This is a genomic window from Mycobacterium sp. ST-F2 (assembly GCF_001905655.1).
GTDB lineage: Bacteria > Actinomycetota > Actinomycetes > Mycobacteriales > Mycobacteriaceae > Mycobacterium.
Window position 1 is genome coordinate 1 of the sequence record NZ_JMHT01000038.1, and the last position, 55,477, is coordinate 55,477.

Sequence of the window (55,477 nt, forward strand, 5' to 3'; positions counted from 1 at the left end):
CGTCGGCCCGACCAAAAAGCCGCCCCCCCCGCCGGTCTCGCCGCGACGCTGTCGGCCAAGCTCACCAAGCTGACGACAGGCCAGACGCCCCGCAGCTCCCGTACCCGTGCCACCTCGTCGCGTCGTTCGGCGGCGGAGTCGCCGCGCCGCAGCGCTGCCGACCCGCAGCGCGCACCGCGTCCGTCCCGCGCCCGGGCACAGGCCGGCGACACCGAGCTGATCGAACCGGTGCCCGGCCAGATGCGCCGGCCGCGGCCCGCACGTCCCCGCCCGGCCGCCACCGACTCGTACGCGGTGCCCGACGAGCCGCGGCGCCGTCCCCGTCCGGCCGGCGAGCCGCGCCGCGCCCCGCAGGAGCGCTACGACTACCGGGAGCCACGCGAGCGGGACCGCTATGAACGACCGCAGCGCCCGTCCGCGGCCGAGCCGCGGCGGCGTCGCTACGCCGACGATCCGTACGAGCCCGGCGACCGCTACCAGTCGCCGGCCCGCCCGTCGCGCAACGCACCACCCAGCGGCGCCCACCACCCCGTCTCCCGGGTGCGGTACCGCGGTGCCGACGACGATGCGGCAGCCGAGCCGCGCGAACGCCGGCCGCGCCAGCCCCACAACTGGGACTGACCGACCGCGTCTGCGTTCGAAGAACTAGTGCCGGGCGGGACGAATCTCGCGCGGCAGCGCGAACACCAGCGTCTCGTTGGCAGTGGTGACCGGCTGGACGGTGTCGTAGCCGAATTCCGCGAGGCGCTCGAGCACGCCGCGCACCAGGATTTCCGGTACCGACGCGCCTGAGGTGACGCCGACGGTCGTGACACCCTCGAGCCAGCCCGGGTCGATGTCCTCGGCGTAGTCGACGAGCTTCGCGGCGTTGGAGCCGGCGTTCAGGGCCACCTCGACCAGACGAACCGAGTTGGACGAGTTCCGTGAGCCGACGACGATCACGAGTTCGCACTCGGGAGCCATCGCCTTGACCGCGACCTGGCGGTTCTGGGTGGCGTAGCAGATGTCGTCGCTGGGCGGGTCCTGCAGCGTCGGGAACTTCTCCCGCAGCCGTCGGACGGTCTCCATGGTCTCGTCGACGCTCAGCGTGGTCTGGGACAGCCAGATGACCTTGTTCGGGTCGCGGACGGTCACCTTGTCGACGGCGTCCGGGTTGTCGACGACCTGCACGTGCTCGGGCGCCTCGCCGGCGGTGCCGACGACCTCTTCGTGGCCCTCATGGCCGACCAGGAGGATGTCGTAGTCGTCGCGGGCGAAGCGCTTGGCCTCGTTGTGCACCTTGGTGACCAGCGGGCAGGTGGCGTCGATGGTCCGCAGATTGCGGGCGGCGGCCTCCTCGTGCACCGTCGGCGCGACGCCGTGGGCGGAGAACACCACGATGGCACCCTCGGGCACCTCTTCGGTCTGTTCGACGAACACCGCACCGGCCTTGGCCAGCGTGTCCACCACGTAGCGGTTGTGCACGATCTCGTGGCGCACGTACACGGGAGCGCCGTGCTTCTCCAGCGCGCGCTCCACGGTCTCGACGGCGCGGTCCACGCCGGCGCAGTAGCCACGCGGCTCGGCGAGCAGCACGCGCTTGCCGGTTTTGCTCATAGCTTCTCCGGCGACCGAAACGGTGGCGCCGGGAATGCCCATATTGATGGTCGGTGGCATAGCACAAGGGTACTGATCACCGCAGGGCCACAGCCAGCCGTACTCTGGCAGGCATGTCTACTGCGCCCTACGGAGTCCGGCTGCTGGTCGGCGCGGCGGCGACCGCGCTCGAGGAGACCATTCGGCTCCCCCACACCATCCTGACCTACCCGATGACGCTGGCCAGTCAGCTCGCCCAGCTGGTCATGAAAATGCAGCAGGACCTGGCCGAACTGGTCAACAAGGGCGACGAGACCCTGGAGCAGTGGTTCCCGCCCAAGGACGAGCAGCCGGAATGGGCCACATTCGACGAAGATCTGCTGGAGCCCGCGACACCCGACGCAGCGACAGCCCCCACAGAGAAGCTCGACGGCGCCCGCCTGACCGAGGGCCGGTTCGCGCTGTACAGCACCGGTGCCGCCGAGGCCCCGAAGCCGACGACCAACGGCGCGGCCGCCAACGGAGCGAGCGTCGTGACCCCCGCGATCGTCGAGGACCTGGACTACGCCGAGCTGACCCTGGCCCAGCTGCGGGCCCGGCTCCCCCAGCTCAAGGTGGACGACCTCGAGGCGCTGCTGACCTACGAGAACAACACCAAGTCCCGCGCGCCGTTCCAGACGCTGCTGGCCAACAGGATCACCCGCGCGACCGCGAAGTGATGCGGTGACAGCTGCCGAGATCCCGAACTCGGCCGAGAATCCGTGGCCGGTCCGGGCGGTGTCCACCCGCGTGGCCAAGTACATCGACCGGCTCGGCACCATCTGGATCGAGGGCCAGCTCACCGAGCTGAAGCTGCGTCAGTCGACGGCCTGGATGGTGCTGCGCGACCCGGCTGCCGACATGTCATTGTCTGTCAGCTGCCCGCGCGCCCTGGTCGACGACGCCCCCGTGCCGTTGTCCGAGGGCACCCAGGTGATCATGCTGGGCAAGCCGCAGTTCTACACCCGCAACGGCTCATTCTCGTTGCGGATCAGCCAGATTCGCGCCGTCGGCATCGGTGAGCTGCTGGCCCGCATCGACCGCCTGCGCCGGCTGCTCGATGCCGAGGGCCTGTTCGACCCACGACTCAAGCGCCCGATCCCCTTCCTGCCCAACACGATTGGGCTCATCACCGGCCGCGCGTCGGCCGCTGAGCACGACGTCGTCACCGTGGCCCAAAGCCGTTGGCCCGCAGTCCACTTCGATATCCGCAACGCTGCGGTGCAGGGCACCAACGCAGTGCCGCAGATCGTCGAGGCCCTACGTGCGCTGGACGCCGCGCCGCACGTCGACGTCATCGTGATCGCGCGCGGTGGCGGCAGTGTCGAGGACCTGCTGCCGTTCTCCGACGAGACGCTGTGCCGCGAGATCGCGGCCTGCACCACGCCGGTGGTGAGCGCCGTCGGGCACGAACCGGACAACCCGCTGTGCGACCTGGTCGCCGACCTGCGGGCGGCCACGCCGACCGATGCGGCCAAACGCGTCGTCCCCGATGCCGCCGCCGAGCAGGCGCTGGTGACCGACCTGCGGCGGCGCAGCGCGCAGGCCCTGCGCAACTGGGTGCACCGCGAGGAGCGCTTCATCGGTCAGCTGCGCGGCCGCCCGGTGCTGGCGCAGCCGCTGCAGGCGCTGGACGCCCACGCCGCGGAGATCACCCGGGCGGTGGCGGCCGCGCGCCGCGACATCCGGCGGCTCATCGCCACCGAAACCGACCATGTCGGGCATCTGTCGGCCCGGCTGGCCACGCTCGGGCCGGCCGCGACACTGGCCCGCGGGTATGCCGTGGTGCAGAACCTGTCAGCCGGCGGTGCGGTCCTGCGGTCGGCGCAGGATGCCCCGGCGGGAACCAGACTCCGAATCCGGGTGGCCGACGGCGCCGTCACGACCGTGAGCGAAGGAATATATGACGAACATTAGTCAGCTTGGCTACGAGGCTGCCCGCGACGAACTGATCGAGGTCGTCCGCAAACTGGAAGCAGGCGGACTCGACCTCGACACCTCGCTCCAGCTCTGGGAAAGGGGCGAACAACTGGCAAAACGGTGCGAAGAGCACCTGGCCGGCGCCCGCAAGAAAGTCGAAGACGCGCTCGCCTCGGGCGCCGACGACGAAAATTGATCAGTGCGGTAATTTCTCCCGCGCTCTGTTAACTGGAACACGTTTCAGTTATGCTCCTGCACCATGCGTGATGCTTCCCTGACCACAGACCTCGGCCGCGTGTTGGTAACCGGCGGGTCTGGCTTCGTCGGCGCCAACCTGGTGACCGAACTGCTCGGCCGTGGCCACCACGTCCGGTCGTTCGACCGGGCGCCGTCGCCGCTGCCGGCCAACCCGAACCTGGAGACGCTGGTCGGCGACATCACCAACGTTGACGACGTCGACGCCGCAGTCCAGGGCATCGACACGATCATCCACACCGCGGCGATCATCGACCTGATGGGCGGCGCATCCGTCACCGACGAATACCGCAACCGCAGCTTCGGCGTGAATGTCGGCGGCACCGAGAACCTAGTGAAGCTGGGCCGGGCCGCGGGCGTCAAGCGCTTCGTCTACACCGCGTCGAACAGCGTGGTCATGGGTGGGCAGGACATCCAGAACGGCGACGAGACCATGCCGTACACCGCCCGCTTCAACGACCTGTACACCGAGACCAAGGTCGCCGCCGAGAAGTTCGTGCTGTCACAGAACGGCGTCGACGGCATGCTCACCTGTTCCATCCGGCCCAGCGGTATCTGGGGCCGCGGCGACCAGACCATGTTCCGCAAGGTGTTCGAGAACATCCTCGCCGGCCACGTCAAGGTGCTGGTGGGCAACAAGAACATCAAGCTGGACAATTCCTACGTGCACAACCTGATCCACGGTTTCATCCTGGCGGGCGAGCACCTGGTGCCCGGCGGTACCGCACCCGGGCAGGCCTACTTCATCAACGACGGCGAACCGCTCAACATGTTCGAGTTCGCCCGGCCCGTCATCGTCGCGTGCGGCCGCAAGCTGCCCACCTTCTACGTCTCCGGCAAGCTCGTGCACCGCGTGATGATGGCCTGGCAGTGGCTGCATTTCCGGTTCGCCCTGCCCGAGCCGCTGATCGAGCCGCTGGCGGTCGAGCGCCTCTACCTGAACAACTACTTCTCGATCGCCAAGGCCAAGCGCGACCTCGGCTACGAGCCGCTGTTCAACACCGAGCAGGCCATGAAGGAATGCATGCCGTACTACGTCGACCTCTTCCGCCAGATGGAAGCGGCCGAAGCCACGAAGTAGTTGTACGCCCGTGTGCCTCTACCGATTTCAGCGGTAGAGGTGCACCGGGTGCTGCGTTGATTTCTCGATGTTCGCCGACGCGGCCATGAGCAGATCGGTGCCGAGCGCGATGAGCGCGCGGGCGGCCGCGATCTCCTCGCCGACGAGCGGCGCACTCGGGTCTTTGGGATTGCGGTAGGCATCCCCCGTCGTGGTGAGGGTGTCGTCCCGCAGCCGGGCGTGTGCGGAGGCGTGGGTGTGGACATCGTCCTCGAAGAACTCGATCTCGACGTGCCACTTGTTGGTCAGATCCTTGTCGTACATGTCGATCACCTTCCCTAAGTAAGCGTGCGCCTCCCGCCGCCCGTTGACCAGTACCGATTTCCCTTGCTGGCCGAACGGGCGCCGGAATCGCAGACCCACCCGTAAAGTCGAACGGGCACAGGAAATTCCGTTTCGAACGAGGAGCTCTGTCATGCCCGACGGCAAACCCAACATCCTGGTGATCTGGGGCGACGACATCGGCATCAGCAACCTGAGTTGTTACAGCGACGGCCTCATGGGCTACCGCACCCCGAACATCGACCGCATCGCCGCCGAGGGCATGCGCTTCACCGACTCCTACGGCGAGCAAAGCTGCACCGCGGGCCGGGCGGCGTTCATCAGCGGGCAGAGCGTGTATCGCACCGGGATGAGCAAAGTCGGCGTGCCGGGCGTCGACATCGGTTGGGCCGCAGAGGATCCGACAATCGCCGAGCTGCTCAAGCCGATGGGCTACGCCACCGGGCAGTTCGGCAAAAACCACTTCGGCGACTTGAACAAGTACCTGCCGACCGTGCACGGGTTCGACGAGTTCTACGGCAACCTGTACCACCTCAACGCCGAGGAGGAGCCCGAGCAGTTCGACTATCCGCACAAGGATCAGTTCCCGCTGCTGTACGAGAAGGCGCTGCCACGCGGCGTGATGAACTGCAAGGCCACCACCGAGGTCTCGACCGAGCCCGACGACCCGAAGTTCGGACCCGTCGGCAAGCAGACCATCGAGGACACCGGCCCGCTCACCGCCAAGCGGATGGAAACCATCGACGACGACATCGCCGACCGCACCGTCGACTACATCAAGCGCCAGCACGAGGCGGGCAACCCGTTCTTCGTGTGGTGCAACTTCACGCACATGCATCTGTACACACACGTGAAGCCCGAGAGCCGCGGGCAAGCCGGCATCTGGCAGTCCGAGTACCACGACGCGATGATCGACCACGACAAGAACGTCGGCACGGTGCTGGACGTCCTGGACGAGCTGGGCATCGCCGACGACACCATCGTCATCTACTCCACCGACAACGGCCCGCACCGCAACACGTGGCCCGACGCCGGCACCACGCCGTTCCGCAGCGAGAAGAACACCAACTGGGAGGGCGCCTTCCGGGTGCCGGAGATGATCCGCTGGCCCGGAAAGATCAAGGCGGGCACCGTCTCCAACGACATCATCCAGCACCACGACTGGCTGCCGACGCTGCTGGCCGCCGCGGGCGACCCCGATATCGCCGAGAAGCTCAAGAAGGGCCACAAGGCCGGTGCCGACGGCGAGACCGAGTACAAGGTCCACATCGATGGGTTCAATCTGCTGCCGTATCTGATGGGCGAGGTCGAGCACAGCCCGCGCCGGGGCTTCTTCTACTTCAACGACGACGCGGAGCTGGTCGCGATGCGTTTCGAGAACTGGAAGATCGTCTTCGCCGAGCAGCGCTGCCAAGGCACCCTGCGGATTTGGGCCGAGCCGTTCACGCCGCTGCGGGTGCCCAAGCTGTTCAACCTGCGCACCGACCCCTACGAGTACGCCGACATCACGTCGAACACGTACTACGAGTGGTTCCTGCGGCGCGACTTCTTCGCCTTCTACGCGACGGCGATGGCCGCGGCATTCCTCGACACCTTCAAGGAGTTCCCGCCGCGGCACCCACCGGCCAGCTTCAGCATCGACCAGATCGTCGAGAAGCTGCACCAGTTCCTGGCGGCCGACTAGGTGTTGGAGTCCTGGAACAACGGCCCGACCAAGTCGGCGATCGTCGACTTCGTCGGGCGGGTCATCACCGAAGGTCCGGATTTCGTTGTGCCGCAAGACCGGATCGCGGTCTTCGACAACGACGGCACACTGTGGTGCGAGAAGCCGGCGTACGCCCAGCTGGATTTCCTGGTGCGCCGGCTGGCGGTTCAGGCCGCTGCCGATCCGTCGCTGGCCGCACGTCAGCCGTACACCGCGGCCGTGTCCGGCGACCTGGCCTGGTTCGGCGACGCCGTCACCAAGCACTACCAGGGTGATGACAGTGATCTGACGGTGCTTGCTACGGGCGTCCTTTCGGCGCACTCCGGGATCACCGTCGAGGAACACGCTGCGCGGGTGTCAGCGTTCTTCGCCGAGGCCCACCATCCGACCCTGGACCGCCCGTACACGCAGTGCGGCTACGTGCCGATGATCGAGCTGCTGCGGTACCTGGAGTCGAACGCGTTCACCTGCTACATCGTCTCCGGCGGCGGGCGCGACTTCATGCGACCCGTCACCGACGGCATGTACGGGATCCCGCCCGAGCGCGTCGTGGGCAGCTCAGTGGGCGTCACGTTCGCCGACGGCGATCTGGTAACGACGGCGCAGCCCGAGTTCCTCAACGACGGTCCGGTCAAGCCGGTGCGAATCTGGAGCCGTACCGGACGACGGCCGATCTTCGCAGCCGGGAATTCCAACGGTGACATCGAAATGCTGCAGTACACCAAGGGCTTTCGGCTGCTGGTGCGGCACGACGACACCGAACGCGAGTTCGCCTACGACGCTGGCGCCGAGAAGGCACTGAAGTTGGCGGAGTCCGAAAGCTGGACCGTCGCCAGCATGCAGTCCGACTGGGCCGAGGTGTTCCCCCGTTGACCCTGGTCTGGGTACCGGGGCAGACGACGGTGCTGGGCTCCGACGCGCACTACGCCGAAGAAGCCCCGGCCCGCGAGGTGACGGTCGACGGCTTCTGGATCCAGCCCCATCAGGTGACCAACGCGGACTTCGCGGCATTCGTCGAAGCCACCGGCTACGTCACCGTCGCCGAACGGCCGCTCAACGCCGCCGACTATCCGGGCGCTCCGGCGGAGAACCTGCAACCCGGCTCCATGGTGTTCCGCCGCACCCCGGGCCCCGTCGACCTGCGTCACCTCAGCCAGTGGTGGACATGGACGCCGGGCGCCTGCTGGAACCATCCGCGCGGCCCGAAGTCGTCACTGCGGAACCGCGAGCAGCACCCCGTCGTGCACGTGGCATTCGAGGACGCCGCCGCGTACACCGACTGGGCCGGGCTGGCCCTGCCCACCGAGGCGCAGTGGGAGGTCGCGGCCCGCGGAGGCCTGGACCGCGCCACCTACACGTGGGGCGACGAACCCGAGCAGCCCGGGCAACAGCTGGCCAACTTCTGGCACGGCGAATTCCCGTATCTGCCCGACACCGGCTACGGCCAGACCACACCGGTGGGCAGCTTCCCGCCGAACGCCTACGGCCTGTTCGACATGGCCGGCAACGTCTGGGAATGGACCACCGACTTCTACGGGGACACCCGAGACGCCCGGCCCTGTTGCGCCGCAGACAGTTACGACCCTGACCAACCGGGGACGCCGGTAGCCCGCCGGGTGATCAAGGGCGGCTCATTCCTGTGCGCCGACAGTTACTGCCTGCGCTACCGGCCGGCAGCCCGTCGTCCACAAGCCGTCGATACGGGGATGAGTCATGTCGGCTTCCGGTGCGTGCGGAACGGGTGAGGTAGCCGAATCAAAGTGGATTGCGGCCGGCGAAGGCGATGACCCGCTGCGTCGGACTGGCGTCGCCACCCAATTCAACCCCCGGACCGAACAAGCCCTGGGGTTGTAGAGCGGGCACAAGTGCTGCACCTACGCCCTCTGCCAGCGCAGCCTCAGCGTCATCGAATTCGACCGTTCGTCCCACGGCGACCGCAAGATCCCAGCTGTGGATGAGCGTCGAGTAGGTGATGATGCTGATCGCCTCGGCCGCCGGCATCGATCCGAGCACCGTGGTGACCGGATGCTGCCAGTCACCGATGGTGGCCCACGCACGTTGGGAACGGCCGATCGACTGCTCAGCAACCGCCAACGGGTCCGACCCCAAAATATCAGCGCCACTGAACAATTCCGCTTCCGTCGGCCCGCTGCCGCCATCGACGGCGGCCGCAAAAGCATCGATCGAGGAGATGGTGTGGCTCAGCAGCGACCGCACCGTCCATCCCGCGCACGGACTCGACAGGTCGAGGTCCGACGCCGTCAACGTCGACACGAGACCGACCAGTCGGGCATCGGCCCCCGAGAGCAATTCAACAGGTCCCATCACAACGCCACCTAACGTTAGTAGTTGCTATTTACCGTTATGGTTCTACGCGACAGCGGCTAACGTTGTCAACGGAGTGCTACCGTTAATTCGGTGGCAGCCACATCGAGACTGGAGCGCGCGCAGCGCGCCGGTTTTCCCGTGGCAGGAGAGCCATTGGCCGTGGATTTGGCCGACACGATCATCACGGTGACCACTCCGGCCACCGACCTGCTCGCCGACGAAGCGGCCTGCCGACTCTGGTGGGACCTCCAGCGCGACCGCCTGCCAGACACCGCGTCGGCTCCGCCGCTGCGACAGACCATCGAGCTACGCGAGGCCATTCGCGAGATCCTCGACGCCCAGATTGCCGGCACACCGCCGAGCCGTGCCGCAGTAAGTCACGTGAACCAATCCGCCGCCGGCGTCCTCCGCACGAGGAGGCTGGTGCGCGTCCCCGCTGGATGGGCATCGGAAACCGAATACCACCCGACCACCGACCAGTCGCACCAGCTTGCTGTGGCGCTCGTAGCAGACAGCCTCATCGACTTTCTGGTCGGACCGACGTCACAGCGACTTCGCCGTTGCCAAAACCCTGCTTGCAGTATGCTTTTCGTGGCGCAGGACGCGCGCCGAAAATTCTGCACGCAAAACATCTGCGCCAATCGGATGCGTGCGGCGCGGCACTACCAGCGCCACCACTGACGGCTACCATGCCACCCTGCGGAGACTGCGGCCACATTTGAATGCTGCAAGCACCAAGGGTTTTCGGCTGCTGATGTTGCACGACGATGCCGACCGCGAGAGAGAAGGTCAGTCCCGCAGTGGCGCAAAGGCGAAGTCGCGCAGCCCGTCTCGTGGGTGAATCGCGGCGGTGAAACCGAGTTCCTGGGTGGCGCATACGGGATCGGCAACGATATGGCGGACGTCGCCGCTGCGGTACTGACCAGTGACCTTGGGCTGCGGGGCATTGCGGGCAGCGCATAACTGCTCAGCCACTTCACGAATCGTGATCGGGTGTCCGGAACACACGTTGAAGGCCGTGAAGCCGCCGTGGTCGTATGTCGTCGCGGCGACGTTGGCCGCGGCCACGTCGTCAACATGGACGAAGTCGCGCATCTGCCCGCCGTCTTCGTAAACGTCTGGGACGGAACCATTTTCCAAGGCTGAGCGGAAGATGGCCGCCACCCCGGAGTACGGCGTATCCCGGGGCATACCCGGGCCGTAAACATTGTGGTAGCGCAGTGCGACGACCGACCCACCCACCGCGTCGGCCCAGGCCAGCGCGTAGTGCTCCTGCGCCGCCTTACTTGCCGCGTAGAGGCTGCGCGGCCGCAGCGGGGCATCCTCCCCCACCGTGCGCCAATGCAACTCTTCGCCACCTAACGGACAGCGGTGCTCGAATACGCCCGCGTCCAGGTCCGACTGGCGGCGCGGCAACGGCTCAACCAGCCCGTGTCGCGCACATTCGTAGCTCCCCTGGCCGTAGACCACCATCGACGACGCCAGCACCAGACGCCGGCACCCCGCGGCGTACATCTGGGCCAGGAGCACCGTCGTGCCGAAGTCGTTGTGACTGCCGTAGGACGGTGCGTCGGCGGCATTGACGCCCGCGCCGACCACGGCAGCCTGGTGGCAGACCATGTCGATGCCCTTGAGCAGCCCGGCCAACGCCTCGGCATCACGTACGTCCTGTATCCGGCAGCCATCGGGCGGCAGGGCACCGTCGCCATGCGCAGCGCTGAGCATGGCGTCAATGGCGACAACCTCGTGCCCGGCGGCGGTCAACGCCGCCCAGATGCGCGAACCGATGAAACCGGCGGCGCCGGTCAGGAGTATCCGCACGGTGCTGTCAGCAGCCGTCCGGGCAGACGACATCAACGAGGGCAGACGCGGCTCCGCCGTCCAGCTTTCGAACATTGCTCACCGAGCACGCGGTGAGCGGAGCCGTCGGCGTCTGGTTGATCTGCACGAGATAGCCTTCCGCTCGCAGATCGTTGATCACCGCGTCCGCCGGCGCTGCCGACGCGACCGGAGCGAACGCCACCATCGCAAGAGCGGCTGCACCCATGCCCATGATCACTGACTTCATCACAGCACTCTTTCGTTGTCTTCCAATAGAATTCGTGTGCATCAACGCGGTTCTCACCGGCGAGAACCGCCCGCCGAAGGCGGCAATACCACTGTAATGCAGTAACTTTCGTGAGATTCTTACCGATTGGTGACCATCCCGACGAGTTCCCGGCCTGGCCGCGATCACTCTGTCGATCAAGCGCCCGCGCCGCCGGCAACCGCCCTCACCGCAGCGACAATGTCATCGATCAGCGGGATGTCGGCCGCAGTGACGGCGTGATGGGCGTAAACAATGCGTCCGTCACGGTCCACGACGAAGGTGCCGCGGCCCTGCAGGACATCCGACGTCACCTTGCCTGCGCGGCTACCCGAGCGCAGCACGCGGATCAGGCGCATCGGAGAGAACATGGCATACCGCCCGAGCGAAAAGCGCTCGACTTCCGTGGCACGCTCAAGCTCCTGTTGCGGGTCACTGAGGCAGTCGGCGGTGATGCCGCGCTGCGCACAGGACGCACATACCGTGTCGATGTCATCGCGATAGACGATGGCCACGCGGGCGCCTGCCGCCGCGAGTTGATCGCCGGCCTGCTCGAGGTCGCGGGCAGCCTGCTGACAGAACGGGCACCACAACCGGTGAAACGCCACCACAGCAGGTCCTGTCGCAATCAACTGCGCGACCGTGACGTCCCCGTCCGCCGATGTCACGGCGACATCGACCGGAAAGCGTTCTCCAACAAAAAGACTCACCGCGCCCTCCAAACGAATGTCAAGTGAATGACCGGCGACAGCCACACTCAAGATTTCTGTACTCTACAGTACAAAGTTGATCGCTTGATAGCGTCATCGAGTGATCACCGAGCCGACGACCGACCGTGGCCGCGCGACGGTGGCCCGAATCTTGGAGGCGGCATGTGTCTTGTTCGCCCGTCAGGGAGTGCGGGCGACGACTCTCGATGAGATCGGCGGCGCCGCCGGTGCGGGGCGCAGCCAGCTGTACCACTTTTTCGCCGACAAGGCGGACTTGGTTTCCGACGTGGTCCGGTTCCAGGTCGACCGGGTGCTGTCGGCGGTCGAGCCGTCATTCGACAACGTCAACACGGCCGCCGATCTCCGCGCCTGGTGCGCCGACGCACTCCGCGCGCACGCATCTTCTGACGATCCCATCCGCTGCCCCATCGGATCGCTGGTCTACGAACTCGACCGCTCCGCCGATGGCCCGGCCCGTGCAGCGCTCAGGGCCGGGTTCGGCCGCTGGGAACAGGTGATCGGCGACGCCTTCCAGCGGGTGGCCGCCGACGGCGGGTTGCTGCCCGGCACCGATCCCGCTGTCCTGGCTGCCGGTCTACTCGCCGCCTACCAGGGCGGCATGTTGCTCGCGGACGTCAGTGGCGATGTCGCACCGCTGCAACACGCGCTGGATACGGCATTGGCAGCCGCTCTGGGGCCACCCCCCAAACGCAAGCGATCCCGGTAGCCGCGCGCCTGCCACTTCGGCGCCAGTTGCGAAATGCGTTGATGAGCCGATGCCGGAACTCCGGGTCGAGTTCGTCGGTGCCGATCTTGCCGACTGTGGCGACGGTGCTGCGGAACTGTTGGAGGTAGTTTTCGCAGCCGTCGCATTCGAGCAGATGCATGTCGAAGCGCGCCCGGTCCTCCAGGTCGAGGCTGCCGTCGAGGTAGGCCGTCACCAACTCGACGAGTTCGTTGCAGTCCATCGGGTTGGTGGTCATGCGGTATCCCTCAGATAGTCCTCGAGCACCTGCCGGACGGCGGCTCGGCCTCGGTGGAGCAAGACGCGCTGATTGGCAGCGCTGATCTCGAGCAGTTCGCAGACTTCGTCGGAGTCCAATCCCAGCATGTCACGCATCGTCACCACGACGCGCTGGCGTTCGGGAAGATTGTCGAGTCCCCGTCGCGCCACCATGATCAATTCCTCGCCGAGGACCGAACTCTCAGGGGTGTCCGGAAACGGCGCCGGCACTGCGGTCGGCAGCCAATGGCCGGGATGCGGGTCGTCGGTGCCGCGAAAGCGCGCCGGGTCGACGGTGCCACCAGTGAACGCCGCCACCGCAAGATCGGCATCCCGCCGCTCACGGATACCCCGGTTCTTGGCGATATTGATCAGAATCGCGAAAAGCCAAGTACGCAACGACGACCTGCCCTCGAACGAACCGATCCCCTTGAGCAACGCGATCCAGGTGTCCTGCACGACGTCTTCGGCGATCTCACGGGTCGGTACGTAACCCTGTGCGACCCGTAGCAGCGCCGGCGTATGCCGGTCCACCAGTTCGGCGAAAGCCGACTCGTCGCCGCGTTGCAACGCGGCGACGAGCGCACCTTCGTCACCTGCGATCCTGGTCATGATGACCGGGAGCATAGTCGCTCAGCGGTACTCCGGATTGGTGAAGTCGTACCGGCAACCGGCGTCCCATCCTGATCGCACATTGCCGTAGGCGGGGATGCCGCCGCCGGCGCGCAGCATCCGTGCCAGGTGCATCAGGTTCCACGTCATGAACGTGGTGTTGCGGTTGGTGAAGTCGTTCTCCGGCCCGCCCGAGCCGGGGTCCAGATAGGACGGGCCCGGACCTGCTTCACCGATCCAGCCGGCGTCGGCCTGCGGCGGAATGGTGTACCCGATGTGTTGCAAGGTGTAGAGCACGTTCTGCGCGCAGTGCTTGACACCGTCCTCGTTGCCGGTGATCAGGCAACCGCCGACCCGTCCGTAGTAGAGGTACTGCCCGGCGTCGTTGAGCAGATGCGAGCCGCCATAGAGCCGTTCGTGTACTTGCTTCATCACAGAACTGTTGTCGCCCAACCAGATCGGGCCGGCGAGCACCAGAATGTCAGCGGCCAGCACCTTGTCGAAGATCGCCGGCCAGTCGTCGGTCGCCCACCCGTGCTCGCGCATGTCGGGCCACACGCCGGTGGCGATGTCGTGGTCGACGGCGCGCACCACCTCGACGGCAACACCATTGGCGGCCATGATGCGACTGCTGATGTCGATCAGACCTTCGGTATTGCTCACCTCGGGCGATCTCTTGAGCGTGCAGTTGATGAACAGCGCACGCAGGCCGTCGAAGTCAGCAGGCCGATCAGACACGATCACCCTCCCGCCCGGCACCCAGCGCATCAGCCAATGTCCAGGCCGCAAGGCCAAGCAGTGCAACGTCTTTGATCAGGAACTGGCCCGTCATCGACAGCGCCGGGAAGCCGCCGGCGGCCGACTCGCCGATCCCGGGCGTGGTGAACAGGAAACTGATGGTCGCAACGAACAGCCCGACCGCGATCACGCTGCCGACAGCCGACACTTTCGGCCACCACGGCTTGACGGCAAGCAACACCGCAGTGCCGACCTCGAGCACGCCGAGCAGCGACGAGAACGTCGTCACGGAGAAGATGTCGTACAGCCAGCTCATGAACGGGCTGTGCGCGACGAGCGGCTGAATACCTTGCGCCTCATACGAAGTGAATTTCAGTAAGCCGATCCACCCGATCACGATGACAAGCCCGTAGCGAGCGAGATGGCCGGCGATTCGACTCACTATGGCCTCTGTTGTCAATGATTCGACTCGGGCCCGAATGTTCGTCGCGGTCATTGGTTTACCTCTTTCGGCTGTCTCGCGGCGGCCTGCCCGCCGACGATCACAGAACTGAGTGGGTCGCCGGCGCCCGAACGTTACGGCCCCCGGCCTCTGGCCGCGCGCACCACGGACGTGTGGGCCGACGGCCCGGTCGTTACGGGGAAAGTCCGCCGGCGACCGCGCGTCACAGAATCGTCAGATAGTCCCGTCGCGCGGCGATCCGTAACGGAGTGGGCCTTCGCCAACACTCAATCGGCGAATGGGCCACGGCCCCAACGACCAAACGAGGAGCGCACATCATGAGCAACACCGTCACAGCGAGCTTGGGCAAAGCCGCCCGCTGGACCGTCATCGCCGGCGCCGCCGTAGCCTTCGCGGGCGTGCCGAACGCCTCGGCCAACCCACCGATCCTGCCCACACCCGGCGACGGACCCGCCAGCACCGCTGTCCAGGAGCTGCAATCCGCGGGCTACAACGTCTCGTTCAACTGGCTCGAAGGGCACCCCAACGTCCCGTTGTCCGAATGCAAGGTCACCAGCATCTCCGGCCTGCGCGTAACGATGCAGGCAGACGGCATGACACTCATGGAACCCGCGCGGTTCGACACCGCCTACGTCGATATCACCTGCCCGAACGCAAAATAGGTCTCACTCGGCGCAGCATGCCGGCCGGCATGCTGCGCCGCTACAACACGCGCTCGAACCACACCTGGTCGCGCACGGCAATCCCGTCTGATGCCGTGCCGGCCGGGTAGCCCGAGTGCGGGCCGAAGGCGTCATGCACTACGCGACCGAGCCGGAATCCGCAGCGCTGGTAGAAACGCAGATTGCCAATATCTGCTGTCGCAGTGGCCAATTGGACTCGTCGGGCACCGCCGGCGCGAGCGTCATCGATCACCTGCTCGAGCAGGCGGCGCCCGACGCCGGCACCGCGGTGCGGCACAGCGACGGCCATGTTGGCCACCTCCCATGTTTCGCCGTGATCACTCACGGTGACTTGGATGTGTCCGACGACTTCGGCCGATCCGCGCATGGCGACCCAAACGCGCCCTGCACCGATGTAGCCGTCAAGTTTGCGCTCGGAATCCTCGGCCAGCCGGAACAGATCGATGAGAGCCCGCCGGTCTCCGTCGAACGGCACGATCCTCACCGGCTCCGCAAAATCCGTGCCCGCAGTTTCACTGCTGACGCACATTCCCTGCGCAGACACCAACTTCCAAGTACCGCTCCCGTTCTCACCCGAGCCTGACGCCTGGATCGGGCCGTCAACCGGCTTTATCAACATGGCGCGGGTGTACAACAGTTGGAAGCCGCGACGTTGGGCGTTCTCTTGCGACTTGGAGCCGGGCGCCGTGGTGATCACCGCAATATCGCAGCCGGCTTCCGCTGCGTCTGTCAGGCGCCGTGCCAGCAGTGCGTTCTGTATCCCGCGACGACGATACGCCGGAGCGGTTGCGGCACCGGTGAATTGAGCAATGCCCCCTGTGATCATCAGGCTCGCACCACCGGCAATCACGCCATCACATCGACCGACGTACATCGTGGCGCCGGCATCGTAGAAGTCGCGTTCGTCCCGCTCGATGGCTTCGTCGGAGAATTGCTCGTGGAAACCCACACCCTCATCGTCAGGATGGGCCGTACCTGCCACCACTACGTCCAACCAGGCGTCGAATTCTTCTGGGCCGCATACCCGTACGTCGATTCCCGGTGAGGTCGCCACCGGTAGCGCACAGTCAAGGCGCCGACCGAGGACGCACTCGTGCGCGACGAGCCGATAACCGCGGCGCGACAGCAGTACCGCGACCTCGCGGTCGGCGAGACTGGAAAGTTCTATCTGCGTGGGCGTTTCGCGTATCGCATATTCCAGCTCGATAGCGCCGAGAGCTACCGGGTCAAGCGCGCCATCGAAACCCAGCCCGACCACTTTGTTCATCGGTGATCCAGGTTCAGCGAAACATGCCACTCCGCCACCCAGCGGAGTGGCGAATCCCGACCTGTTGCGCTGCCGGGCGGGTGCACTCGCGAGTGCAATGAGCTGCGCCTCAGCGTGTTCGATGCGGCCGGCCAGAGACGTACTGCAGAACAATGATGTGTTGCTGTCCATGGTCAGCCACCCGAGTTCTGCTTCGCAGCGGGCGGCATACGACGACCGTCGAGCGCATCACCCAAGGTCCAGATGGCCACTCCGATGAGCACCAGATCCTTCAACAGAAACTGGCCGGGCAGAGCACCCAAAATCGGGATCGGGCCCGCATGTCCAACCACCAGACCCGGCGTGGTGAACAGGAAGCTCAGCGTTCCGACGAACAGCACCACCGCCATGGCACTACCCACGGCAGACAGCAGTGGCCACACCCGATGCAGTGCGATCAGGACCGCGGCGAGGATCTCGGCAGTACCTAGGGCCGTGGCCACAGCGCTGTGACTGAGCACCAGGTAGATCCAGGACATCAGCGGGTTGTGCTCAATCAGCACATGGGCTTCCATCTTGACGAACTTGCCCACACCGATCCACGCCAGCACGACGACCAATCCATACCGGGCCACTGCCTGCCCCAACCTGCTGATACGGCTCGATATGGCCGCGGGTTGAACAGACAACGGCTCGTCCTTCCACGATGCGATGAAAGCCCACTCCGGGCAATAAGCCAGTAGTGTACTTTCTAGTACATTTATCGTACGGGAGAGTACAGTACTGGTCGGCAACCGTGTCATCGATCGATGCCACGACCGCAACATGCAACCGCGCAGAAGCAGATCTCCCGTGCTACACCCCGCAAGGGTCATCGAATCGTCACCGTTTCACCGGCAGCCCACTCTTAGGCTGGCAGCCGTGAACATTCGCCGAAGGACAGCAACGGCCGCCGTCGTGGGGCTGACGCTCGTGGTCGTCGCGTTCGCGGTGCCGCCGCTGCATCTGGGGATCGTCACCCCGCTGATCAACAGCACCCCAGCCCAGATCCGAAGTTTCGCACAGACTGCACCCATCTTCGGCTGGTGGAACGCGCACATCGGCTGGGGTACGGCACCTGCAGCGCTGATCGCAATGGCCGCGGTGCTGTGGGGACAGCCAGTCGCCGCGCGATTACCGTGGCGCGCAGTACCACTGACCGCATGGGCTGTCTCCTGCTCCTGGGCATTCTCGTTGGCCATGGTCGACGGCTGGCAGCGGGGTTTCGCAGGGCGCCTGACGGCGCAGCACGAATACCTCCGACAAGTGCCGAGCATCACCGACATCCCTGAGGCTTTGCGCACCTTCTCGTCCAGAATCCTCGATTACCAACCACATTCGTGGATCACCCACGTTTCGGGCCACCCGCCCGGCGCATTGCTGACATTTGTATGGCTGGATCGCATCGGGCTGGGCGGCGGCGCCTGGGCCGGCCTCTGGTGCCTACTGGTCGGATCCAGTGCCGCGGCAGCCATCGTCGTGACGCTGCGCGTTCTGTCCGGTGAGGCGACGGCCCGAGCCGCCGCACCCTTCGTCGCAGTCGCCCCGACTGCCATCTGGATTGCCGTGTCCGCCGACGGTTACTACGCCGGTATCGCCGCCTGGGGAATCGCTCTGCTGGCGCTCGCGACGCGTAACCGACACCCGACCCTCACCGGCGCCGGCGCGGGCCTGCTGCTGGGCTGGGGCATCTTCCTGAACTACGGCCTCGGCCTCATGGCGATACCGGCCGTCGCGGTGCTGATCACGGCGCCGGACCTCCGCACAGCGGTCCGGGTACTCGCGCCTGCGGTGGTGGCGGCGCTGGCCGTGGTCGGCGCCTTCGCCGCGACGGGTTTCTGGTGGTTCGACGGTTATACCTTGGTACAGCAACGGTATTGGCAGGGCATCGCCATGAACCGCCCATTCCAGTACTGGTCGTGGGGGAACCTGGCTTCTGCGGTATGCGCGATCGGCCTGGGCAGCGTCGCCGGATTGAGCCTGGCATTCGACCGCGCCGCGCTCCGCCGCCGAAGCGGCATCCACCTACTGACGCTCGCCGCGCTGTTGGCGATCATATGTGCCGACCTGAGCATGCTGAGCAAGGCTGAGACCGAACGGATCTGGCTGCCGTTCACGGTCTGGCTGACCGCCGCCGGCGCGCTACTGCCGGCGCCGTCACGGCGCTGGTGGCTGGCCGCCAACGTCATCGGCGCGCTGGCCCTCAACCACCTGATTCTGACGAACTGGTAACAGCCGTCTGGCCACCAGATAGCCGGGCACACACACCCACACCACGGCCAGCGAAATCCACAGTCCGGCATGGTAATCACGATCCAGTGCGGTCATGTTGTCCAGATGCATGCCCGGCTTGTCGAAGACCGGGATCGCAAGCAGGCCAAGCACCACGGAACACAAAGCGGCCACCGCGACCGGCGCCTGCCAACTCACCGGAAGTATCCGGCTTGCCGCGAAGCCCAGTGCCACACACAGCGGGGCGAACACCACGTCGTGCACGGCGACCGCGACCAACGCCCACACCGCCATGCGCATCATGATCACCGGCGGATTCTCGAACACCAGGGTCGCGCCGTACCCGGCCAGCGCCAGCCCTGAGAGCATCAGCAGCACCCGAGTGGCCCTCATTGCATCACCTCGATTCGGGACAGCCATTTCGTTTGCAACACACCGGGTCTCGACGGCGCGATGAGTCGGCATGGGTATCCGTGGTCCGGATGCAGCGTCTCCCCATTCAGTTTGAGCGCGACCAACGTCTGACCATCCCGGGCATGCCGCGCAGGCAGCACGGTGCGCGAATAGGGGCCGGGGGGCTCCAGCGAAACCATCCGCACGTCGGCCTGCGGCGACCCACCCACCATGGCGATCAGATCCGCGAGCACGACGCCGGTCCACTCGGCGTCGGCGCTCCAGCCTTCGACGCAGGCGATCGGCAGGTGGAATGTCCGCTGCGGCATGGCATTCAATTCCGCCACCGAGAACGCTCGACTGCGGGCGCCGTTGACGATGGTGAGCCGATAGGCCGGCGACGCCGCAGCCTGCAGCACGCCGGCCGCGATCGCGGTGCGGTTCACCGGAATACCTTGCGGCCCTTTACCGGAGCGTGGCGACAGCAACGACAGCTCGCGCAACCATCCGACACTCTGCCCGGCAGTGGCCAATGTCGCGACTGCGACGGCCACCCCGGTACCCCACAACACGCTGCGCCGCGTCGGCCCAACCGCACCGCCGGTCGCGACATCGCCGAGCGGTTCGCCAAGAACCCGCCGGATGACCGGCAGCTTCACCGCGATGTGTACCAGGACCGCGCCCGCCGCGAGGTAGGCCACCGCGTAATGCGACGTGGTGAAAAAGAATCGGAACACGTACCACTGCGCGATGTTCAGCAGCCCGGTGGACAGCTCGAACAACATCGCCCCGACCAGCACCAGGATGGAGGCGCGCTCGAGTTGTTTGGCAACACCGCCAATGATGGGACGTTCAAACAGTTTGGGCCACACCGACCACAGCTTGACCACGGTCAGCGGTATCGCCGCGATACCGGAGGCGACGTGCGTGCCCTGCGTCAGCCGGTACAGCCAGACCGGATGCGCGGGCCAGTAGAACCACGGTTGCGGATGCTGAATGAGGTGGCTGATCAACCCGGTGACGAAACACAGCGTGACCGCGATGCCGAGCATCATCCCGACCCGCGCGGTGACGGCGGTGCTGCGCAATGTCGTGCCGCTCATTGCAACGCCAGACTCGCGAGCATCCGGTTTCCGACCGGATGCATATCGACGACCTTCAGGCCGGCGTCGCCGGCGATCCTGGGCGCACTGTCGACCCCGACCGTCGCCCACCGAAACCACGGACCAACCGTCCGCGCCGATTCCAGCCGCACCCATCGAGTTATCACTCCGCTTGGGGCCGAGTCGAATTCGGCGATACACAGGCCTCCGCGCCGAAGCAGATCGGCAGCCCGGCGAAGCACGCGCGTCGGGTCACCGCCCAGCCCGACGTTACCGTCCGCCAGCAGCACTGTCTGCCAGCGGCCCATGCCTGGGAGCGGGTCGAAGACATCGCGGCGCAACGCCGGAGCGCCGCTGCGCCGTGCAAGTTCGACGGCGGTGGCGGACTGGTCGACGCCGAGCGCCGGCACGCCGCGCCGAATCAGATCGGCCACCAGCCGACCTGGTCCGCACCCGAGGTCGATGGTCGGCCCGTCGCACAATGCCAGAACTGCCCGATCAAACCTCCGATCCGCCCGGCGACCGCCCAGCCAGTTGTGCACGGGCAGACGTTGCCGACTGCCGTCGTCCTGGCGGACCCAGCACCGCTCCCCGACCAGTGCGCGCTCATACAGGTTTCCGAACACGTCACACCCCGATCGCCGCAGTAAGGCTCCGGAACCGACTGCCCTGCGGACAGCGCGCCCGCACTACGGCGATGTCGTCGATGACGTCGACATCCGACAGTTCGGTCACCAAATCCACGGTCAGGCCGGCGTGCGCCAAAGCGCGCTGTGTCCGGGCCCCGGTATCGGCTTGCGACATCGGAACCGTACGCAGGCTGTCGGCGCCGACGCCGTTGTGCAGCCCGAGCAGCCACCAACCACCATCGCTGGCCGGCCCCAGCACCGAGTCGGCGCGAAGCAACCGAAGTGCGCACGCCGTCAGCAACTTGGCAGTCACCTGCGGGGTGTCCATGCCGATCTGCAGCACCGGGTATCCGAGGCACGCCGCATCGTGGTGCGCATTGGCCAAGCGCTCACCAAAATCATTGCCACGCTGGGGAACAACGGTGAATTCTGCCAGCCGTTCCCGGATCGCGGCGGCCCCCCGCGCGGACGCAAGATCGCCGGTCAACGCCACCATGCGCGCGACGGTCGGCGTCGCGGCCACCGCGTCCAGAGTGTCCAACAGCGCGGCGGCGGCGAGATCCGCCGCTCCCTCCGCACCCAATGTGTGGGCCAACCGGGTTTTGGCCAGACCAGGTACCGGAGCCTTCGCCACCACCAGCACAGTCACGGGAACGGTCATGAGATCACCCGCCAGAAGTCCAGTGCGGCAAGAAAACTGCCACGCAACGAACCGCTCACTTTCGACTCGCCGCCGGTGCGCGGGCCATAGCTGACATCGGTTTCAACTACCTGCCAGCCCGCCTGCCCCGCGCGCACCAACAGTTCCAGCGGATAGCCGAATCGACGATCCGCGATACCGAGACCCAGCAGCGCCTCGCGCCGGGCCACCCGCATGGGCGCAATGTCGTGCACCGGCAACCTGTATCGGGTCCGCAATCGCCAACACACCACGGCGGTGCCCAGGCGGGCATGCCAGTGCCAACGTAGCCCGGGAACCGCGCGGCGCCGCCCGATGACCAGGTCGGCACCGCGGTCGAGCATCGCAACCAGATACGGCAACGCCCGCGGGTCCAGCGACCCGTCGGCGTCGAGCACCGCAACCGTCGACGTCTGCGCTGCCAGCACGCCGGCATGGACCGCCGCACCGTATCCGGGCTCCAGTTCGGTGATCACGTCGGCGCCGTGGGCCCGCGCCACGGTCGCCGTCCCGTCGGTGCTGTTGTTGTCGACCACCAGAGCCCGGTATCCGTTTGGGAGGACGGCCAGAATCGCGGGCAGCGACTCGGCCTCGTTCAGACACGGCAGGATCACCGTGATCGCAGAGCTGGACATCATCCGACGGTAAAGCGGGCCGTGCGCCGCAGCCAAGGGTCAAATGATGACGAAACTGTGACATAGGTGCTGGTAGAAGCCATGACCAGAGTTACTGGCGGGCTAGGCTGTCGAGTGTGACGAGGGTATTGATCGCAGATGACGACCCCGTCGTGCGTGATGTGGTGCGTCGGTATCTGGAGCGAGACGGGCACAATGTCTCGATCGCGCGTGACGGCAATGAGGCGCTGGCGCTGTTGAACACGGAGCGTGTCGACATGGCGGTGCTCGACGTGATGATGCCCGGACCCGACGGGCTGACATTGTGCCGCAGCATGCGCCGCGGCGACGGCTACGGACTGCCGGTGATGCTCTTGACCGCGCTCGGCGAGGAGGACGACCGGATCGCCGGTTTGGAGGCCGGCGCTGATGACTACCTCACCAAACCATTCAGCCCCCGCGAGCTCGCCTTGCGGGTGCGTTCGGTGCTACGACGGGTGCCGGCTCGGGATCTGGCTGGGCCCTTGGAGATCACGAACGGTGCGCTGCAGGTGTCGACTTCCGCACATTCGGTGAGCATCGACGGCGTCGCAGTGAGTCTAACCAACCGTGAATTCGACTTGTTGGTGTTCCTACTCACCCATCCCGGCACTGTGTACTCCCGCGACCAGCTGCTGAAACTGGTGTGGCAGTGGGATTTTGGCGACCAATCGACGGTGACGGTGCACATCAAACGGCTGCGCGCCAAACTCGGTGCGGCACATCGGATTCAGACGGTATGGGGGCGCGGCTATCTGTGGGGAGACGACGATCATGCCGGCAACTGACCTGTGGGAGATCATCGGTTGGGCACTGGCCTGTTCGGTTCCCGTCGTGGTAGCCGGCGGCGTGTTGATCCACCTGGCTCGCTCCTGGTCGCTGGCGGTCAGCATGGTTGCCCTGGTTCTGATTCCAACCCTCGCGACCTTCACCGGCGTGCTCGGCGCCAGCGGCTTCATGATCACCGAGACCTTCGAGCGCATCGCGGTGGTGCTGGTGATCGTCGCGGTGGTGACCATCCCCGCGGCGGTGATGCTGGCCCGCTACCAAGCGCGAAGAACGGTGTGGGAGCAAGAAATCCGAGCTTCCGAGCGGGCCGCCGAACAATCCCGGCGCCGCCTGGTGGCGTTCGTCAGCCACGACCTGCGTACCCCACTGGCCGGTATCCGAGCGGTGTCCGAGGCGATCTCCGATGGCCTCGTGGACAGTACCGAGGTGCGGTCGCACGCCAAACACATTGAGCAGGAATCGATTCGGCTTTCCGAGATGGTCGACGACCTGTTCGAGATGTCGAAGATCAATGCCGGCGCGGTCCAACCGGCGCACGACACCGTCGCGCTCGATGAAGTCGTCGACGACGTCTTGGCTACCCACCGGATCGCCGCGGAGCGAGCCGGGGTGCAACTGGCTGCTCAACTGCCGGCCGAACCCGTCCGAGTGATCGGCAGTGACCGGGCGTTGGTGCGGGTGCTGTCCAATCTGGTGGCCAACGCCATCGCCCATACCCCGGAAGGGGGCCGCGTCGAGCTGACGCTGGGCCGCGACGCCGACGGCGCCTGGGCCCGCGTCGACGACACGGGAGTGGGTATCGACGAGGCTGATCTGGCCAGGGTGTTCGACGTCGCCTATAGGGGGTCCAACGGCCGCGTGCCGCGCGCCGATTCGTCACTGCCGAGTGGGTCCGGTTTGGGACTGGCCATCGCAGCGGGTCTGGTGCAGGCCCACCGCGGCACGTTGTCGGCTCACAACCTCGAAACGGGCGCACGCTTCGAGGTTCGGCTACCACTCGCCGACGGCATATGAAGGCAGATTTATCGCGCCGAGGCTTCATCGGCCTCACGGCCGCGGCCGGCCTGAGCGCCGGCCGGTCACCGTCAGCGTCGGCCGCTCCGGGCCGACCTGGCCCCATTCGGGCCGTCGCCTTCGACGCGTTTACCGTGTTTGATCGCAGGCCAATCGACAATGCCGCCGAGGACATATTTCCAGGCGCCGGAACGACATTGATCGAAGCATGGCGAGTCCGGCAATTCGAATACACCTGGTTGCGCACCTTGTCGGGTACGTACACCGACTTCTGGACCGTCACCGAGGATGCGCTCGAATTCGCGGTACAGCAGTGCAAACTGCGGCTCAATCCCGCCGGTCGCGAACAATTGATGGGCGCTTGGCTCAGATTGACACCATGGCCAGATGCCCCGGCTGCGGTCCGCACGTTCAAGGACCGCGGGCTACACCTCGCTTTTCTATCCGACGCCACCGTGACGATGCTTGACTCCTGGGTCACGAACGCAGGGCTGGACGATGTCTTTCGCCCACACTTGAGCACCGACCGCGTCAAAGCGTTCAAACCCGACCCCCGCGCATACCAGCTGGGCGAAGATGCATTCGGCATCCCGCGCACACAAATCGCATTCAGCGCGCACGGCGGCTGGGACGCGGCCGGCGCCGCAGCATTCGGCTACCGCACCTTTTGGGTCAATCGCAGCGACGCGCCGGCCGAACGACTGTCGGCAACCCCCGAAGCCACCGGCGTCGACCTCACTCAGTTGGTCGAGTTCGTCGACGAACGCTCCTGACGGGAACGCGAAGCGAGTACGCGCATCGGTCACAGATGTGAACAGATTATGTAATCTGTTCACACCGCGGCGTCTGGGCCGGGTCCACCGTCGATCACGCCAGGAGAAACCAGTGAGCACACAGCGCAGCGCCCTCGTCGTCGGTGGGGCATCCGGTATCGGCTGGGCCACCGCTCAGGGCCTGGCCGCGCAGGGCTACCGCGTCACCATCGCCGACCGGAACGCCGAGCTGGCCGAGGCCCGCGCCGCCGAACTCGGCGCACCGCACACCGCCGTCGCCGTCGAGGTCACCGACGAAGCGTCCGTCGCTGCCGTCTTCGAGCAGACCGGGGAGTTGGACGCCGTCGTCAGCTGCGCCGGGTTCTCGACCTTCGGGCTCATCGTCGACATGCCGGTCGAGGACTTCCGCGCCGTCGTCGACTGCTGCCTGACGGGGTCGTTCATCGTCACCAAATACGCCGGCCAGAAGTTGCGTGAGGGTGGGTCGCTGGTGTGCATCTCGTCGCTCAACGGCCGCCAGCCCGCCATCGGCATGAGCGCCTACAGCGCCGCCAAGGCCGGCCTGTCGATGCTGACCGAGGTGGCCGCATTGGAGTTGGGCCCCAAGGGCATTCGCGTCAACGCCGTCGCCCCCGGTTTCGTGACCACTCCTCTGACCGAAGGCGCCGCGATGATCCCCGGCGTCGTCGACGAGTACGTCGAGAACACCGCGCTGGGCCGCGCCGGCACCCCCGAGGACATCGCGAACGCCGTGCTGTTCCTGTGCTCGGAGCAGTCGTCATGGATGACGGGCGAGGTTCTCGACCTCAACGGCGGCGCGCATCTCAAACGCTACCCCGACATCATGAGCCACCTCCTCAAGCTCGCGTCGGGGTAGCAACCGGCGGCAAATCCGTCAGAATCACCGTCATGGACACCGAATTCACGGTCACCCAGAAACGGGCCCTCGCCGTCGCGACGGTCCTGGCGGTCGGATTCGGCGCGTACTTCCTGCGCGGGCAGTTCATGCTGGTCGTCGTTGCCGGGGTGGTGGCCTACCTTTTCACCCCGTTGTTCCGTCGGCTGTCGAAGCGGCTGAGCACCGGCCTGTCGGCCACCCTGACCCTGCTGGCCGCGCTGCTGGTCGTGGTCGTGCCGATCAGCGGGGCCGTCGCCATCGGCGTCGTCCAGATCACCGCCATGATCCGCAACGTGTCGCAGTGGGTGAGTCGTAACGACATGGGCGCGCTGGGCACTCGGGCGCTGCAAGCCGCCAACGACCTGCTGTCACAAATCCCCTACCTGCACCACGTGACCCTGACGCCGGAGTCGGTCCAGAAGTGGATCATCACGTTTGCGCAGCGCGCGGGCGAGTGGGGCCTGAACGTGCTGCAGACCGCCGCGGGCGGACTTTTCGGCGCGCTCGCCGGTGCCGTCATCTTCATCTATGTGTTCATCTCGCTGCTGGTCAACGGCGATGACGTGGTCCTACTGATCCGGCGGCTCAACCCACTCGGCGAGGACGTCACCGACCTGTACCTGGCCAAGATGGGCGCCATGGTGCGCGGCACGGTCCTCGGCCAGTTCGTCATCGCACTGGCGCAGGGTGTGTCCGGCGCGATCTCGATCTACATCGCCGGCTTCCACGACGGCTTCTTCATCTTTGCGATCCTGCTGAGCGCCCTGTCGGTGATTCCGCTCGGTGGTGGCATCGTCAGCATCCCGTTCGGCATCGGCATGGCACTGTTCGGCAACATCGGCGGCGGCCTGTTCGTGATCCTGTTCCACATCCTGGTGGTCACCAACATCGACAACGTGCTCCGGCCGATCCTGGTCCCCAAGGCGGCGCGGTTGGACTCCGCGCTGATGCTGCTGTCGGTGTTCTCCGGCATCGCGATGTTCGGTTTCCTGGGCCTGGTGATCGGCCCGGTGCTGATGATCGTCGTCGTCACCACCATCAGCGTGTACCTCGCTGTGTACAAAGGTGTTCCGTTGAGTGAACCCGAGCCCGATGAGCCCCGCGCACCGGGGCGCCTCGCCCGCCTGATCGCTGTGATGCGCCGAAAGCAGCCCGCTACGGCAGTGGCTGCGCCTTCTGCGTCGCCTCTGCCAGAGTCCGATAGTCCCCCGGACTCGCCGACCCGCTGACCGCGACCTGCGCCGGCCCCGTCGGCCCGTCGAGCTTGGCGGTCCAGATCGGCTCGGTACCTTGCTGGTCCTCGCCGGCCCCCTCGTACACCACCCAGTGCACGCCACCCAGGTCCTGCGCCCCCGTCGGATACATGCCGCTGTGGATCGAGGACACCAGCTTCTCCTCGTCAGCGTTGCTCTGAGTCAGCGCGACGAACATGCCGGAGGCGGTCAGATAGCCGACCCTGGACATCAGCGCCCGCGTGGGTTGCTTGGTGACGGGATCGGTGCGGCCCGCCTCGATGGCGCCGCGCGACCCCGAATTGGCGTGCCAGCCGGACGGCAGTTCCGGGATCCGGATCGGGATGTGCAGCGCGGCGGCGTCGGCCTTGAGCGCGGCCGGGGCGTCGTACTGCGGCGCCGGACCCTTACCCGGGCCCTGCGGCGCGAACGAGCACATGCCGAGCATCCCGGCCAGCGCGATACACGCCACCACCAGCGGGGCGATGGACCAGAACATGTCGCGGCCGTCCTGCAGCAGCCGGTCCTTCGCCGGGCGCGGCACCGGCACCGACTGGCCCTCGGCGACCACGTTGGGGACGTGGACGGACTGGTCGTCGGGTTCCGGTGATGAAGACGTCACAGCGCTCAGTATCCCAACTCCCGACCGCACACCAACAAATGGCTAATGGGACAATCTGCGCATGACGCCTTCGCGCCGGGAAGCCCCAGACCGCAACCTCGCACTCGAACTCGTCCGGGTCACCGAAGCCGGAGCCATGGCGGCCGGCCGCTGGGTCGGCCGCGGTGACAAGGAAGGCGGCGACGGTGCAGCCGTCGACGCCATGCGTGAGCTGGTCAATTCGGTCTCGATGCGCGGCGTCGTGGTCATCGGCGAGGGCGAGAAAGACCACGCCCCGATGCTCTACAACGGCGAAGAAGTCGGCAACGGCGACGGTCCGGACTGCGACTTCGCCGTCGACCCCGTCGACGGCACCACCCTGATGAGCAAGGGCATGCCCAACGCCATCTCGGTGCTGGCGGTCTCCGAGCGCGGCACCATGTTCGACCCGTCGGCCGTGTTCTACATGAACAAGATCGCCGTCGGCCCGGACGCCGCCGACGTCATCGACATCACCGCTCCCATCGGCGAGAACATCCGCCGCGTCGCCAAGCGCCTCAACGAGTCGGTCGCCGACGTCACCGTCTGCATCCTGGACCGGCCCCGGCATGCCCAGCTGATCAGCGAGGTCCGTGCGGCCGGCGCCCGCATCCGGCTGATCTCCGACGGCGACGTCGCCGGCGCCATCTCCGCGTGCCGCCCCGAGTCCGGGACCGACATCCTGGCCGGTATCGGTGGCACCCCCGAGGGCATCATCGCCGCGGCCGCCATCCGCTGCATGGGCGGCGCCATCCAGGCCGTCCTCGCCCCGACCGACGACGACGAGCGCCAGCGCGCCCTGGACCGCGGCTACGACCTGGAGCGCGTGCTGACCACCGAGGACCTGGTCGCCGGCGACAACGTCTTCTTCTGCGCCACCGGCGTCACCGACGGTGATCTGCTCAACGGGGTGCGGTACTTCGCCGGCGGTTGCACCACGCAGTCGATCGTGATGCGGTCGAAGTCCGGCACCGTCCGGATGATCGAGGCCTACCACCGGCTGTCCAAGCTCAACGAGTACTCCGCGGTGGACTTCACCGGGGACCTCTCTGCCGCACACCCCCTGCCGTAATACCGTTCACCTCAACAAAAGGGAGCACATGTCCGACAACGCTGTCGAAGTGGAGTACCGGATCGAGCACGACACCATGGGCGAAGTCCGGGTGCCGATCGACGCACTGTGGCGCGCGCAGACACAACGCGCCGTGGAGAACTTCCCGATCTCGTTCCGTGGCCTGGAGCGCACCCAGATCCGCGCGTTGGGTCTGCTGAAGGGCGCCTGCGCACAGGTCAACAAGGACCTGGGCCTGCTTGACCCGGAGAAGGCCGACGCGATCATCGCCGCCGCCGGTGAGATCGCCGACGGTCTGCACGACGACCAGTTCCCCATCGATGTGTTCCAGACCGGCTCGGGCACCAGCTCGAACATGAACGCCAACGAGGTCATCGCCTCCATCGCGGCGCGCAACGGCGTCGAGGTCCACCCCAACGACCACGTCAACATGTCGCAGAGCTCCAACGACACCTTCCCCACCGCCACACACATCGCGGCAACGGAAGCCGCTGTGCGCCACCTGATTCCGGCCCTCGAGGTGCTGCACGAGTCGCTGGCCAACAAGGCCCGCGCGTGGCGCACCGTCGTCAAGTCCGGCCGTACCCACCTCATGGACGCGGTGCCCGTCACCCTGGGCCAGGAGTTCGGCGGCTACGCCCGCCAGATCGAGGCCGGCATCGAACGCGTCAAGGCGACATTGCCCCGCCTGGGTGAGCTGGCCATCGGCGGCACCGCCGTCGGCACCGGCCTGAACGCCCCTGACGGCTTCGGCTCCAAGGTCGTCGACGTGCTGGTGAACCAGACCGGCATCGCCGAACTGCGTACCGCCGCAGACTCTTTCGAAGCCCAGGCCGCCCGCGACGGACTCGTCGAGGCGTCCGGCGCGCTCAAGACCATCGCGGTGTCGCTGACCAAGATCGCCAACGACGTGCGCTGGATGGGCTCGGGCCCGCTGACCGGCCTCGGCGAAATCCAGCTGCCGGACCTGCAGCCCGGTAGCTCGATCATGCCGGGCAAGGTGAATCCTGTTCTGCCCGAAGCGGTTACCCAGGTGGCCGCGCAGGTCATCGGCAACGACGCGGCCGTCACCGTCGGCGGCCTGTCCGGTGCCTTCGAGCTGAACGTCTACATCCCGATGATGGCCCGCAATGTGCTCGAGTCCTTCACGCTGCTGTCCAACGTGTCGCGGCTGTTCGCCTCCAAGTGCATCGACGGCCTCGTCGCCAACGAGGACCACCTGCGCACGCTGGCGGAGTCGTCGCCGTCGATCGTGACGCCGCTGAACTCGGCCATCGGCTACGAGGAGGCCGCCAAGGTCGCCAAGGAAGCCCTCAAGGAGAAGAAGACCATCCGGCAGACGGTCATCGACCGCGGCCTGATCGGCGAGAACCTCTCCCTGGCCGAGCTGGACAAGCGTCTCGACGTGCTGGCCATGGCGAAGGTCCGCGACGAGCGCTAGCGCGAGGAGCCTCCAAAGCAGTCGGCGATCAATTTCGCGCGCTGAGCCGCTAAGACCCCGAGAATCACCGGATTTTCGGGGTCTTCGCGTTTCAGCCGGGAGTTTCGCGTCGAAGGTGCATACAGAGCGCCGATTTCGCGAAATCGACGATCTGCCTGCACAGTCGCGGGCCCCGGCCTGCTGGGCCTCGGCAGCCGCCAGCTCACATCGCAGGTGAAGCGAATGTGAACAGCTCCTTACTGGACAGATACTGCCGGGAAACGGGATTCGACCCGTGCGCTTGCGATTGTGTTGCAATGGCGGCCGAGCTCACCGATTCGCACCGAGGCGCCGTTCCATGCATGACGCACGGCCGCTTCCACCTGCCGCACACGCACGCCGGTGAGCCGCTGTCCAAACCCCAGGCCGAGGTCCTCAAGCTCGTGACGACGTCACCGAGTCAACGGAACGCCGATGTACTGCAGGCCCGGCTGTTCATCGAACTGCTCGAGGACGAACTGGCCGAGTTGCACCTGCAACTGGCGGTGACAGAGCGACGGGCGGCCAAGCAGGGTGCCGACAAGCATCTCGAAGTGCTGCGCGGGCGCGTCGCCGAACTCCTGGCCATGGTCGACGCGATCGTCGACCGCTTCCCCACTGCTTGACGTTCACTCGCGAGCAGACGTAAAACTGTCAATTTTCAAGCGAAAACGACAGTTTTATGTCTGCTCGCGAGGGGAACGCTCGCGGGCAATCAGCTACTGGCCGTTGTTGGAGCCGCCCGAGTTGGCGCCCGGGATGTCCGTGATCGGGATGTTCGGCATCGGTGGCGGCGACGGCGTGTTGGGCAGCGTCGGAATCTCCGCCGGCGGAATGTCATTGAGCCCGTTGACCGGTGGACCGTTCTCCCGGCTGCCGTAGCTGGTGCCCGGTTCACGATGTCCGATCATGTGGCTGACCGTCACCATGTGGTAGCCGTTGGCCTTGAGGACCGGGATGAACTGCTGCACCAGATCGACGGTCGACGAGTAGGTGTCGTGAAACAGCACCACCGAATTCGGCTTGATCTGCGACATCAGCATGTAGCGGGTGGCCGCGGTGTTGGAGTCGTTGGCCCAGTCGAACGGGATGACGTCCCAGTTGATGTCGGCCAGGCCCTGCTTCTTGGCCTCGGCGAGCACCTGGTCGTTGATCAGACCGCCCGCAGTGCGCACCAGTTTCGGCCGCTGTCCGGTGGCCTGTTCGATGGCGTCGCTGGCCTTGCTGAACTGGCCCGCGATGAACTCCGGCGGGATGGTCGTCATGTTGGGGTGTTCCCAGGTGTGGCTGCCCAGTTCCATCCCGGCGTCGACGACGCGCTTGGCGCCGGCCGGGTTGGCGGCGACCTTGTTGCCGATCTGGAAGAACGTCGCCTTGGCGTCGTTGTCCTGCAGGATTTTCAGCAGCCGGTCGGTGTACGGGCTGGGACCGTCGTCAAAGGTGAGTGCGACGCACTTGTACTTACTGCAGTCGACTTCGTCGGCCTTGGCGACATTGCCTGTCTGGCAACCCACCACGACGATCGTCACACCGGCGCACACGCCGAGCACGGTCCGCCAGTAGGACCAGGCCTTGTTCTCGCGTCGCACTCAACCACCTTACCGACGCCGCGATTTGTGCACGAAAACCCGTGGTCAGCGCGGAAAACCGGGCACAAATCGCGACGGCGGCTCACGTCACGGCAGGGTGCCGGGGCTGATCTCCTCGAGCATCTCGGTGACCAATGCGGCAATCGGCGACCGTTCGCTGCGCATCAGCGTGATGTGCGCGAACAGGGGGTGGCCTTTGAGCTTCTCGATGACCGCGGCGACACCGTCGTGCCGGCCGACGCGCAGGTTGTCGCGCTGGGCGACGTCGTGCGTGAGAACCACTCGCGAACCGCTACCGAGGCGCGAGAGCACCGTCAGCAGCACGTTGCGCTCCAGCGACTGGGCCTCGTCGACGATGACGAACGAGTCGTGCAGCGAGCGACCGCGAATGTGCGTCAGCGGCAACACTTCCAGCATGCCGCGGCTCAGCACCTCTTCCAGCACGGCTGGGCTGGCCAACCCTTCGAGAGTGTCGAAGACGGCCTGCGCCCACGGGCCCATCTTCTCGCTCTCGCTGCCCGGCAGGTAGCCGAGGTCTTGTCCGCCAACGGCATACAGCGGACGGAACACTACGACCTTGCGCTGGGTGCGACGTTCGAGCACCGCCTCCAGGCCGGCGCACAGCGCCAGCGCCGACTTGCCGGTGCCGGCCTTGCCGCCGAGCGAGACGATGCCGACGGATTCGTCGAGCAGCAGATCGAGGGCGACACGTTGTTCGGCTGACCTTCCCCGGAGGCCGAACACTTCGCGATCACCACGAACCACCTGCACGCGCTTCTCGGCATTGACCCGGCCGAGCGCATGCGACGTGCCGCCGAGCAGCCGAATTCCGGTGTGGCACGGCAGATCCCGCGCTTCGGGCAGGTCGACCTCACCCTCGGCGAACAACGTGTCGATGTCCTCGGGCGCCGCGTCCATCTCGGTCATACCGGTCCAGCCGGAGGTGACGACGTCCTGCGCGTGGTACTCGTCGGCAGCCAGGCCGACCGCACCCGCCTTGACACGCAGCGGAATGTCCTTGCTGACCAACGTGACTCGCTTGCCCTCTGCGGCGAGGTTGGCCGCGCAGGCGAGGATGCGGTGGTCGTTGGTGTCGGTCCGGAAGCCCGTGGGCAGCACCGACTGATCGACGTGGTTCAGCTCAACCTGCAGCGTTCCACCTTGTGTCCCAACAGGAATCGGCTGGTCCAGCCGTCCGTGCTCCAATCGCAGGTCATCGAACATGCGCAGCGCCTGGCGGGCGAACCAGCCCAGTTCGTGGTGGTGGCGTTTACCCTCCAGCTCACTGATGACCACCAGGGGGACAACCACTTCGTGCTCGGCGAAACGCGTGCAGGCCCAGGGATCGGACAACAGCACGGAGGTATCGAGCACGTAGGTACGGACCTGCGAATCAGACACGTGGCGCTCCTCGGCCCGTGCGGCCCCACACGAGTACTTCGGTGGACGCAGCGGTACCTGGGCCGGGACCGGCCCCTAACTCTTGGGTGCCGCCCGGATAGCAGAGCAATTCGCTAGCCATCACCGGCGACGCTACTCCCGGCGGCCGCCCCACGCTGACGGCGCGCCGTGACTGTTTTGTGACGTCTAGATGAACTGAGCGAGCGACGGTTCGTCGCCCAGGCCCCACGCCTTGATGCGATCGGAGATGACGGTCTTCAGCGCAGCGGCGTCGAAGATGCCGGCGTCAGCAACGACCTGGACCTTGTCCTGATAGGCGTCGATGTCCGCACCGATGACCTCGAGGCCCGCGGCCCGGGCCGCGATGGCGGCGATGGTCTCGTCGCGGCGCGTCTCCAGCAGGTGCGAGACCAGGTTGGCGAAGAACTCCTCGTGCCGCTCTTCGTCCCGTGCGATCCGGCCGGCCATGGCGGCGAGCACGGGCTCCTCGATCTGGGCCTGCAGGTTGCGGGTGAAGACGGCGTGCGCGCGCTCGAAGAACGCCATGAAGACCAGCGTCTCGATCTGGCTGAACTTGTCGGCGCGGTAGCCCTTCATGACGTGCTCGACGCGCACATCCTCGTTGGCGGTCGGGTCGATCTGACGGGTGACCACCAGGTAGTTGCGCAGCGCGATGGCGTGCAGGTGCTCCTCGGCGGTCCAGCGGCCCAGCCAGCGGCCCCACTTGTCTTCGAGGATGAAGTGTTCGACCAGCTCACGGTGGTAGCCCGCGAGGTTGTCCTTGGTGATGAGCAGGATTTCCAGCGCATCGGTGACCGACTTCGGCAGCGTGACGCTCGAGGCGTCCCAGTCGGTGCCACCGAGGAAGGCGAAGTTCTCGCCCTGCTCGAACGGCACGTAGTCATGGGCATACCAGGCTTCTTCGGTCGCGAGGTGCCGGGACAGCTCGGTGTCCACCACGGGCTCGAGCTCGAGGGTCAGTGCGTTGGCAACTGGTTTCTCAGCCATGAAAGTAACTGTAACCCGAGTTCACATGTTTTTGAAATCAACCACGCACAAACGGGGACCGGTGTCACCCGGTCCCCGTTCGTCCGCAGACGGCTACTTCGCTGTGCCCGAACCTGCGCCTGCGGTCTTTTCGCTGCCAGATCCCTCACCAGCAGAAGCTGAATTCTTGCTTTCAGTGCGCTGCTTGCCTTGTGCGGGTTTGGAGTCCTCCGGGCCACTCGTCTGCGTGGCGCCGGAAGTGCTGGAACCCTTGGCAGCCTTGGACGGCTTGCCACCGGCAGGTTTCGATTCCTTTCCGTCCTTGGACCGCTTGCCTCGGGGAGTGTCCGCTTGCGAGCTGTCAGCCTGCTGGTTCTTACCATTGGCGGCCGCCGGCTTGGCCGACCCCTCGGCTGCCGGGGTGTCAGACGGTTTCACAGGGCTGCTCGCCGGAGTGCCCGCCGGGTCTGCAGCTGTCGGTGCTGCCGGGCTAGCGGGCTGTGCCGTCGGTGTTGTGTCTGCCTCATGTGTGGTCTTCGCTGTCGGAGTCACGTCGGCGCCGAATGTTGCTGCGGTCGGCGCCGGCGTCCCGGTCGGCGATAGCGCCCCAGTCGGTGCTTGCGACGTGGAGTTGGCCGCGGGGATCGCGCCCCGCAGCCCACCGACCAGCATGTGCCCTGTGGTGCGGCCGAGGTCTCCGAGCTCCTTGACGACCGTCTTGATGTTGCCCATCGTCAACGGCGAGTAGCTGTCGGCGCGGTTCAGCGCCACCGACAGGTCGTCACGCGCGTTCAGGAAGCCTGCGGTGACGCTGGTGCCCGGGTCGGTCAAGGTCTGGTTGATGATCGTGCCCAGACCTCGGACGCCATTACCCAGTGCCGCGACCACGGCGGTGATGTTCCCGGAAGCGAGGCCGGCTCGGATTTGAGTGAGGGTCTGGTTGATGAGTAGGTCGCACCGCAGTGCCGACAGGATCATGGGGTTCGCAATGTCCTGGACGGCCAAGGGAATGTTCTGCACAAAGGCGGACAAACTACCGGCGGGGTTGGCGAAGATGCCGCGGGCGAGGTCGAGGTAGTCCGGGTTGAGGGCAGATTGCGTGATCCGGTCCAGGACGGACGGGACGTTTTCCTGGCTGCCGAATATCTCGTTGAACTTGTCCGTGCCGACCGCGGCCCTGATCTGATCGAGTTCCAGATTGGCCGTCGCCCAGCCGGTGGGCACGTTGTTCTGGTTGTGCACGTAATTGAACTCGAACATCCGCCGTTTGAGGCTGGCCGCGTACTGCTGCGGGGTGACGGTCGGGGTACCGGCCGGCAAGTGCAGACGGACATCAGAGATCGGGACTACTTGGGCCGTCACCGCATTATTGTCGAGCGTGCCGTTGACGTCCTGGAACCGGAGCGTGACGGAGCCGTTGACGACGCCTCCGTTGTCCAGCCAGTTCGCGACGCCGGGGTTCGTGGCGCTGACGACGTAATAGGTGTAACCGTCGTCTGCCTGAAAAATATTGCTGCCGTTGAGGCTGCTCTGCGCGGTCACATACGGCAGATCCAGCTGCCAGATATTGGTCAGCTGGGCAGCCACGTAGCCGGCCGAAACGGTGGGCACCTTGACCACGAGTGCCTGGTCTGGCTGCAGGTTGAAGTGTCCGATGCTGGTCAATTGCCCCGGCAGAATCGGGCCGCCGACCGCCGAAGTCGTCGGCTTGATCACGGTGAAGGTGTTTTCCGGCACTGCGGCCCAGACCGCCTGAATTCCCTTATTCGTGACGCTGGAATTGAACCCGGAGACATTGTCCGCGACGCCGGCCAACACCGCCGCCACCTGGCTTTCTGACAGCACCGGCAGCTTGAACTGCGACGATGAACTCTGCTGCTTGATGAGGATCGTGTCGTGCGGAATGCCCCAGTCGGTGGTGGTATCGCGCATGAGGATCGTCTGGGCGCCGGTGCTGTTCACCCAGTTGCCCGGTTGCTGGTCCGGACTGATCACCACGGTGTACGTGCCGTCCGCATTCGGTGTGAATTGCGTCAGGTCATAGCTGACACCGGTCGAGATGAACTTCCCGTCCATGATGTTCCCCGACATCGGAACGAAGGTCACCACCTTGGTGCCAGGGCGAGGCGTGATGGTCACCGTGTACGACTCGCCCCGCACGGCCAGCAGCGTGTACTTGTTGTCCGCCGTCGGGTCGTTCGAGAACGGCAGCGGCTCGGCAGACGGCGCGTTCCAAGGGGCGGTGAGAAATTCACCGTTGCGGTCGTAGCCGTTGATCCGGTTCTGTTCATTGAGCGCACCGAAGAGCACGCCCATCGCCAGGGCCTGGGTGTATTGCGGCAACGAACTCACGTCGGACGGCTTGATGAACGGATAGTTGCTGTTGGTGGCGATGATCTGCTGCTGTTGGGCGAGGATCTGATCTGTCACGGCCTGGTAGCCGTCCGCGGCGAACGCCTGCGGGGCGGTCAGCGCCGCGACCATGGCGCCGGCGACGGCGGTCGTGGCGATACCTCTACGGGTCCGCGAGCGCCGACGCGAGGCTCGGTTGCCGGCCGCGGCCTGCTCCTTAGACCGCCGGATGTGGCCCAACTCAGACATTCTTCGCCCCTTCGTGATGGGTCTGCCCGGGTTGGCGGACTCAGCTCGCGAGGCCCGGGGTGTGATGTGGTGAACAGCTCGACGAAATTGTCGTCCCCGTCACAATATGAGCGATCGCTGTGCTGAATCCATGGGTGCTCAGACCAGCGTTTGCCGCAGGAGATGTGCAAAATGCACATCGGTAGCGCTGACCTCAGGAAACAGGCGAAAGCACCCGCGCGCCGTACCAGCGGCAAATCTCCAGCGCCAGCGCGATGGTGAGGGTGTCGGCGTCAAGCCGGAGTCCGTACTGCTCAACGGCCTGCTGAACCCGGAGGTAGACGGTGTTGCGGTGGAACATCGTGCGCTTCGCCGTCTCGGTGTAACTGCAGTTGGCAGCCAGGAACGCCCGGATGGTCTCGCGTAGCTGCTCGCACCGTGGATCGTCGTCCGCAAGGCCGCCCAGGACGGTCACGACGAACGCCGCGAGATCCGCCGGCTCATCGGCCAGCAACGCGATGGACGCGACCTCGTCGAAGAGCACGACCTGTGGCGCATCGGGCGCGGACCGGGCCAGCTCCTTGACCCGCGCCGCGGTGCGGGCCGCCGACCGGAAGCCGTCGAGTCCCTCACCACGGCGGCCGACTGCGATCCGTAAACCGTTGATCCGCAATCGCTTTGCAAGTTGGCCGTGGTCCACCCGGGCAGCCGCCGGCAGTCGCAACCAGATGCGCTGCTGCGATTCACCTCCGGCGACCAGAATGTCGTCGGCTTTGGGTAGGACCTGTCGCAGCACCGCCACCACCTTGGTCAATTCCACGGCCGCAGCTGTGTCGTCAGCCCAGGCCTCGACGGCGATGTGGCTGCCCGACAGTCGGTAGCCCAGTGCCGATTCCGCCTGCGCCACATCGGGTTCGGCGTCATTCAGCAAGCGGGTGATCCACTGCCGCCGGATCGCTTCGTCGGTACGCACGCGCTGCGTCAACCGGTCCTCGTACAGTGCGGTGATCTGCTCGGTGACCCGGCCGTTGTGTGACCCGCTGAGATTCACCACCTCGATCATCGCCTCGGCCGCACCGGGCGCACCGGCCGGCATCTGCGCCAGACATGCGCTCAGCATCCGGCCATGCCCGACGCGGTACGCGCGCAGGATCGCGGTCAGCGGAACACCGTCCGTCACCGCCCGCTCGACGTTGGCGATCGCGAGGCTCGACGGCGAAATACTTTGCGGGTCAAGGCCATTCGCTAGGACATCGAGGAACAGATCCAGGCTCTCGGTGGCGTTGACCGCCACGATCTCGTGGAACGACGGATCGCTCAACTCGGGCACGGCGGCCAGGATTTCCGCGATCACACCGGCGATGAATGCGTCCTTGTCGCGGACGAAATACTCGATGACAGCGGCCAGCGCCTGACTACCCATCTGCCACCTCCTCGGCCGCAGATCAGGCTACCGAGGTGTGCGCCGCGCACACCTCGGTTTCAGCGCCCCGGATCAGAGCGTCAGACCCGGGTACAGCGGGTTGGCGTCCAGCATCTCGGCCGAGGCCGCACGCACGCGCTCGGCGGTGCCGTCGGCCAGCGTGTACTTGGCCTTGGACGGGCCGTTCGATGCCGCGGTCGGCTCGGTGTTCGTCAGCACGTCCACCACCAGCTCGGCGACCTTGTCGAACTCATCGGCGCCGAAGCCACGCGTGGTCAGCGCCGGGGTGCCGAAGCGGATGCCGCTGGAGTACCAGGCGCCGTTCGGGTCGTTCGGGATCGAGTTGCGGTTGGTGACCACGCCGGCGTCCAGCAGCGCCGACTCGGCCTGCCGGCCCGTCAGCCCGAACGACTGCACGTCCAGCAGCACCAGGTGGTTGTCGGTGCCGCCGGTGACCAGCGTCGCACCGCGCTTGAGGAAGCCCTCGGCCAGTGCCTTGGCGTTGTCGGCGACGTTCTGCGCGTAGGTCCGGAACTCCGGCTGGCGGGCCTCGGCCAGCGCGACGGCCTTGGCGGCCATCACGTGCGACAGCGGACCGCCGAGCACCATCGGGCAGCCCTTGTCGACGGCGGGCGCGTATTCCTCGGTCGCCAGGACCAGACCACCGCGCGGGCCGCGCAGCGACTTGTGGGTCGTCGTGGTGGTGACGTGGGCGTGCGGCACCGGGTTCTCGTCGCCGGTGAACACCTTGCCGGCGACCAGACCGGCGAAGTGCGCCATGTCGACCATCAGAGTGGCGCCCACCTCGTCGGCGATCTCGCGCATCTTGGCGAAGTTCACGCGGCGCGGGTAGGCCGAGTAGCCGGCGACCAGCACCAGCGGCTTGAACTCACGGGCGGCAGCGGCGACGGCGTCGTAGTCGATCAGGCCGGTGGCCGGGTCGGTGCCGTAGCTGCGCTGGTGGAACATCTTGCCGGAGATGTTCGGCCGGAAGCCGTGCGTCAGGTGGCCGCCGGTGTCCAGGGACATGCCCAGCAGGCGCTGGTTACCCAGCTTGTTGCGCAGCTTCTCCCAGTCCTCTTCGGACAGGTCGTTGACGTGCTTGGCACCGAGCTCGGCCAGGCCTGGCGCCTCGATACGGGTGGCCAGGATCGCCCAGAAAGCGACCAGGTTGGCGTCGATGCCCGAGTGCGGCTGCGCGTAGGCGTACGGGGCGCCGAACAGTTCGCGGGCGTGCTCGGCGGCCAGCGCCTCGACGGTGTCGACGTTCTGGCAGGCGGCGTAGAAGCGGTGCCCGACGGTGCCCTCGGCGTACTTGTCGGAGAACCAGGTGCCCATGGTCAGCAGCACGGCCGGCGACGCGTAGTTCTCGCTGGCGATCAGCTTGAGCGAACTGCGTTGATCCTCAAGCTCTTTCCGGGTCGCCTCGGCGACGCGGGGCTCAACCTGCTCGATGACCCGCAGCGCCGCCTGGTAGGCCTCACTGGCGGTGGCGGCGTAGCCGGCACCCAGGCCGGACTTGGACACGGAAGCGTCTGCAGTCATGCGTTCAGCCTAATAGGCAGCCGTTTGAGGACGAAGTCAGGCCGCGCGCAGGCTCGAGGGGATCAGCGGCTCGTCGAGCAGACGGCCGAACCGTGCGGTGAGGCTGACGTCCGCGGGCCGGGCATCGAGCCAGCCGCGCAGCAGCCGGTAGCCCTCGACGTAGGTCGACGTGTATGCCCGCCACAGCGGCGACGACAGGAACCGCATGGACTGCCGCGCCCGCTCCGGACTGGTCAGCAGCCAGCGCTGCATGAAGGCGACGACGTCGTCGGGGTCGCGATGCTCGTCGTGCAGCATCAGCGCGGCGTCCTGCCGGACGTCGGCCAGGGCGGCGCTGGCCGACGAAATCGCTTCTGCGCGTTCACCGTCGAACCGCAGGCCCAGGTCGTGGTAAATCTCGGCGGCCCAGGCACCCCAATCCGGGCCGATCGCCGCGTACAACGCCAGGTCGGCGAGCCCCTCCGCCATCAGACACTGGGGGGTGTTCACCAGGAAGATCGTCTGCTCGGCCTGATTCTGGCCGGCCACCAACCCGAACTCTTTGCGGCAGTGCTCGGTGTGGTGACCGGGGTACGACTCGTGTGCCACCAGCCGCGGCAGATTCGACATCTGCTGCTTGAGGTCGGCGTTGACCGCCACCGTCGACCGGTAGTTGCCCTCGTAGTAGTTGAACCCCGACCACGGCTTGTCGGTGACGATCTCGTAATTGATGGTCTCGGTGTCCGGCAACGGGAAGTCGGCGCGGACGCGGTCGCGCAGCGCGGACGAGAACGCGTGGATGCACTCTTCGAGCCGCTCGGGCGGAATCTCCTCGCCGGACCGGTGGGCCTGCATCCGTTCGACCAGCGGGCCGCTGCCGCCCAACGCTTCGTCGAGCGCGCGGTGCGCCTCGCGGTACCGGTCCTCGTCGCCCTTGGTGATGTCGACGTCGAAGTAGTCGCGGACCTCGTCGACGAAGCCGACGTCCTCCCCCGCGAACTTGCGCCCCGCGCAGTCCAGGGCCCGCAGATGCGCCTTGAGGTAGTCGGCACGCTCCGGCGCGAGCCCGGCGGAGTCGACCTCGCTTTCGAGCCGGCGGGCCTGACGGGCCAGTGCGGCCGGGTCGGGAGCAGCTTCGTCGGCGACCTTCTGACGCAACGCGGGATCGCCGGTGAACGAGTCGACGTAGCCCTCTTCGATGCGGTCGAAGCGCAGACCGAGCAGCAGATATTCGCGGATCAACCCTTCGGCGGCGGTGTCGGTGACCGGCGAGACGTTCATGTCCGCCAACGTTAGCCGGTACCCCCGCGTTCATCGCGTCGCCATAACTGCAAGACTGAGCACATGCCGCGGCCGAGCGAGCCGAGTCCCTACGTCGAGTTCGACAGGCGCCAATGGCGCGCGCTGCGTATGGCGACTCCTCTGAAACTCACTGCGAGTGAGCTGCTGGGCCTGCGCGGTATGGGCGAGCAGATCGACATCCTGGAAGTCGAAGAGGTCTACCTGCCGCTGGCCCGGTTGATCCACCTGCAGGTCGCCGCCCGGCAGCGCCTCTTCGCCGCCACCTCCGAGTTCCTCGGCGAACCCCAGCAGAGCCCCGACCGCCCGGTGCCGTTCATCATCGGCGTCGCCGGCAGCGTGGCCGTCGGCAAGTCGACCACCGCCCGCGTGCTGCAGGCGCTGCTCGCCCGGTTCGGCCACCATCCGCGCGTCGACCTGGTCACCACCGACGGCTTCCTGTATCCGAACGCCGAGCTGATGCGGCGAAAGATCATGCACCGCAAGGGCTTCCCGGAGAGCTACGACCGGCGCGCGCTGATGCGCTTCGTCACCGCGGTCAAGTCGGGCATCGACCAGGCGTCCGCCCCGGTCTATTCACACCTGATCTACGACATCGTGCCGGGCGAGAAGGTCATCGTGCGGCACCCCGACATCCTGATCATCGAGGGCCTCAACGTCCTGCAGACCGGGCCTGCTCTGATGATCTCGGACCTGTTCGACTTCTCCGTCTACGTCGACGCCCGCATCGAGGACATCGAACAGTGGTACGTGTCGCGGTTCCTGGCGATGCGCGCCGGCGCGTTCTCCAACCCGCAGTCGCACTTCCACCACTACTCGACACTGACCGACGAGCAGGCCATCTTCGCCGCCCGTGACATCTGGCAATCCATCAACCTGCCCAACCTGATCCACAACATCCTGCCCACCCGGCCGCGCGCCACCCTGGTGCTGCGCAAAGACGCCGACCACGCCATCAACCGGCTGCGCCTCCGCAAGCTCTAGACAGGGATTTGTGCACGATTTTCCGCGCCGACCGCGGAAAATCGTGCACAAATCCCTCGGTTTCAGGCGCGGCGGACACCCTGGTACTGCAACTCCGCCATCGCCAGTGTGTAGACGGCGCTGACGATCATCATCGCGACGCCGGTGGCCGTCAGCGGCCACACGTCGTCCACCACGGCGAGGATCGCGGCGACGGTGAAGACGACATTGGCGATCGCCACCGCGATACCGGGCCGACGCACCGCCGCCAGAGTCGAGAGCCCGTAGACGCCGACGCCGTAGACGACGAGCACCGTGGCAAGGACGTACACGGCCGGACGCGGGATGCCGGACTCCGATGCGATGGCGCCGGCCGCGGCAGCCAGGATGACGCCGCCGGTGCCGCTGATGAGCGCGTCGGCGCGCAGGGCCAGGCGGAGCAGTCGGTCGGACCGGACGCGGGCGGGTGAGGTGATGGTGGTCATGGAGTTTCCTTTCGTTGGAGGGGTGAAGGCCGGCGCGGGGACGTCTACTGCAACCTCTTTCAGCGACGCCCCCGCCCGGCGGGGAGGGAGTCACGCCAGACGGCGCACTCCGAGGTACTGCAGCCACGCGCAGCCCAGGCCCGCGGCCATGACGGCCAGCACCAGGACGTTGCCCGCGGCGGTCAGTGGGAGCACTCCGGAAGCCAGCACACCGAGCACCGCGACGGTGCCGATCAAGTTGCCGACGAGCACTCCGGTCCCGACGCGCCGAATCCTGGGCACCGCGGCCAAGACGTACAGAGCAAACCCCCAGCCCACCAACACCGCGCCGATGATCCACTCGGCCGTCGCCGACAGCCCCGACAGCCGGGACAGCGGATCAGCGGTCAGGGCCATCAGCAGGCCGGTCAGCGAGCACAGTGTGCCGTCGACCCGGAGGCCGAAACGGAGCAGGGAATCGGAACTGTCGGACAGTGGTCGGGTGTGGAGCCCGGGGTTGATTGCGGTCATGGCGGTCGCTCCTTGCGGTGCCGGTGTGGGGACACCCATGACACTGCCGGGAGCGTGCTGCCCGGTCTGCACCAAACGCTGCCGATTACTGCCAGGCACTGCCAACCGCAGGTCAGCGACGTGAGCTGACTAGGTCAGCGTTGACACCGGGGTACCGCGCAGGTCGGCGGCGATCACCCGGGCCGCCGCGTTCTGCCAGTTGTGCAGCGACCGCTGCGGCACTTCGGTGACGAACCACTGCCACGCCTGACGGGCCACCGGGTCGAGTCCGGCCGCGGTGGCGTTCTGCGCGTAGGCGCGCACCCCGACCACGTACGGGAAGTACAGCGAGTTGTAGTGCCGCCACTGCTCTGTGGTGCCGAAGTCGCCGCCATCCCGTGGCTTGAGCGCCGCGATGCGGTCGGCCAGCAAATCCTTGAGTTCGTTGGCGCGCTCCAGCGGCTGGTCGGGCGCGCCGCGGCGGGCCAGCCGCTCATCGATCACCGGCAGCGTCGTCAGCGGTGATGCGACGAGCTTGGATAGGTCGGCGTAGTGGCCGAGGGCGCGACGGGTGAGCCGCACAAACGTCTCGTCATCGATGTGGTCGAGCGCGTTGGCGGCGCGCAGCGGCAGCGCGGCCTCGGTGCGGCGCAGCGCGGCGCGGTCGGCCCGCAGGTCGGGCTCGCGGGCGAACGCCAGCCGGTCCAGCAGCCCGGACAGTGGGTCGGCCAGCACGTTGATCGCGATGGCCACCGCGAGGCTGGTGAAGAGCAGCACCATGAGCGCCACGCGCTCGTCGGTGACCGCCAGGCCGATCAACACCTGGCCGCCGAACAACGCAGCCACCGCCATACTGCCGACCAACGAGCGGCGCATCCCGGCGCGCAGCGCCTGTCCCTCGTCGAACGCGTCCCACCACGCCACCGCGATACCCAGCAGCAGCACATCGAAGGCCGCGGACGCCAAGACGAGCCAACTCGGCAGGAGGCCCAGCGGGATGAGCAGGATGGCGTTGCCGAGCCCGAAGAAGATGGTCGCCGCCACCACCGCCGGGACGATCTTGCGAGACGACCTGCCTCGGCGCAGTCGTCGCACCGCCAGCACGAGTGCGCTGAACGCCGATAACGCGATGGCACCGACCATGACCCAGTGCCCCGGCCGCAGCGGCGGATGCACGCCACCGGACAAGCCGGCCCCGACCAACGCGATCACCGCCACGGCCGTCACCGCGATGGCGCCCCAGCGGCCGCGCGGCGAGTCGACCGGCCGGGCCAGTTCGAGCAGCACCGTGAGCCAGGCGATACCGGGCAGCACCGCGAGATATGCCTCGACGTGGCTGAGCAGACCGGTCGATGCGCCACTGGCCAGCCGGACCGCGTCGACGGCCACCACGACGGCGAAGCTGCACAACCCGAACGCCGACCACGCCAGCATCGGCTTGCGGGGATCGCGCGCCAGCAGATACAGCCCCAGCCACCAGCTCAGGGCGAAGACCACTGCCGACAGCGCAGCCATGTCTTCAGTCTGGCACGAACGCTATTTTCCGTAGCGGCGGTTCCGCAGCGCGTAGTCACGCAACGCGCGCAGGAAGTCGACGCGCCGGAAAGCCGGCCAGTGCGCGTCAGTGAACCACATCTCCGAATAGGCGCTCTGCCACAACAGGAATCCGCTGAGCCGCTGCTCCCCCGACGTGCGGATGACGAGGTCCGGGTCGGGCTGGCCCGAGGTGTAGAGGTTCTCGGAGATGCCGTCGACGGTGACGGCCTCGATGAGTTCCTCGGCCGTCGCGCCGTTGGCCAGCTCCTTGCTCAGCAGGGTGCGGACCGCGTCGGCGATCTCCTGCCGGCCGCCGTAGCCGACGGCGACGTTGACGTGGAACGCGTCCGTGCGCTCAACCGTCGACTCGACGGCGTCGCGCAGCCGCTTGGCCGGCTCCTCGCCGAGCAGCTCGAGGTCGCCGACGGTGCGCACGGTCCAGTGCTTGTCGGGCGCGCAGATCTCTTCGACGACATCGGTGATGATCTCGATCAGCGGCGCGAGCTCCTGCGGGTCGCGCTGCAGGTTCTCGGTCGAGAGCAGGTAGATGGTCGCCATCTCGATACCGGCCTGCTGGCACCAGCGCAGCACTTCGGCGATCTTGGCGGCGCCCATGCGGTAGCCGTAGCTGACGTCGTCGTGACCTGCCTCACGCGCCCAGCGCCGGTTCCCGTCGCACAGCACCGCAATATGGCGTGGCAGTTGCGCTTTCGAGTGCGCAAGCTCCTGACGCAGCCGCAGCTCATACAGCCGGTAGGCCGGTTCCTTGAGGCGCGGAGGAATGATGTCCACGAGAAACCAGACTACTGTGGACTTCTGGGTATCCCATGGCTGTTAGTGGAGGAACGTTGACCGCTCCGAGCAATACAGATCCGGCTGCCTCCGACCGGGCCGAGGCACCGCCGAACATGACGAAGCCGTACCGCGCCGCCGCAGTGCTCCGCCACTCCGAAACGCTGCCGGATGTCGTCGTGGAAAGCGTCGTCGAATTCTTCGGCAGGCCGCGCGCCCGCGGCTGGATCCACGTCTACTCCGCGGTGGTTGCGTTCTTTGCCGGTGCCGCACTGGTTTCGGTGTCGTGGGCCATGCAGGGCACGCGTGCCGGATTGGCGACGTTGCTCTACACCTTCACCATCGTGGCGATGTTCACCGTCAGCGGCACCTATCACCGGGTGACCTGGAAGTCGGAGAAGTCGCGCATCTGGATGAAGCGCCTCGATCACTCGATGATCTTCATCTTCATCGCCGGCAGCTACACGCCGTTCGCGCTGCTCGCGGTGAAGTCCGACGGCTGGCTGCTGTTCTGGATCGTGTGGAGTGGGGCGCTGGCCGGCGTGGCACTGAAGATGCTGTGGCCGACGGCCCCGCGCTGGCTCGGTGTGCCGCTGTACATCCTGTTGGGCTGGGTCGCCGCGTGGTTCATCGGCCCGATCCTGGAAGGCGCGGGCGTGACCGCGGTGGTGCTGCTGATCGTCGGCGGCGCGCTGTACTCGATCGGCGGCGTGCTCTACGCGCTCAAGTGGCCCAACCCGTGGCCGCGGACGTTCGGCCACCACGAGTTCTTCCACGCCTGCACCGCGGTGGCGGCCATCTGCCACTACATCGCGATGTGGTTCGCGGTCTTCTCCTAGGGATTCGTGCACGATTTTCCGCGGTCGGCGCGGAAAATCGTGCACAAATCGCTAGAGCTGGGTGACGTTCGCGGGGCCCCAGTACGCCTTCATGGACGTGATCTTGGCCTCGGCGTCGAAGTTCATGGTGCTGATGATGTCGATGCGCATGGCGCCGTTGACGGTCAGGCTCCAGTAGAACGCCGCCTCGTGGCCGCAGACCCGCAGCGTGTGCAGTTCGTGGGAGTTCTTGGTGCCCGCGATGTTCGAGTAGAAGCCGTGAATGGTCTGACGGCCGACGTGCACCTCACCACCGACCGGGTCCTCGATGGCGGCATCGACTGCGTACAGGTCCGCGATCCCGTCGGCGTCGGCGACGTCGACGAGGTCCAGGTAGCGGTTGACGTTTTCGGTGATCTGCTCGGCGCTGGGCATGCGCCGCACGCTACACGGCCGCGCCGAGGGCGGCAGCCAGATCCCCTGCCGTCGTGACCGGAAGGTCGCAGACCTGGCCGCGGCAGACGTATGCGGCGTCTCGGCCGTCGACGAGACCACGCCCGTCGAGCAACGTGGACGACCCTTCCGCACCCCCGACGACGATCGCCCCACCGGGGGCGAATCTGCGAGCGGCACTGAGCAATTCGGAGTCGGATCCGGTGCAGGCCACAGCGATCTGGATGGGACCGCGGACGGCCGCTTCCGTGACCGCCAACCAGTGCCCGCCGCCGCGCGGCGAACGGGCCAGGATCGGGGTCGCCGACGCCAGAGTCGCGGCGGCCGCATTGACGTACCGCTCAGGTTCGGCGGCCAGGTGCGCGAAGGTCAGCAACGCCTCGGCAACCAACGACGCGCCCGACGGCGTCGCCCCGTCGACGGGGTCGGAGGGCCGCACCAGCAAGGCCTCGGCGTCGTCGGCGGTGTCGAACCAGCGGCCGCCCCGGTCGGGATCGGTGAAATGTGCCAGTGCGGTGTCGAGCAGGGACTGTGCTGCATCGCGCCAGGACGGTTCGCCGGTCACCTGATGCAGCGTCAACAGGCCCGTCGCCAGCGCCGCGTAGTCCTCCAGAATGCCGACGCTGTCGCCGACCACGCCGCCGAGGCCGGCCCGCCGCAGCCGGCCGTCGACCAGATGCAGGTCCAGTAACCGGCGGGCGCAACCCGTTGCGGCATCGAGGAATTCGGGCTCATCCAGCGCGACGGCCGCCTCGGCGAGCGACGTGATGGCAAACCCGTTCCAGGCGGTCACCACCTTGTCGTCGCGCCCTGGCTGCGGCCGCAACGCCCTGGCGGCCATCAACTTCGCGCGGACCTGCTCGAAGCGCGCGGCATCGTCGGGGTCCGCCAGCAGTTGCAGCACCGAGCTGCCGTGCTCGAACGTCCCGGTGTCGGTGACCTCGAAAAGCGAAGCGGCCCAACGGCCGTCGTCGTCACCCAGAACGGACACCAACTCCGCGGGCGTCCACACGTAGGTCAGGCCTTCATGCCCGGCAGTGTCGGCATCGAGTGACGAGACGAACATGCCGCCGTCACCGAGGTCGTTGATGATGAACCGCGCCGTCTCGTCGGCGATCCTGCGCGCCAACGGGTTTCCGGTCAGCCGGGCCCAGTGCGCGTACACGCGCAACAGCAAAGCGTTGTCGTACAACATCTTTTCGAAGTGCGGCACCACCCACGAGGCATCGACGCTGTAGCGGGCGAAGCCACCGGCCAGTTGGTCGTAGATGCCGCCGCGGGCCATCGCGGTGCAGGTACGTTCCACCGCGTCCAGCGCGGAGCCGGTGCGTTCGTGGTGCCGCAGCAGGGCTTCGAGCAACGCCGACGGCGGGAACTTGGGGGCTCGACCGAAGCCACCTCTTTCGGCGTCCTCGTCGCGCAGCACCGCGGCGACGGCGTGGTCGCACAGTTCGGGCGACGGCACCGGCCCGCCGGCGGGCAGCCCCGACGACATCTTGCGCAGCTCGGCGGCGATCTGGTCAGAGGCCTGCTCGACTTCGTCCCGCCGGTTCTCCCAGGTGTTGGTGACGGCCGAAAGGAGCTGCAGGAAGCCGTCTTTCGGGTAGTACGTGCCGCAGAAGAAGGGGCGGCCGTCGGGGGTCAGGAAGCACGTCATGGGCCAGCCGCCCTGGCCCGTCATCGCGACGGTGGCACTCATGTAGATGGCGTCGAGATCGGGACGTTCCTCCCGGTCGACCTTGATGCACACGAAGTTCTCGTTGGTCACCGCAGCCACCTCGTCGTCCTCGAACGACTGGTGCGCCATCACGTGACACCAGTGACACGCCGCGTAGCCGATGGACAGCAGGATCGGCACGTCGCGCGCCGCGGCCTCCGCCAGCGCCTCGGGTGTCCACTGCTGCCAGTGCACGGGATTGTCGGCGTGCTGGCGCAGGTATGGGCTGGTGGCCTGGGCGAGAGTGTTCATCGGGCGCCGATCAAGCGGTGAGGTACGAGCCGCGATGAGTAGCCCGGTGCATCAGACGTTGCCATGCATGGAGTCTTACCCGGCTTCTGGCTTTGTAGTGCCGTCAGGCCCAGTGTCGCCCGCCGGCGCATCGTGCGTCACCCCGCCGACAGTGCCGTCGTCGACCGCCTGGTCCGGTTCGGGATGTGCCGGATCGAAGGACTCGGGCAGCCTGCGCAGGTGCCGGTTCATGGACCAGATCAGTCCGATCACGGCGATGAGCAGGATCAACGTGATCACCAACCCGGCCGGGCTGGCCTTGCCGAAGTCAGGGCCCGTCTGGCGCGGCCCCTCGGCCAGCAGGATGGTCAGCGGTACAGCAATCACAGCGGAACTCCCGTGAACAGATCGGTCTCGGGCAACGTCACCGGAACCCTGGATCGGGCCAATTCGTACTCCTCGGTGGGCCACAGCCGCTGCTGCCATTCGATGGGCGCGCGGAAGAAGTCGCCGTTCGGGTCGATCTGGGTGGCGTGGGCGAGCAGGGCCTGGTCACGCTGCTCGAAGAAGTCGGCGCATTCGACGCGCGTGGTCACCCGGTTGGCGAACGGATCGTGCTCGGGGTCCCAGTGCTGGAGCCACTTCTCGAACGGCCCGACTTCCCCATGTTTGGCGAACTCGTCCTGCAACAGCTGCATGCGCCGGCGCAGGAAGCCGTGACCGTAGTACAGCTTCGAGATGCTCCAGGGCTCTCCCTCGTCGGGGAACTGGACGTGGTCGGCGGCGGCTTCGTAAGCGGCCATCGACACCTGGTGGCAGCGGATGTGGTCGGGGTGCGGGTAGCCGCCGTTCTCGTCGTAGGTCGTCATCACGTGCGGCCGGAACTCGCGGATGACCCGCACGAGCCGGCGGACGGGCTCTTCGATCGGCACCACCGCGAAGCAACCGTCGGGCAGCGGCGGCAGCGGATCGCCCTCGGGCAGCCCGGAGTCGATGAACCCCAGCCAGTGGTGCTCGACACCCAGAATCTCGGCGGCCTTCGCCATCTCGTCACGGCGGACCTCGTGGATGCGGCCGTGCACCTCGGGAATGTCCATCGCCGGGTTGAGGATGTCACCGCGCTCACCGCCGGTCAGGGTCACGACCATGACCCGGGCGCCGTTGGCCGCGTACATGGCCGTCGTGGCCGCACCCTTGCTCGACTCGTCGTCGGGGTGCGCGTGCACCGCCATCAACCGCAGTTCGCTCACGTGTGCCTTACCTACTGTCTCTACTCGGTGGGACAACTCGATGCAGTCCAACCATGTCACTGGGTCCTATAGTTCCAGTCCAAGCAATCCGAACCGACCGACGGGGCACCCAAACCAGCCATGATCGAGCGTCCGACCGCCCGCTACGGGCAGCAACGCCTGTCCCGGCTGACCCGTCGCCGGCTGGCCATCGGCCTCACTCTGCTCATCGTCGTCGCAGGTGTAGCGCTTGCCTTCGTCGGTTTCCAGCGGCTCGGGACCTCCCCGGTCAAGGGTGAACTGAGCACCTACACACTGGTGGACAACGAGACGGTGGCGGTGACCATCTCCGTCACGCGCGAGGACCCGGCCCAACCCGCGGTGTGCATCGTGCGGGCCCGGGCCCTCGACGGCAGCGAAACCGGGCGCCGCGAAATTCTGGTCGCCCCGGCAGCGGCCAAGACCGTCCAGGTGACCGCCGTCGTGAAATCCACAAAACCGCCGGTCGTGGGCGATGTGTACGGTTGCGGCACCGACGTTCCGTCGTACCTCGTCGCGCCCTGATCCATGGCCTGCCGGCCAACCATCCGGCGAACTCCGAACTGCGAAACCATGACCGTTTGGAGACGCCCAAGTGGTACGCTTGCTCAGTACACGGTTCCGACTGGGGCCGTGTATTGCTGCATTAGCGGGCACTTTCTGGGGGACCTAGACCTGCTCTCGCGATCGCAGCACCGCCGGCCCCGGTAACGGGGCAACCCGGACACGACGCCCGGGCATACACGCACGCTTACAACGACAGGAGAGCAGCAGACATGACCGATACCCAGGTCACCTGGCTCACCGAAGAAGCATTCGAGCGCCTGAAGGCTGAGCTCGATCAGCTGATCGCGAACCGCCCGGTCATCGCTGCCGAGATCAACGACCGCCGCGAAGAGGGCGACCTCCGCGAGAACGGCGGCTACCACGCGGCCCGCGAAGAGCAGGGCCAGCAGGAAGCCCGCATCCGCCAGCTGCAGGAACTGCTGAACAACGCCAAGGTCGGCGAGGCACCGAAGAAGTCCGGCGTCGCGCTGCCCGGTTCCGTGGTGACCGTCTACTACGACGGCGACCAGAACGACACCGAGACGTTCCTCATCGCCACCCGCCAGGAAGGCGTCACCGACGGCAAGCTCGAGGTGTACTCCCCCAACTCGCCGCTCGGCCACGCGCTGATCGACGCGAAGGTCGGCGAGGAGCGCAGCTACACGGTGCCGAGCGGCGCCACCGTCAAGGTGACGCTGGTCAAGGCTGAGCCCTACCACGCCTAGCCCTTCGGCGGCTGAAGCCGTCGGCTGACTTTTCATGGCTCAGATCGCCGAGGACCTGTATCTGCTTCTCCTGGACAATTCGTCCGCACAGCCAGGTCTTGATCAACCACGTCGGCACCGGGTGTTGTCCGGTGCCGTCCTGCTGGACCTGGCGTTGGCGTGCCGTATTCGGCCCGCCTCGCCAGGTGACAGCGCTCCCGACGGCCACCTGGTCGCCCTCTCCGGCGACGACGCCGTCGACCCGGTGTCGGCACCGGCACTGGAACTGCTTCGCAAGCGGCCGCGGCGGCCCGCCGCCGTGCTCTCGAAGCTACACAAACGCACCGAGGGCAGCCTCATCGACCAGCTGGAGCGAGCCGGGCAGCTGCGTCGGCAACCGTTGGGCGGCAACAGATTCCGCCCGCAGTACGCGTTGCCGCTGACGGACCGGGCGCGCGTCGGCCGGGCCCGTGCGGAGCTGCTGTCGGCATTGTTCGACCGCAGGCCGCCCTCGCCGACGACCGCGGCCATCGTGACGCTGCTGCACACCGTCGACGGGTTGGGTTCGCTGATGAGCCTCAACGACCGCGGCTGGCGCTGGGTGCACGCGCGCGCCGGCGACATCGCCAGCGGCCACTGGGTCAACGAATACGAGACCGGCGTGGCCGAGGTGAACCTCGCCGTCACGGCCGCCGCGGTGCGGGCTGCCCTGGTTTAACCCAGCGCCTGCTCCAGGTCACCGATCAGGTCGGCGATGTCTTCGATGCCGACCGACAGCCGGACCAGGTCATTCGGCACCTCGAGCTGAGACCCCGCGGTCGACGCGTGCGTCATGGCGCCCGGGTGCTCGATCAGCGACTCCACCCCGCCCAGAGACTCGGCGAGGATGAAAATCTCTGTGCGCGAGCACAATTCGCGTGCGGCCTGCTCACCGCCGCGCAACCGCACCGACACCATGCCGCCGAAGCCGCTCATCTGCTTGGCGGCCACCTCGTAGCCCGGATGGCTCGACAGTCCCGGGTACAGCACCGTCGCGACGGCCTTGTGGTCGTTGAGGAATTCGGCGACACGCAAAGCGTTTTCGCAGTGCCGCTGCATCCGCAGCGGCAGCGTCTTGAGGCCGCGGTAGGTCAGGTAGGCGTCGAACGGCCCCGGCACCGCACCGGCGCCGTTCTGCAGGAACGCGAATTTCGCGTCCAGCTCTTCGTCATTGGTCACCAACGCACCGCCGACGACGTCCGAGTGCCCGCCGATGTACTTGGTGGTCGAATGCAGCACGATGTCCGCCCCGAACGAGAGCGGCTGCTGCAGCGCCGGTGAGGCAAAGGTGTTGTCCACCAACACCTTCACGCCCGACGTTGCGGCGATCTGCACGATGCCCGCGATGTCGGCGATGGAGAGCAACGGGTTGGTCGGCGTCTCCACCCAGACCAGCCGGGTCTTCGACGTGATGGCCGCGCGTACCTCGTCGAGGTTCGACAGCTGGGCCGGCGTGTGCGTGATGCCCCACTGGGTGAAGACCTTGTCGATCAGCCGGAACGTACCGCCGTAGGCGTCGTCGGGGATGACGATGTGATCGCCCGGACGCAGCACCGCGCGCAGCGCACAGTCGGTGGCAGCCATGCCGGAACTGAATGCGCGGCCGTAGTTTCCACCCTCGACCGCGGCCAGTGCCGTCTCCAGCGCCGCCCGGGTCGGGTTGCCGGTGCGGGCGTACTCGAACCCGCCGCGCAGCCCGCCGACGCCGTCCTGCGCGAACGTCGAACTGGCGTAGATCGGGGTGTTGACGGCACCGGTCTGTGGGTCCGGCCGGAACCCGGCATGAATGGCCCGGGTCGCGGGTCCGTAGGCGCGGTAGTTGTCTGCCTGGCTGCGCTGCTCACTCACAGGCGCCAGCCTAGTCGCGCAGCTTGCGCCCCTGGGTGTCGGGAACGTTCCCCATCAGGATCATGATGCCGTCGATCAGCGGCCAGATGGCACCGATACCGCAGGTGACGACCGAGACGACGAGCTGGAGCACACCGATGGTCGTGTAGCCGAGATAAAATCGCCCGACGCCGAAGCCGCCCAACAGGATCTGCAGCAGGCCGGCCGTCACCTTGGACTTGTCCGACAACGGCAACCCCGTCAGGGGGTCACGGCCGTACGGCGCGGACGGGTCGACAGCGTATTGCGGCGCATAGCCGTAGCCCGGCTGCGGCGGATAGCCCGGTGGCGGGTATCCGGGCGGCGGGTAGCCGGGCTGCTGGAACCCGGGCTGCTGCGGGTATCCCGGGTATTCGGGCTGACCGAACTGCGGCTGGCCCGGCTGCTGCTGGCCGGAACTGTCGCCGGGTTCGTATGCATTCGACGTCGGCTCGTATGGATTCGACATTGTTTGACTCCCCGATCAGTAGCTGTTGCCGCTGCCCACGATGACCGCGATCAGGCCGAAGTAGAACAGGGCGATGAGCCCGAAGATCGCCAGACCGATGTAGCCGACGATCAAACCGGCGAGGGCCATGCCCTCACCCTCCTCACCGCTCTGCTTGATCTGTGACTTGGCGAGGTGTCCGAAGATCACGCCGAGAATCGAGGTGCCGGCGCAGGTCACCAGGCCCAGTAGCGAGCAGACCAACGACGCAATGGCCAGCCCGTTGGTCTTCGGCACGGGCGCGTAACCCATCGGCATCATGCCGGGCATGGGTGGCATGCCCGGATAGCCCTGGGCCACAGGAGGATACGGCGCGACCGGCGGCGGGTAACCCGGGGCCGGGTACCCGGTAGCCGGCGGCGGGGGCGGCGGAAATGCCTCGGGCGCAGGCGTCGACGGGTAGAGCTCCGCGCCATAGGCCGGCAGCGGCGGCATGCCGTACGCCGGCGTCGACGCCTCCTGCGCTCCCGCGCCCTGGTTCTGGTCGTGCTCAGTCATCGTCCACCCCGTCTATCCGAGCTCTGAGCGACCAGCGTAGCCGGGGCCCGCCCTCGCGTTTCGCCGAACTCCCGGTGTAGAACTGCACCATGACAGCCTCGATCGACAACCTGCTCGGCACGGACGATCTGCTGAGCGCCGAGGACATCGAACTGCGCACCATGGTGCGCCAGTTCGGCGAACAGCGGCTGCGCCCGTTCATCGCCGAGTGGTTCGAAAACGGTTCGGTTCCGGTGCGTGAGATCGCCACTGAGGTCGGCAAGCTGGGCCTGCTCGGCATGCACCTGACGGGGTACGGCTGCAGCGGTTCGAGCGCCACCGCATACGGGCTGGTGTGCCAGGAACTGGAGGCCGTCGACAGCGGCATCCGGTCACTGGTTTCGGTGCAGGGTTCGCTCGCGATGTTCGCGATCCATCATTGGGGCAGCGAGGAACAACGCGAGCAGTGGCTGCCCGGGATGGCCGCGGGTGACCTGATCGGCTGTTTCGGTCTCACCGAACCGGACTTCGGCTCCAACCCCGGTGGCATGCGCACCACCGCGCGCCGTGACGGTGACGATTGGGTGCTGAACGGCTCGAAGATGTGGATCACCAACGCCTCCGTCGCCGACGTCGCGGTGGTGTGGGCGCGCGCCGAGGAAGGCGTGCTGGGATTCGCGGTGCCCACGGACACACCGGGATTCAGCGCCCGGGAGATGACCCGCAAGATGTCGCTACGGGCCTCGGTCACCTCGGAGTTCAGCCTCGACGACGTGCGGCTGCCCGAGTCCGCGCGGCTGCCCGGTGCCCGCGGCCTGTCCGGCCCGCTGAGCTGCCTGTCGGAGGCGCGGTTCGGCATCGTGTTCGGCGCGGTGGGCGCGGCCCGCGACTGTCTGCAGGCGACGCTGGACTACGTCGGCACGCGCATGGTGTTCGACAAGACGCTCGCGGAATACCAGCTGACGCAGGCCAAGATCGCGGACATGGCCGTCGAACTCGGCAAAGCGCAACTGCTCGCCCTGCAGCTCGGCCGGCTCAAAGACGCCGGGAAAATCCGGCCCGAGCAGGTCAGCGTCGGCAAGCTCAACAACGTCCGCGAGGCCATCAAGATCGCGCGGCAATGCCGAACCCTGTTGGGCGCCAACGGCATCACCCTGGAGTACCCGGTAATCCGGCACGCCAACAACCTGGAGTCGGTGCTGACCTACGAGGGCACGTCCGAGGTGCACCAACTGGTGATCGCGCAGGCTTTGACGGGAGTCAGCGCGTTCCGCTGACTCCGCGTTCCCGCCGCACGCAGACGGTGGACATCAGCTTGTCCGCCAAGGTCTGCCGCTTGGCATCCCAGAGCGGGAACAGGTAGCCGACGAACATCGGGGCGGCATCGACCAGATGGGTCACCTGCCGCACCA

61 protein-coding genes and 2 pseudogenes (1 of these 63 cut by a window edge) are annotated in these 55,477 nt (G+C 66.7%); 26 read left to right on the forward strand and 37 right to left on the reverse strand.

Features of this window, described 5'->3' with window-relative positions; translation table 11 throughout:
- A pseudogene (locus EB75_RS29310) lies at nt 1–621 on the forward strand (hypothetical protein); the annotation flags it as partial.
- A 24-nt stretch (nt 622–645) separates the two neighbouring features.
- On the opposite strand, the gene EB75_RS15245 reads toward EB75_RS29310, so the two are convergent.
- Nucleotides 646–1,656: a 4-hydroxy-3-methylbut-2-enyl diphosphate reductase gene (locus EB75_RS15245; RefSeq protein ID WP_073696220.1), complete on the reverse strand. Its 1,011-nt coding sequence runs from the start codon at nt 1,654–1,656 to the stop codon at nt 646–648.
- 53 nt (nt 1,657–1,709) lie between these two features.
- On the opposite strand from EB75_RS15245, the gene EB75_RS15250 reads away from it, so the two are divergent.
- The 4 genes from EB75_RS15250 (at nt 1,710) to EB75_RS15265 (ending at nt 4,870) form a co-directional block, all read left to right on the forward strand.
- Nucleotides 1,710–2,294: a lipid droplet-associated protein gene (locus EB75_RS15250; RefSeq protein ID WP_073696221.1), complete on the forward strand. Its 585-nt coding sequence runs from the start codon at nt 1,710–1,712 to the stop codon at nt 2,292–2,294.
- Between the two features lie 4 nt (nt 2,295–2,298).
- Nucleotides 2,299–3,531, forward strand: coding sequence for an exodeoxyribonuclease VII large subunit (gene xseA / locus EB75_RS15255; protein WP_073696222.1), 1,233 nt, complete (start codon nt 2,299–2,301; stop codon nt 3,529–3,531).
- Nucleotides 3,518–3,730: an exodeoxyribonuclease VII small subunit gene (locus tag EB75_RS15260; protein WP_061003281.1), complete on the forward strand. Its 213-nt coding sequence runs from the start codon at nt 3,518–3,520 to the stop codon at nt 3,728–3,730. The genes xseA and EB75_RS15260 overlap by 14 nt, the downstream gene beginning before the upstream one ends.
- 63 nt (nt 3,731–3,793) lie before the next feature.
- A complete protein-coding gene (locus EB75_RS15265; RefSeq protein WP_073696223.1) occupies nt 3,794–4,870 on the forward strand; it encodes a 3-beta-hydroxysteroid dehydrogenase in 1,077 nt (358 codons plus the stop codon).
- Between the two features lie 27 nt (nt 4,871–4,897).
- Here EB75_RS15265 and EB75_RS15270 read toward each other — a convergent pair whose 3' ends face one another.
- The gene (locus tag EB75_RS15270; protein WP_029104721.1) at nt 4,898–5,173 is read right to left on the reverse strand and encodes a dsRBD fold-containing protein; all 276 of its coding nucleotides are present in this window, start codon (nt 5,171–5,173) and stop codon (nt 4,898–4,900) included.
- 151 nt (nt 5,174–5,324) lie between these two features.
- Here EB75_RS15270 and EB75_RS15275 point away from each other — a divergent pair, with 151 nt between their 5' ends.
- From EB75_RS15275 to EB75_RS15285, 3 genes are read left to right on the forward strand one after another with little or no spacing between them, the layout of a single operon-like run.
- Entirely contained in the window at nt 5,325–6,875 is a 1,551-nt protein-coding gene (locus tag EB75_RS15275; RefSeq protein WP_073696224.1) for an arylsulfatase, read from the forward strand.
- A complete protein-coding gene (locus EB75_RS15280) occupies nt 6,876–7,769 on the forward strand; it encodes an HAD family hydrolase (RefSeq protein ID WP_073696225.1) in 894 nt (297 codons plus the stop codon).
- Nucleotides 7,766–8,641, forward strand: coding sequence for a formylglycine-generating enzyme family protein (locus EB75_RS15285; protein ID WP_073696226.1), 876 nt, complete (start codon nt 7,766–7,768; stop codon nt 8,639–8,641). The genes EB75_RS15280 and EB75_RS15285 overlap by 4 nt, the downstream gene beginning before the upstream one ends.
- Nucleotides 8,642–8,651: 10 nt before the next feature.
- On the opposite strand, the gene EB75_RS15290 is transcribed toward EB75_RS15285, so the two are convergent.
- Nucleotides 8,652–9,221: a TIGR03086 family metal-binding protein gene (locus tag EB75_RS15290; protein WP_073696227.1), complete on the reverse strand. Its 570-nt coding sequence runs from the start codon at nt 9,219–9,221 to the stop codon at nt 8,652–8,654.
- 93 nt (nt 9,222–9,314) lie between these two features.
- Here EB75_RS15290 and EB75_RS15295 point away from each other — a divergent pair, with 93 nt between their 5' ends.
- The gene (locus EB75_RS15295; protein WP_082762317.1) at nt 9,315–9,905 is read left to right on the forward strand and encodes a CGNR zinc finger domain-containing protein; all 591 of its coding nucleotides are present in this window, start codon (nt 9,315–9,317) and stop codon (nt 9,903–9,905) included.
- Between the two features lie 108 nt (nt 9,906–10,013).
- Here the strand turns inward: EB75_RS15295 and EB75_RS15300 are convergent, their stop codons facing one another.
- The 3 genes from EB75_RS15300 to EB75_RS15310 all read right to left on the reverse strand — a co-directional run bounded on the left by EB75_RS15300 (nt 10,014) and on the right by EB75_RS15310 (nt 12,065).
- Nucleotides 10,014–11,045 (reverse strand): NAD-dependent epimerase/dehydratase family protein, encoded by a 1,032-nt coding sequence (locus tag EB75_RS15300; RefSeq protein WP_061010704.1) that lies wholly within the window; start codon nt 11,043–11,045, stop codon nt 10,014–10,016.
- A 7-nt stretch (nt 11,046–11,052) separates the two neighbouring features.
- Complete coding sequence (locus tag EB75_RS15305; protein ID WP_061001726.1) at nt 11,053–11,292, reverse strand: hypothetical protein; 240 nt, start codon at nt 11,290–11,292, stop codon at nt 11,053–11,055.
- A 176-nt stretch (nt 11,293–11,468) separates the two neighbouring features.
- Nucleotides 11,469–12,065: a redoxin domain-containing protein gene (locus EB75_RS15310; protein WP_234785598.1), complete on the reverse strand. Its 597-nt coding sequence runs from the start codon at nt 12,063–12,065 to the stop codon at nt 11,469–11,471.
- Between the two features lie 55 nt (nt 12,066–12,120).
- Between EB75_RS15310 and EB75_RS15315 the strand changes: the two genes are divergently transcribed.
- The gene (locus EB75_RS15315; protein WP_061001728.1) at nt 12,121–12,747 is read left to right on the forward strand and encodes a TetR/AcrR family transcriptional regulator; all 627 of its coding nucleotides are present in this window, start codon (nt 12,121–12,123) and stop codon (nt 12,745–12,747) included.
- A gap of 19 nt (nt 12,748–12,766) precedes the next feature.
- On the opposite strand, the pseudogene EB75_RS15320 reads toward EB75_RS15315, so the two are convergent.
- The 4 genes and pseudogenes from EB75_RS15320 to EB75_RS15335 all read right to left on the reverse strand — a co-directional run.
- Nucleotides 12,767–13,003: pseudogene (locus EB75_RS15320) on the reverse strand (anti-sigma factor family protein); the annotation flags it as partial.
- The gene (locus EB75_RS15325) at nt 13,000–13,635 is read right to left on the reverse strand and encodes an RNA polymerase sigma factor (RefSeq protein ID WP_073696298.1); all 636 of its coding nucleotides are present in this window, start codon (nt 13,633–13,635) and stop codon (nt 13,000–13,002) included. The pseudogene EB75_RS15320 and the gene EB75_RS15325, both read right to left, overlap by 4 nt.
- Nucleotides 13,636–13,656: 21 nt before the next feature.
- The gene (locus EB75_RS15330) at nt 13,657–14,373 is read right to left on the reverse strand and encodes a flavodoxin family protein (RefSeq protein WP_234790325.1); all 717 of its coding nucleotides are present in this window, start codon (nt 14,371–14,373) and stop codon (nt 13,657–13,659) included.
- Complete coding sequence (locus EB75_RS15335) at nt 14,366–14,869, reverse strand: YkgB family protein (RefSeq protein WP_073696229.1); 504 nt, start codon at nt 14,867–14,869, stop codon at nt 14,366–14,368. The genes EB75_RS15330 and EB75_RS15335 overlap by 8 nt, the downstream gene beginning before the upstream one ends.
- A 284-nt stretch (nt 14,870–15,153) precedes the next feature.
- On the opposite strand from EB75_RS15335, the gene EB75_RS15340 reads away from it, so the two are divergent.
- Nucleotides 15,154–15,498: a hypothetical protein gene (locus tag EB75_RS15340; protein WP_073696230.1), complete on the forward strand. Its 345-nt coding sequence runs from the start codon at nt 15,154–15,156 to the stop codon at nt 15,496–15,498.
- 40 nt (nt 15,499–15,538) lie between these two features.
- On the opposite strand, the gene EB75_RS30170 is transcribed toward EB75_RS15340, so the two are convergent.
- Entirely contained in the window at nt 15,539–16,786 is a 1,248-nt protein-coding gene (locus EB75_RS30170) for a GNAT family N-acetyltransferase (RefSeq protein ID WP_336470597.1), read from the reverse strand.
- 173 nt (nt 16,787–16,959) lie between these two features.
- On the reverse strand, nt 16,960–17,454 hold the full coding sequence (locus tag EB75_RS15350) for a DUF417 family protein (RefSeq protein ID WP_286150207.1): 495 nt from the start codon (nt 17,452–17,454) through the stop codon (nt 16,960–16,962).
- A gap of 232 nt (nt 17,455–17,686) precedes the next feature.
- Between EB75_RS15350 and EB75_RS15355 the strand changes: the two genes are divergently transcribed.
- The gene (locus EB75_RS15355; RefSeq protein ID WP_073696232.1) at nt 17,687–19,036 is read left to right on the forward strand and encodes a hypothetical protein; all 1,350 of its coding nucleotides are present in this window, start codon (nt 17,687–17,689) and stop codon (nt 19,034–19,036) included.
- On the opposite strand, the gene EB75_RS15360 is transcribed toward EB75_RS15355, so the two are convergent.
- From EB75_RS15360 to EB75_RS15380, 5 genes are read right to left on the reverse strand one after another with little or no spacing between them, the layout of a single operon-like run.
- Nucleotides 18,962–19,429, reverse strand: coding sequence for a hypothetical protein (locus tag EB75_RS15360; RefSeq protein ID WP_061001736.1), 468 nt, complete (start codon nt 19,427–19,429; stop codon nt 18,962–18,964). The two genes, EB75_RS15355 and EB75_RS15360, sit on opposite strands and share 75 nt — an antisense overlap.
- Nucleotides 19,426–20,532: a molybdopterin-dependent oxidoreductase gene (locus EB75_RS15365; RefSeq protein ID WP_061001737.1), complete on the reverse strand. Its 1,107-nt coding sequence runs from the start codon at nt 20,530–20,532 to the stop codon at nt 19,426–19,428. The genes EB75_RS15360 and EB75_RS15365 overlap by 4 nt, the downstream gene beginning before the upstream one ends.
- Entirely contained in the window at nt 20,529–21,158 is a 630-nt protein-coding gene (locus EB75_RS15370; protein ID WP_073696233.1) for a methyltransferase domain-containing protein, read from the reverse strand. The genes EB75_RS15365 and EB75_RS15370 overlap by 4 nt, the downstream gene beginning before the upstream one ends.
- Nucleotide 21,159: 1 nt before the next feature.
- Nucleotides 21,160–21,822: a TIGR04282 family arsenosugar biosynthesis glycosyltransferase gene (locus tag EB75_RS15375; protein ID WP_073696234.1), complete on the reverse strand. Its 663-nt coding sequence runs from the start codon at nt 21,820–21,822 to the stop codon at nt 21,160–21,162.
- On the reverse strand, nt 21,819–22,475 hold the full coding sequence (locus EB75_RS15380) for a glycosyltransferase family 2 protein (RefSeq protein ID WP_083612319.1): 657 nt from the start codon (nt 22,473–22,475) through the stop codon (nt 21,819–21,821). The genes EB75_RS15375 and EB75_RS15380 overlap by 4 nt, the downstream gene beginning before the upstream one ends.
- Nucleotides 22,476–22,591: 116 nt before the next feature.
- On the opposite strand from EB75_RS15380, the gene EB75_RS15385 reads away from it, so the two are divergent.
- The 5 genes from EB75_RS15385 to EB75_RS15405 all read left to right on the forward strand — a co-directional run bounded on the left by EB75_RS15385 (nt 22,592) and on the right by EB75_RS15405 (nt 27,196).
- A complete protein-coding gene (locus EB75_RS15385) occupies nt 22,592–23,281 on the forward strand; it encodes a response regulator transcription factor (RefSeq protein ID WP_073696236.1) in 690 nt (229 codons plus the stop codon).
- Nucleotides 23,268–24,296 carry a sensor histidine kinase gene (locus tag EB75_RS15390; RefSeq protein WP_073696237.1) on the forward strand — a complete coding sequence of 343 codons (1,029 nt, stop codon included), beginning with the start codon at nt 23,268–23,270 and terminating at the stop codon, nt 24,294–24,296. Before EB75_RS15385 ends, EB75_RS15390 begins: the two co-directional genes overlap by 14 nt.
- Complete coding sequence (locus tag EB75_RS15395) at nt 24,293–25,069, forward strand: haloacid dehalogenase type II (RefSeq protein WP_073696238.1); 777 nt, start codon at nt 24,293–24,295, stop codon at nt 25,067–25,069. The genes EB75_RS15390 and EB75_RS15395 overlap by 4 nt, the downstream gene beginning before the upstream one ends.
- A gap of 112 nt (nt 25,070–25,181) precedes the next feature.
- Nucleotides 25,182–25,946, forward strand: a complete 765-nt coding sequence (locus EB75_RS15400) for an SDR family NAD(P)-dependent oxidoreductase (protein ID WP_073696239.1) — start codon at nt 25,182–25,184, stop codon at nt 25,944–25,946.
- A 32-nt stretch (nt 25,947–25,978) separates the two neighbouring features.
- Entirely contained in the window at nt 25,979–27,196 is a 1,218-nt protein-coding gene (locus EB75_RS15405; RefSeq protein ID WP_073696240.1) for an AI-2E family transporter, read from the forward strand.
- Here EB75_RS15405 and EB75_RS15410 read toward each other — a convergent pair.
- On the reverse strand, nt 27,123–27,821 hold the full coding sequence (locus EB75_RS15410; RefSeq protein ID WP_502689376.1) for a DUF4245 domain-containing protein: 699 nt from the start codon (nt 27,819–27,821) through the stop codon (nt 27,123–27,125). The genes EB75_RS15405 and EB75_RS15410 overlap by 74 nt on opposite strands.
- Before the next feature lie 61 nt (nt 27,822–27,882).
- On the opposite strand from EB75_RS15410, the gene glpX reads away from it, so the two are divergent.
- From glpX to EB75_RS15425, 3 genes are all read left to right on the forward strand, one after another.
- Complete coding sequence (glpX, locus tag EB75_RS15415) at nt 27,883–28,911, forward strand: class II fructose-bisphosphatase (protein WP_073696241.1); 1,029 nt, start codon at nt 27,883–27,885, stop codon at nt 28,909–28,911.
- A gap of 28 nt (nt 28,912–28,939) precedes the next feature.
- Entirely contained in the window at nt 28,940–30,352 is a 1,413-nt protein-coding gene (locus tag EB75_RS15420) for a class II fumarate hydratase (RefSeq protein WP_073696242.1), read from the forward strand.
- 341 nt (nt 30,353–30,693) lie between these two features.
- The gene (locus EB75_RS15425) at nt 30,694–30,996 is read left to right on the forward strand and encodes a hypothetical protein (RefSeq protein WP_142239621.1); all 303 of its coding nucleotides are present in this window, start codon (nt 30,694–30,696) and stop codon (nt 30,994–30,996) included.
- 93 nt (nt 30,997–31,089) lie between these two features.
- Here the strand turns inward: EB75_RS15425 and EB75_RS15430 are convergent, their stop codons facing one another.
- From EB75_RS15430 to EB75_RS15460, 7 genes are all read right to left on the reverse strand, one after another.
- A complete protein-coding gene (locus EB75_RS15430) occupies nt 31,090–31,959 on the reverse strand; it encodes a polysaccharide deacetylase family protein (RefSeq protein ID WP_073696244.1) in 870 nt (289 codons plus the stop codon).
- Between the two features lie 87 nt (nt 31,960–32,046).
- Complete coding sequence (gene phoH2, locus EB75_RS15435; RefSeq protein WP_073696245.1) at nt 32,047–33,360, reverse strand: RNA 5'-3' helicase PhoH2; 1,314 nt, start codon at nt 33,358–33,360, stop codon at nt 32,047–32,049.
- Between the two features lie 186 nt (nt 33,361–33,546).
- On the reverse strand, nt 33,547–34,368 hold the full coding sequence (locus EB75_RS15440) for an acyl-ACP desaturase (protein ID WP_073696246.1): 822 nt from the start codon (nt 34,366–34,368) through the stop codon (nt 33,547–33,549).
- A gap of 93 nt (nt 34,369–34,461) precedes the next feature.
- Nucleotides 34,462–36,948: a hypothetical protein gene (locus EB75_RS15445; protein WP_142239622.1), complete on the reverse strand. Its 2,487-nt coding sequence runs from the start codon at nt 36,946–36,948 to the stop codon at nt 34,462–34,464.
- A 193-nt stretch (nt 36,949–37,141) separates the two neighbouring features.
- A complete protein-coding gene (locus EB75_RS15450; protein WP_073696248.1) occupies nt 37,142–38,350 on the reverse strand; it encodes a PucR family transcriptional regulator in 1,209 nt (402 codons plus the stop codon).
- A 72-nt stretch (nt 38,351–38,422) separates the two neighbouring features.
- Nucleotides 38,423–39,895 (reverse strand): glycine hydroxymethyltransferase, encoded by a 1,473-nt coding sequence (locus EB75_RS15455; RefSeq protein ID WP_073696249.1) that lies wholly within the window; start codon nt 39,893–39,895, stop codon nt 38,423–38,425.
- 36 nt (nt 39,896–39,931) lie between these two features.
- Complete coding sequence (locus tag EB75_RS15460; RefSeq protein WP_073696250.1) at nt 39,932–41,155, reverse strand: DUF885 domain-containing protein; 1,224 nt, start codon at nt 41,153–41,155, stop codon at nt 39,932–39,934.
- 63 nt (nt 41,156–41,218) lie between these two features.
- On the opposite strand from EB75_RS15460, the gene coaA reads away from it, so the two are divergent.
- Nucleotides 41,219–42,157, forward strand: coding sequence for a type I pantothenate kinase (gene coaA / locus EB75_RS15465; RefSeq protein ID WP_073696251.1), 939 nt, complete (start codon nt 41,219–41,221; stop codon nt 42,155–42,157).
- 62 nt (nt 42,158–42,219) lie between these two features.
- On the opposite strand, the gene EB75_RS15470 is transcribed toward coaA, so the two are convergent.
- The 4 genes from EB75_RS15470 to EB75_RS15485 form a co-directional block, all read right to left on the reverse strand.
- Nucleotides 42,220–42,621: a hypothetical protein gene (locus tag EB75_RS15470; RefSeq protein WP_073696252.1), complete on the reverse strand. Its 402-nt coding sequence runs from the start codon at nt 42,619–42,621 to the stop codon at nt 42,220–42,222.
- Nucleotides 42,622–42,711: 90 nt separating this feature from the next.
- A complete protein-coding gene (locus tag EB75_RS15475; RefSeq protein WP_073696301.1) occupies nt 42,712–43,131 on the reverse strand; it encodes a hypothetical protein in 420 nt (139 codons plus the stop codon).
- Nucleotides 43,132–43,260: 129 nt separating this feature from the next.
- Nucleotides 43,261–44,625, reverse strand: coding sequence for a hypothetical protein (locus tag EB75_RS15480; RefSeq protein ID WP_073696253.1), 1,365 nt, complete (start codon nt 44,623–44,625; stop codon nt 43,261–43,263).
- A 21-nt stretch (nt 44,626–44,646) separates the two neighbouring features.
- The gene (locus EB75_RS15485) at nt 44,647–45,438 is read right to left on the reverse strand and encodes a (2Z,6E)-farnesyl diphosphate synthase (RefSeq protein WP_073696254.1); all 792 of its coding nucleotides are present in this window, start codon (nt 45,436–45,438) and stop codon (nt 44,647–44,649) included.
- A 116-nt stretch (nt 45,439–45,554) separates the two neighbouring features.
- On the opposite strand from EB75_RS15485, the gene trhA reads away from it, so the two are divergent.
- Complete coding sequence (gene trhA, locus EB75_RS15490; protein ID WP_073696255.1) at nt 45,555–46,277, forward strand: PAQR family membrane homeostasis protein TrhA; 723 nt, start codon at nt 45,555–45,557, stop codon at nt 46,275–46,277.
- Between the two features lie 51 nt (nt 46,278–46,328).
- Here trhA and EB75_RS15495 read toward each other — a convergent pair whose 3' ends face one another.
- The 4 genes from EB75_RS15495 to mca form a co-directional block, all read right to left on the reverse strand.
- Complete coding sequence (locus EB75_RS15495; protein ID WP_073696302.1) at nt 46,329–46,691, reverse strand: nuclear transport factor 2 family protein; 363 nt, start codon at nt 46,689–46,691, stop codon at nt 46,329–46,331.
- A gap of 10 nt (nt 46,692–46,701) precedes the next feature.
- Nucleotides 46,702–48,678, reverse strand: coding sequence for a thioredoxin domain-containing protein (locus EB75_RS15500; RefSeq protein WP_073696256.1), 1,977 nt, complete (start codon nt 48,676–48,678; stop codon nt 46,702–46,704).
- Nucleotides 48,679–48,753: 75 nt separating this feature from the next.
- Complete coding sequence (locus EB75_RS15505) at nt 48,754–49,044, reverse strand: hypothetical protein (RefSeq protein WP_073696257.1); 291 nt, start codon at nt 49,042–49,044, stop codon at nt 48,754–48,756.
- On the reverse strand, nt 49,041–49,907 hold the full coding sequence (gene mca / locus EB75_RS15510) for a mycothiol conjugate amidase Mca (protein ID WP_073696258.1): 867 nt from the start codon (nt 49,905–49,907) through the stop codon (nt 49,041–49,043). Before mca ends, EB75_RS15505 begins: the two co-directional genes overlap by 4 nt.
- Nucleotides 49,908–50,027: 120 nt before the next feature.
- On the opposite strand from mca, the gene EB75_RS15515 reads away from it, so the two are divergent.
- The 3 genes from EB75_RS15515 (at nt 50,028) to EB75_RS15525 (ending at nt 51,893) form a co-directional block, all read left to right on the forward strand.
- Entirely contained in the window at nt 50,028–50,450 is a 423-nt protein-coding gene (locus tag EB75_RS15515; RefSeq protein ID WP_073696259.1) for a DUF4307 domain-containing protein, read from the forward strand.
- 251 nt (nt 50,451–50,701) lie between these two features.
- Nucleotides 50,702–51,196, forward strand: coding sequence for a transcription elongation factor GreA (greA, locus tag EB75_RS15520; RefSeq protein WP_020099198.1), 495 nt, complete (start codon nt 50,702–50,704; stop codon nt 51,194–51,196).
- Nucleotides 51,197–51,230: 34 nt separating this feature from the next.
- The gene (locus EB75_RS15525) at nt 51,231–51,893 is read left to right on the forward strand and encodes a GOLPH3/VPS74 family protein (RefSeq protein WP_073696260.1); all 663 of its coding nucleotides are present in this window, start codon (nt 51,231–51,233) and stop codon (nt 51,891–51,893) included.
- Here the strand turns inward: EB75_RS15525 and EB75_RS15530 are convergent.
- From EB75_RS15530 to EB75_RS29715, 3 genes are read right to left on the reverse strand one after another with little or no spacing between them, the layout of a single operon-like run.
- Nucleotides 51,890–53,062: a cystathionine gamma-synthase gene (locus EB75_RS15530; RefSeq protein ID WP_073696261.1), complete on the reverse strand. Its 1,173-nt coding sequence runs from the start codon at nt 53,060–53,062 to the stop codon at nt 51,890–51,892. The genes EB75_RS15525 and EB75_RS15530 overlap by 4 nt on opposite strands.
- A 10-nt stretch (nt 53,063–53,072) precedes the next feature.
- On the reverse strand, nt 53,073–53,549 hold the full coding sequence (locus tag EB75_RS15535; RefSeq protein ID WP_073696262.1) for a TM2 domain-containing protein: 477 nt from the start codon (nt 53,547–53,549) through the stop codon (nt 53,073–53,075).
- Nucleotides 53,550–53,564: 15 nt separating this feature from the next.
- On the reverse strand, nt 53,565–54,086 hold the full coding sequence (locus EB75_RS29715; protein ID WP_073696263.1) for a DUF4190 domain-containing protein: 522 nt from the start codon (nt 54,084–54,086) through the stop codon (nt 53,565–53,567).
- An 89-nt stretch (nt 54,087–54,175) separates the two neighbouring features.
- On the opposite strand from EB75_RS29715, the gene EB75_RS15545 reads away from it, so the two are divergent.
- On the forward strand, nt 54,176–55,342 hold the full coding sequence (locus EB75_RS15545; RefSeq protein ID WP_142239623.1) for an acyl-CoA dehydrogenase family protein: 1,167 nt from the start codon (nt 54,176–54,178) through the stop codon (nt 55,340–55,342).
- Here the strand turns inward: EB75_RS15545 and EB75_RS15550 are convergent.
- Nucleotides 55,326–55,477: the 3' end of an RDD family protein gene (locus tag EB75_RS15550; RefSeq protein WP_073696264.1), read on the reverse strand. It continues 340 nt past the right edge of the window; only the last 152 of its 492 coding nucleotides appear in the window; its start codon lies off the right edge, out of view; it ends in the stop codon at nt 55,326–55,328. The genes EB75_RS15545 and EB75_RS15550 overlap by 17 nt on opposite strands.

Excerpts from the sequence above, each read along its gene's own strand:
- EB75_RS15245 (WP_073696220.1), bottom strand. The coding sequence starts at position 1,656 with ATGCCACCGACCATCAATATGGGCATTCCCGGCGCCACCGTTTCGGTC.
- EB75_RS15250 (WP_073696221.1), top strand. The coding sequence starts at position 1,710 with ATGTCTACTGCGCCCTACGGAGTCCGGCTGCTGGTCGGCGCGGCGGCG.
- EB75_RS15260 (WP_061003281.1), top strand. The coding sequence starts at position 3,518 with ATGACGAACATTAGTCAGCTTGGCTACGAGGCTGCCCGCGACGAACTG.
- EB75_RS15265 (WP_073696223.1), top strand. The coding sequence starts at position 3,794 with ATGCGTGATGCTTCCCTGACCACAGACCTCGGCCGCGTGTTGGTAACC.
- EB75_RS15270 (WP_029104721.1), bottom strand. The coding sequence starts at position 5,173 with ATGTACGACAAGGATCTGACCAACAAGTGGCACGTCGAGATCGAGTTC.
- EB75_RS15275 (WP_073696224.1), top strand. The coding sequence starts at position 5,325 with ATGCCCGACGGCAAACCCAACATCCTGGTGATCTGGGGCGACGACATC.
- EB75_RS15290 (WP_073696227.1), bottom strand. The coding sequence starts at position 9,221 with ATGGGACCTGTTGAATTGCTCTCGGGGGCCGATGCCCGACTGGTCGGT.
- EB75_RS15305 (WP_061001726.1), bottom strand. The coding sequence starts at position 11,292 with ATGAAGTCAGTGATCATGGGCATGGGTGCAGCCGCTCTTGCGATGGTG.
- EB75_RS15325 (WP_073696298.1), bottom strand. The coding sequence starts at position 13,635 with ATGACCAGGATCGCAGGTGACGAAGGTGCGCTCGTCGCCGCGTTGCAA.
- EB75_RS15335 (WP_073696229.1), bottom strand. The coding sequence starts at position 14,869 with ATGACCGCGACGAACATTCGGGCCCGAGTCGAATCATTGACAACAGAG.
- EB75_RS15340 (WP_073696230.1), top strand. The coding sequence starts at position 15,154 with ATGAGCAACACCGTCACAGCGAGCTTGGGCAAAGCCGCCCGCTGGACC.
- EB75_RS30170 (WP_336470597.1), bottom strand. The coding sequence starts at position 16,786 with ATGAACAAAGTGGTCGGGCTGGGTTTCGATGGCGCGCTTGACCCGGTA.
- EB75_RS15360 (WP_061001736.1), bottom strand. The coding sequence starts at position 19,429 with ATGAGGGCCACTCGGGTGCTGCTGATGCTCTCAGGGCTGGCGCTGGCC.
- EB75_RS15365 (WP_061001737.1), bottom strand. The coding sequence starts at position 20,532 with ATGAGCGGCACGACATTGCGCAGCACCGCCGTCACCGCGCGGGTCGGG.
- EB75_RS15375 (WP_073696234.1), bottom strand. The coding sequence starts at position 21,822 with ATGACCGTTCCCGTGACTGTGCTGGTGGTGGCGAAGGCTCCGGTACCT.
- EB75_RS15380 (WP_083612319.1), bottom strand. The coding sequence starts at position 22,475 with ATGTCCAGCTCTGCGATCACGGTGATCCTGCCGTGTCTGAACGAGGCC.
- EB75_RS15390 (WP_073696237.1), top strand. The coding sequence starts at position 23,268 with ATGCCGGCAACTGACCTGTGGGAGATCATCGGTTGGGCACTGGCCTGT.
- EB75_RS15395 (WP_073696238.1), top strand. The coding sequence starts at position 24,293 with ATGAAGGCAGATTTATCGCGCCGAGGCTTCATCGGCCTCACGGCCGCG.
- EB75_RS15405 (WP_073696240.1), top strand. The coding sequence starts at position 25,979 with ATGGACACCGAATTCACGGTCACCCAGAAACGGGCCCTCGCCGTCGCG.
- glpX (WP_073696241.1), top strand. The coding sequence starts at position 27,883 with ATGACGCCTTCGCGCCGGGAAGCCCCAGACCGCAACCTCGCACTCGAA.
- EB75_RS15420 (WP_073696242.1), top strand. The coding sequence starts at position 28,940 with ATGTCCGACAACGCTGTCGAAGTGGAGTACCGGATCGAGCACGACACC.
- EB75_RS15425 (WP_142239621.1), top strand. The coding sequence starts at position 30,694 with ATGACGCACGGCCGCTTCCACCTGCCGCACACGCACGCCGGTGAGCCG.
- EB75_RS15440 (WP_073696246.1), bottom strand. The coding sequence starts at position 34,368 with ATGGCTGAGAAACCAGTTGCCAACGCACTGACCCTCGAGCTCGAGCCC.
- EB75_RS15445 (WP_142239622.1), bottom strand. The coding sequence starts at position 36,948 with ATGTCTGAGTTGGGCCACATCCGGCGGTCTAAGGAGCAGGCCGCGGCC.
- EB75_RS15450 (WP_073696248.1), bottom strand. The coding sequence starts at position 38,350 with ATGGGTAGTCAGGCGCTGGCCGCTGTCATCGAGTATTTCGTCCGCGAC.
- EB75_RS15455 (WP_073696249.1), bottom strand. The coding sequence starts at position 39,895 with ATGACTGCAGACGCTTCCGTGTCCAAGTCCGGCCTGGGTGCCGGCTAC.
- EB75_RS15460 (WP_073696250.1), bottom strand. The coding sequence starts at position 41,155 with ATGAACGTCTCGCCGGTCACCGACACCGCCGCCGAAGGGTTGATCCGC.
- coaA (WP_073696251.1), top strand. The coding sequence starts at position 41,219 with ATGCCGCGGCCGAGCGAGCCGAGTCCCTACGTCGAGTTCGACAGGCGC.
- EB75_RS15470 (WP_073696252.1), bottom strand. The coding sequence starts at position 42,621 with ATGACCACCATCACCTCACCCGCCCGCGTCCGGTCCGACCGACTGCTC.
- EB75_RS15475 (WP_073696301.1), bottom strand. The coding sequence starts at position 43,131 with ATGACCGCAATCAACCCCGGGCTCCACACCCGACCACTGTCCGACAGT.
- EB75_RS15480 (WP_073696253.1), bottom strand. The coding sequence starts at position 44,625 with ATGGCTGCGCTGTCGGCAGTGGTCTTCGCCCTGAGCTGGTGGCTGGGG.
- trhA (WP_073696255.1), top strand. The coding sequence starts at position 45,555 with ATGACGAAGCCGTACCGCGCCGCCGCAGTGCTCCGCCACTCCGAAACG.
- EB75_RS15495 (WP_073696302.1), bottom strand. The coding sequence starts at position 46,691 with ATGCCCAGCGCCGAGCAGATCACCGAAAACGTCAACCGCTACCTGGAC.
- EB75_RS15500 (WP_073696256.1), bottom strand. The coding sequence starts at position 48,678 with ATGAACACTCTCGCCCAGGCCACCAGCCCATACCTGCGCCAGCACGCC.
- EB75_RS15515 (WP_073696259.1), top strand. The coding sequence starts at position 50,028 with ATGATCGAGCGTCCGACCGCCCGCTACGGGCAGCAACGCCTGTCCCGG.
- greA (WP_020099198.1), top strand. The coding sequence starts at position 50,702 with ATGACCGATACCCAGGTCACCTGGCTCACCGAAGAAGCATTCGAGCGC.
- EB75_RS15525 (WP_073696260.1), top strand. The coding sequence starts at position 51,231 with ATGGCTCAGATCGCCGAGGACCTGTATCTGCTTCTCCTGGACAATTCG.
- EB75_RS15535 (WP_073696262.1), bottom strand. The coding sequence starts at position 53,549 with ATGTCGAATCCATACGAGCCGACGTCGAATGCATACGAACCCGGCGAC.
- EB75_RS29715 (WP_073696263.1), bottom strand. The coding sequence starts at position 54,086 with ATGACTGAGCACGACCAGAACCAGGGCGCGGGAGCGCAGGAGGCGTCG.
- EB75_RS15545 (WP_142239623.1), top strand. The coding sequence starts at position 54,176 with ATGACAGCCTCGATCGACAACCTGCTCGGCACGGACGATCTGCTGAGC.